Annotated in this window: 52 protein-coding genes and 1 tRNA gene (2 of these 53 only partly in view); 23 read left to right on the forward strand and 30 right to left on the reverse strand. The window is 74.8% G+C overall.

Translation table 11 applies throughout. The features are described 5' to 3' along the window. A protein-coding gene (locus AC0IVP_RS04860; protein ID WP_471754958.1) for a M20/M25/M40 family metallo-hydrolase crosses the window boundary here: on the reverse strand, positions 1-1,031 show its 5' portion. Its footprint begins 298 nt before the window's first position; the window shows 1,031 of its 1,329 coding nt (coding positions 1-1,031); the start codon lies at positions 1,029-1,031; the stop codon falls past the left edge of the window. 202 nt (positions 1,032-1,233) lie between these two features. Here AC0IVP_RS04860 and AC0IVP_RS04865 point away from each other — a divergent pair. Continuing rightward, positions 1,234-1,318 (forward strand) — tRNA-Leu (locus AC0IVP_RS04865). A gap of 813 nt (positions 1,319-2,131) precedes the next feature. Here AC0IVP_RS04865 and AC0IVP_RS04870 read toward each other — a convergent pair. Then, entirely contained in the window at positions 2,132-3,316 is a 1,185-nt protein-coding gene (locus tag AC0IVP_RS04870) for a site-specific DNA-methyltransferase (protein WP_471754960.1), read from the reverse strand. Between the two features lie 224 nt (positions 3,317-3,540). Between AC0IVP_RS04870 and AC0IVP_RS04875 the strand changes: the two genes are divergently transcribed. Continuing rightward, the gene (locus AC0IVP_RS04875) at positions 3,541-4,644 is read left to right on the forward strand and encodes a phospholipase D family protein (protein WP_471754962.1); all 1,104 of its coding nucleotides are present in this window, start codon (positions 3,541-3,543) and stop codon (positions 4,642-4,644) included. Between the two features lies 1 nt (position 4,645). On the opposite strand, the gene AC0IVP_RS04880 is transcribed toward AC0IVP_RS04875, so the two are convergent. From AC0IVP_RS04880 to AC0IVP_RS04895, 4 genes are all read right to left on the reverse strand, one after another. After that, positions 4,646-5,995, reverse strand: a complete 1,350-nt coding sequence (locus AC0IVP_RS04880) for a DNA adenine methylase (RefSeq protein ID WP_471754964.1) — start codon at positions 5,993-5,995, stop codon at positions 4,646-4,648. A gap of 824 nt (positions 5,996-6,819) precedes the next feature. Then, complete coding sequence (locus AC0IVP_RS04885) at positions 6,820-7,350, reverse strand: hypothetical protein (protein ID WP_471754966.1); 531 nt, start codon at positions 7,348-7,350, stop codon at positions 6,820-6,822. 209 nt (positions 7,351-7,559) lie between these two features. Beyond that, complete coding sequence (locus AC0IVP_RS04890) at positions 7,560-8,468, reverse strand: NAD-dependent epimerase/dehydratase family protein (RefSeq protein ID WP_471754968.1); 909 nt, start codon at positions 8,466-8,468, stop codon at positions 7,560-7,562. Between the two features lie 33 nt (positions 8,469-8,501). Beyond that, entirely contained in the window at positions 8,502-9,335 is an 834-nt protein-coding gene (locus AC0IVP_RS04895) for a helix-turn-helix transcriptional regulator (protein ID WP_056298773.1), read from the reverse strand. A gap of 196 nt (positions 9,336-9,531) precedes the next feature. Here AC0IVP_RS04895 and AC0IVP_RS04900 point away from each other — a divergent pair, with 196 nt between their 5' ends. Next, positions 9,532-10,485: an SDR family oxidoreductase gene (locus AC0IVP_RS04900; protein ID WP_471754970.1), complete on the forward strand. Its 954-nt coding sequence runs from the start codon at positions 9,532-9,534 to the stop codon at positions 10,483-10,485. A gap of 46 nt (positions 10,486-10,531) precedes the next feature. Next, positions 10,532-11,254: a DNA alkylation repair protein gene (locus tag AC0IVP_RS04905; protein ID WP_471754972.1), complete on the forward strand. Its 723-nt coding sequence runs from the start codon at positions 10,532-10,534 to the stop codon at positions 11,252-11,254. Between the two features lie 7 nt (positions 11,255-11,261). Here the strand turns inward: AC0IVP_RS04905 and AC0IVP_RS04910 are convergent, their stop codons facing one another. Both AC0IVP_RS04910 and AC0IVP_RS04915 read right to left on the reverse strand, forming a co-directional pair. Next, positions 11,262-13,130, reverse strand: a complete 1,869-nt coding sequence (locus tag AC0IVP_RS04910; protein WP_471754974.1) for a cation:proton antiporter domain-containing protein — start codon at positions 13,128-13,130, stop codon at positions 11,262-11,264. A 34-nt stretch (positions 13,131-13,164) separates the two neighbouring features. Beyond that, positions 13,165-13,827, reverse strand: a complete 663-nt coding sequence (locus AC0IVP_RS04915) for an enoyl-CoA hydratase-related protein (protein ID WP_471754976.1) — start codon at positions 13,825-13,827, stop codon at positions 13,165-13,167. Between the two features lie 144 nt (positions 13,828-13,971). Between AC0IVP_RS04915 and AC0IVP_RS04920 the strand changes: the two genes are divergently transcribed. Continuing rightward, on the forward strand, positions 13,972-14,340 hold the full coding sequence (locus AC0IVP_RS04920) for a hypothetical protein (protein ID WP_471754978.1): 369 nt from the start codon (positions 13,972-13,974) through the stop codon (positions 14,338-14,340). 18 nt (positions 14,341-14,358) lie between these two features. Here the strand turns inward: AC0IVP_RS04920 and AC0IVP_RS04925 are convergent, their stop codons facing one another. From AC0IVP_RS04925 to AC0IVP_RS04935, 3 genes are all read right to left on the reverse strand, one after another. After that, positions 14,359-15,357 (reverse strand): NADP-dependent oxidoreductase, encoded by a 999-nt coding sequence (locus AC0IVP_RS04925; protein ID WP_471754980.1) that lies wholly within the window; start codon positions 15,355-15,357, stop codon positions 14,359-14,361. 76 nt (positions 15,358-15,433) lie between these two features. After that, positions 15,434-16,228, reverse strand: a complete 795-nt coding sequence (locus AC0IVP_RS04930; protein ID WP_471754982.1) for a thioesterase family protein — start codon at positions 16,226-16,228, stop codon at positions 15,434-15,436. A 35-nt stretch (positions 16,229-16,263) separates the two neighbouring features. Beyond that, positions 16,264-16,746 carry a winged helix-turn-helix transcriptional regulator gene (locus AC0IVP_RS04935; RefSeq protein WP_056298794.1) on the reverse strand — a complete coding sequence of 161 codons (483 nt, stop codon included), beginning with the start codon at positions 16,744-16,746 and terminating at the stop codon, positions 16,264-16,266. A gap of 91 nt (positions 16,747-16,837) precedes the next feature. Between AC0IVP_RS04935 and AC0IVP_RS04940 the strand changes: the two genes are divergently transcribed. From AC0IVP_RS04940 to AC0IVP_RS04965, 6 genes are all read left to right on the forward strand, one after another. After that, positions 16,838-17,545: an SDR family oxidoreductase gene (locus AC0IVP_RS04940; protein ID WP_471754984.1), complete on the forward strand. Its 708-nt coding sequence runs from the start codon at positions 16,838-16,840 to the stop codon at positions 17,543-17,545. An 86-nt stretch (positions 17,546-17,631) separates the two neighbouring features. Further along, positions 17,632-19,290, forward strand: a complete 1,659-nt coding sequence (locus tag AC0IVP_RS04945) for a CocE/NonD family hydrolase (RefSeq protein WP_471754986.1) — start codon at positions 17,632-17,634, stop codon at positions 19,288-19,290. Then, on the forward strand, positions 19,287-20,081 hold the full coding sequence (locus tag AC0IVP_RS04950) for an alpha/beta hydrolase family protein (RefSeq protein WP_471754988.1): 795 nt from the start codon (positions 19,287-19,289) through the stop codon (positions 20,079-20,081). The genes AC0IVP_RS04945 and AC0IVP_RS04950 overlap by 4 nt, the downstream gene beginning before the upstream one ends. A 401-nt stretch (positions 20,082-20,482) precedes the next feature. Next, on the forward strand, positions 20,483-20,677 hold the full coding sequence (locus AC0IVP_RS04955; protein WP_471754990.1) for a hypothetical protein: 195 nt from the start codon (positions 20,483-20,485) through the stop codon (positions 20,675-20,677). Between the two features lie 31 nt (positions 20,678-20,708). Then, positions 20,709-21,086 (forward strand): hypothetical protein, encoded by a 378-nt coding sequence (locus AC0IVP_RS04960; protein WP_056298807.1) that lies wholly within the window; start codon positions 20,709-20,711, stop codon positions 21,084-21,086. 92 nt (positions 21,087-21,178) lie between these two features. Further along, on the forward strand, positions 21,179-21,478 hold the full coding sequence (locus AC0IVP_RS04965; protein WP_056298810.1) for a YiaA/YiaB family inner membrane protein: 300 nt from the start codon (positions 21,179-21,181) through the stop codon (positions 21,476-21,478). Positions 21,479-21,484: 6 nt separating this feature from the next. On the opposite strand, the gene AC0IVP_RS04970 is transcribed toward AC0IVP_RS04965, so the two are convergent. The 6 genes from AC0IVP_RS04970 to AC0IVP_RS04995 all read right to left on the reverse strand — a co-directional run bounded on the left by AC0IVP_RS04970 (position 21,485) and on the right by AC0IVP_RS04995 (position 26,959). Further along, entirely contained in the window at positions 21,485-21,754 is a 270-nt protein-coding gene (locus AC0IVP_RS04970; RefSeq protein WP_056298813.1) for a YggT family protein, read from the reverse strand. A 61-nt stretch (positions 21,755-21,815) separates the two neighbouring features. Then, positions 21,816-22,724 (reverse strand): NAD-dependent epimerase/dehydratase family protein, encoded by a 909-nt coding sequence (locus tag AC0IVP_RS04975; RefSeq protein WP_471754992.1) that lies wholly within the window; start codon positions 22,722-22,724, stop codon positions 21,816-21,818. Then, positions 22,721-23,761 carry a hypothetical protein gene (locus AC0IVP_RS04980; RefSeq protein WP_471754994.1) on the reverse strand — a complete coding sequence of 347 codons (1,041 nt, stop codon included), beginning with the start codon at positions 23,759-23,761 and terminating at the stop codon, positions 22,721-22,723. The genes AC0IVP_RS04975 and AC0IVP_RS04980 overlap by 4 nt, the downstream gene beginning before the upstream one ends. Then, on the reverse strand, positions 23,758-25,209 hold the full coding sequence (locus AC0IVP_RS04985; RefSeq protein WP_471754996.1) for an AMP-binding protein: 1,452 nt from the start codon (positions 25,207-25,209) through the stop codon (positions 23,758-23,760). Before AC0IVP_RS04985 ends, AC0IVP_RS04980 begins: the two co-directional genes overlap by 4 nt. After that, positions 25,206-25,940, reverse strand: a complete 735-nt coding sequence (locus tag AC0IVP_RS04990) for a glycosyltransferase family 2 protein (protein ID WP_471754998.1) — start codon at positions 25,938-25,940, stop codon at positions 25,206-25,208. Before AC0IVP_RS04990 ends, AC0IVP_RS04985 begins: the two co-directional genes overlap by 4 nt. Continuing rightward, positions 25,937-26,959 (reverse strand): 3-oxoacyl-ACP synthase III family protein, encoded by a 1,023-nt coding sequence (locus tag AC0IVP_RS04995; RefSeq protein WP_471755000.1) that lies wholly within the window; start codon positions 26,957-26,959, stop codon positions 25,937-25,939. The genes AC0IVP_RS04990 and AC0IVP_RS04995 overlap by 4 nt, the downstream gene beginning before the upstream one ends. Positions 26,960-27,071: 112 nt before the next feature. Between AC0IVP_RS04995 and AC0IVP_RS05000 the strand changes: the two genes are divergently transcribed. After that, positions 27,072-28,511, forward strand: coding sequence for a protein adenylyltransferase SelO (locus AC0IVP_RS05000; RefSeq protein WP_471755002.1), 1,440 nt, complete (start codon positions 27,072-27,074; stop codon positions 28,509-28,511). A 64-nt stretch (positions 28,512-28,575) separates the two neighbouring features. Here the strand turns inward: AC0IVP_RS05000 and AC0IVP_RS05005 are convergent, their stop codons facing one another. The 6 genes from AC0IVP_RS05005 to AC0IVP_RS05030 all read right to left on the reverse strand — a co-directional run bounded on the left by AC0IVP_RS05005 (position 28,576) and on the right by AC0IVP_RS05030 (position 40,776). Then, the gene (locus AC0IVP_RS05005) at positions 28,576-30,786 is read right to left on the reverse strand and encodes an MMPL family transporter (protein WP_056298829.1); all 2,211 of its coding nucleotides are present in this window, start codon (positions 30,784-30,786) and stop codon (positions 28,576-28,578) included. Between the two features lie 5 nt (positions 30,787-30,791). After that, on the reverse strand, positions 30,792-31,439 hold the full coding sequence (locus AC0IVP_RS05010; protein ID WP_056299138.1) for a TetR/AcrR family transcriptional regulator: 648 nt from the start codon (positions 31,437-31,439) through the stop codon (positions 30,792-30,794). Positions 31,440-31,522: 83 nt separating this feature from the next. Beyond that, positions 31,523-33,313, reverse strand: coding sequence for an exodeoxyribonuclease V subunit alpha (gene recD / locus AC0IVP_RS05015; protein WP_471755004.1), 1,791 nt, complete (start codon positions 33,311-33,313; stop codon positions 31,523-31,525). Beyond that, positions 33,310-36,591, reverse strand: a complete 3,282-nt coding sequence (locus tag AC0IVP_RS05020) for a UvrD-helicase domain-containing protein (RefSeq protein WP_471755006.1) — start codon at positions 36,589-36,591, stop codon at positions 33,310-33,312. Before AC0IVP_RS05020 ends, recD begins: the two co-directional genes overlap by 4 nt. Next, a complete protein-coding gene (gene recC, locus AC0IVP_RS05025; RefSeq protein ID WP_471755008.1) occupies positions 36,588-39,827 on the reverse strand; it encodes an exodeoxyribonuclease V subunit gamma in 3,240 nt (1,079 codons plus the stop codon). Before recC ends, AC0IVP_RS05020 begins: the two co-directional genes overlap by 4 nt. Before the next feature lie 58 nt (positions 39,828-39,885). After that, positions 39,886-40,776, reverse strand: coding sequence for a VldE C-terminal domain-containing protein (locus tag AC0IVP_RS05030; RefSeq protein ID WP_471755010.1), 891 nt, complete (start codon positions 40,774-40,776; stop codon positions 39,886-39,888). A gap of 227 nt (positions 40,777-41,003) precedes the next feature. Between AC0IVP_RS05030 and AC0IVP_RS05035 the strand changes: the two genes are divergently transcribed. Further along, complete coding sequence (locus AC0IVP_RS05035; protein WP_200939110.1) at positions 41,004-42,422, forward strand: carboxylesterase family protein; 1,419 nt, start codon at positions 41,004-41,006, stop codon at positions 42,420-42,422. Here AC0IVP_RS05035 and AC0IVP_RS05040 read toward each other — a convergent pair. Continuing rightward, a complete protein-coding gene (locus AC0IVP_RS05040) occupies positions 42,352-42,978 on the reverse strand; it encodes a TetR/AcrR family transcriptional regulator (RefSeq protein ID WP_056298840.1) in 627 nt (208 codons plus the stop codon). The genes AC0IVP_RS05035 and AC0IVP_RS05040 overlap by 71 nt on opposite strands. Before the next feature lie 117 nt (positions 42,979-43,095). Between AC0IVP_RS05040 and AC0IVP_RS05045 the strand changes: the two genes are divergently transcribed. Then, complete coding sequence (locus AC0IVP_RS05045; protein ID WP_056298843.1) at positions 43,096-43,596, forward strand: PaaI family thioesterase; 501 nt, start codon at positions 43,096-43,098, stop codon at positions 43,594-43,596. A 25-nt stretch (positions 43,597-43,621) separates the two neighbouring features. Here the strand turns inward: AC0IVP_RS05045 and AC0IVP_RS05050 are convergent, their stop codons facing one another. Then, on the reverse strand, positions 43,622-44,002 hold the full coding sequence (locus tag AC0IVP_RS05050; RefSeq protein ID WP_471755012.1) for a hypothetical protein: 381 nt from the start codon (positions 44,000-44,002) through the stop codon (positions 43,622-43,624). A gap of 119 nt (positions 44,003-44,121) precedes the next feature. On the opposite strand from AC0IVP_RS05050, the gene AC0IVP_RS05055 reads away from it, so the two are divergent. Continuing rightward, positions 44,122-44,970 (forward strand): alpha/beta hydrolase, encoded by an 849-nt coding sequence (locus AC0IVP_RS05055; RefSeq protein ID WP_471755014.1) that lies wholly within the window; start codon positions 44,122-44,124, stop codon positions 44,968-44,970. Between the two features lie 125 nt (positions 44,971-45,095). Next, positions 45,096-46,124, forward strand: coding sequence for a hypothetical protein (locus AC0IVP_RS05060; protein WP_471755016.1), 1,029 nt, complete (start codon positions 45,096-45,098; stop codon positions 46,122-46,124). Here the strand turns inward: AC0IVP_RS05060 and AC0IVP_RS05065 are convergent. Further along, entirely contained in the window at positions 46,105-46,788 is a 684-nt protein-coding gene (locus AC0IVP_RS05065) for a GAF and ANTAR domain-containing protein (RefSeq protein WP_471755018.1), read from the reverse strand. The genes AC0IVP_RS05060 and AC0IVP_RS05065 overlap by 20 nt on opposite strands. 120 nt (positions 46,789-46,908) lie before the next feature. Here AC0IVP_RS05065 and AC0IVP_RS05070 point away from each other — a divergent pair, with 120 nt between their 5' ends. After that, a complete protein-coding gene (locus AC0IVP_RS05070) occupies positions 46,909-47,652 on the forward strand; it encodes a hemerythrin domain-containing protein (RefSeq protein ID WP_471755020.1) in 744 nt (247 codons plus the stop codon). A gap of 41 nt (positions 47,653-47,693) precedes the next feature. On the opposite strand, the gene AC0IVP_RS05075 is transcribed toward AC0IVP_RS05070, so the two are convergent. Next, complete coding sequence (locus tag AC0IVP_RS05075) at positions 47,694-48,428, reverse strand: methyltransferase domain-containing protein (RefSeq protein WP_471755022.1); 735 nt, start codon at positions 48,426-48,428, stop codon at positions 47,694-47,696. Between the two features lie 152 nt (positions 48,429-48,580). Here AC0IVP_RS05075 and AC0IVP_RS05080 point away from each other — a divergent pair, with 152 nt between their 5' ends. Further along, complete coding sequence (locus AC0IVP_RS05080; RefSeq protein ID WP_471755024.1) at positions 48,581-49,537, forward strand: SDR family NAD(P)-dependent oxidoreductase; 957 nt, start codon at positions 48,581-48,583, stop codon at positions 49,535-49,537. Here the strand turns inward: AC0IVP_RS05080 and AC0IVP_RS05085 are convergent, their stop codons facing one another. Beyond that, complete coding sequence (locus AC0IVP_RS05085) at positions 49,538-50,353, reverse strand: IclR family transcriptional regulator domain-containing protein (protein WP_471755026.1); 816 nt, start codon at positions 50,351-50,353, stop codon at positions 49,538-49,540. It abuts the gene before it with no gap. Continuing rightward, complete coding sequence (locus tag AC0IVP_RS05090; protein WP_471755028.1) at positions 50,353-51,813, reverse strand: amidohydrolase family protein; 1,461 nt, start codon at positions 51,811-51,813, stop codon at positions 50,353-50,355. Before AC0IVP_RS05090 ends, AC0IVP_RS05085 begins: the two co-directional genes overlap by 1 nt. 204 nt (positions 51,814-52,017) lie before the next feature. Here AC0IVP_RS05090 and AC0IVP_RS05095 point away from each other — a divergent pair, with 204 nt between their 5' ends. From AC0IVP_RS05095 to AC0IVP_RS05110, 4 genes are read left to right on the forward strand one after another with little or no spacing between them, the layout of a single operon-like run. Beyond that, positions 52,018-53,175, forward strand: coding sequence for a CaiB/BaiF CoA transferase family protein (locus AC0IVP_RS05095; protein WP_056298870.1), 1,158 nt, complete (start codon positions 52,018-52,020; stop codon positions 53,173-53,175). Beyond that, the gene (locus AC0IVP_RS05100) at positions 53,172-53,981 is read left to right on the forward strand and encodes a citryl-CoA lyase (protein ID WP_471755030.1); all 810 of its coding nucleotides are present in this window, start codon (positions 53,172-53,174) and stop codon (positions 53,979-53,981) included. Before AC0IVP_RS05095 ends, AC0IVP_RS05100 begins: the two co-directional genes overlap by 4 nt. Then, positions 53,974-54,837 (forward strand): DODA-type extradiol aromatic ring-opening family dioxygenase, encoded by an 864-nt coding sequence (locus tag AC0IVP_RS05105; protein ID WP_471755032.1) that lies wholly within the window; start codon positions 53,974-53,976, stop codon positions 54,835-54,837. Before AC0IVP_RS05100 ends, AC0IVP_RS05105 begins: the two co-directional genes overlap by 8 nt. Continuing rightward, positions 54,834-55,193, forward strand: coding sequence for a hypothetical protein (locus AC0IVP_RS05110; RefSeq protein WP_056298881.1), 360 nt, complete (start codon positions 54,834-54,836; stop codon positions 55,191-55,193). Before AC0IVP_RS05105 ends, AC0IVP_RS05110 begins: the two co-directional genes overlap by 4 nt. A gap of 18 nt (positions 55,194-55,211) precedes the next feature. Here the strand turns inward: AC0IVP_RS05110 and AC0IVP_RS05115 are convergent, their stop codons facing one another. Next, a complete protein-coding gene (locus AC0IVP_RS05115; RefSeq protein ID WP_471755034.1) occupies positions 55,212-56,090 on the reverse strand; it encodes a dioxygenase family protein in 879 nt (292 codons plus the stop codon). 148 nt (positions 56,091-56,238) lie between these two features. Between AC0IVP_RS05115 and AC0IVP_RS05120 the strand changes: the two genes are divergently transcribed. Next, on the forward strand, positions 56,239-57,414 hold the 5' portion of the coding sequence (locus AC0IVP_RS05120) for a bifunctional 3'-5' exonuclease/DNA polymerase (protein ID WP_471755036.1). Its footprint extends 516 nt past the window's final position; the window shows 1,176 of its 1,692 coding nt (coding positions 1-1,176); the start codon lies at positions 56,239-56,241; the stop codon falls past the right edge of the window.

Raw genomic sequence — 57,414 nt, forward strand, 5'->3', positions numbered from 1 at the left:
TCGCGGGTGACGCCCTCGCCGAGGAGCTCGTCGATCTGGGCCTCGAACGCCTCCTCCTGCCCGTAGAGGAAGCGGCCGTCGATGGTGGCGCTGGCGGTGCCGGGGATGACGTTGGCCTTGTAGCCGGCGTCGACCATCGTGGGGTTGACGGTGTTGCGCAGGGCCGCGCCGATCATCCGGCTGATCGAGCCCAGCCGGGACAGCGCCTCCTCGGGCTCGTCGGGGTCGATCTCGATGCCGTAGGCGTCGCTGACCTCCTCGATGAACTGCTTCATCGGCGGGGTGAGCACGGTGGGCAGCCGGGTCGACCCGATCCGGGCGACGGCGGCCGACAGCCGGGTGACGGCGTTGTCGTCGTGCACGAACGAGCCGTGCCCGGGGCGGCCGGCGGCGGTCAGCCGCATCCAGGCCAGGCCCTTCTCCGCCGTCTGGACGAGGTAGAGGCGCAGGTCGTCGCGGACGGTGAGGCTGAACCCGCCGACCTCGCTGATCGCCTCGGAGACGTTCTCGAACAGGTCGGCGTGGTGGTCGACCATGTGGTGGGCGCCGTACTTGCCGCCGGCCTCCTCGTCGGCGACGAAGGCCAGCACGATGTCGCGCGGCGGGGTGACGCCGGTCCGGGCCCAGTCGCGCACCAGCGCGAGGGTCATGCAGTCCATGTCCTTCATGTCGACCGCGCCGCGGCCCCACACGTACCCGTCGCGCTGCTCACCGGCGAAGGGGTCCACGGACCACTCGCTGGCGTCCGCGGGGACGACGTCCAGGTGGCCGTGGACGAGCAGCCCGGGCCGCTCCCGGTCCTGGCCCGGGATGCGGGCGACGAGGGAGGCGCGGCCCTTCTCCGACTCGTGGATGACGGAGTCGATGCCGACCTCGTCGAGCTTGGCGGCCACCCACTCGGCGGCCTGCCGCTCGCCCTTGCTGGTGGTCGTGTCCCCGGTGTTCGTGGTGTCGATCCGAATGAGCTCGCTCAGCAGGTCCGCGACCTCGGCCTGGGCGCGCTCCAGCGGTGCGGGTGTCGTCTCGGCCATGCGCCCGATCGTGCCACCGCGCCGTCCGCTCCCCCACCCGGCGGCATCCGGTCACCGCACAGGGACCCGTTCGGCGCGTGCGGTGACCGGGTCCCTGCCGGGTGACCAGCTGCGCGGCTCGCCGGTGCCGAGGGGGCGTGCGGACGCCGCGAGGGGCTCCCGTATGCTTCTCCACGGCCGCGCCACAGTGCGCAGTCCACCTGTCCGGGTGGCGGAATGGCAGACGCGCTAGCTTGAGGTGCTAGTGCCCTTTATCGGGCGTGGGGGTTCAAGTCCCCCCTCGGACACAAGATCACCTTGTCGTGGGGTTTGAGCATCGGGAAAGACCCTCCGGTGGAGAACCTGTTCGATTCAATGCCCCCACCCCTGCCGTCGACGCTCCCGAAGAGCCCAGGGACGGCGCCCAGGACCACGCCACGCTGCCTCCCATGCGGGGTCTAGCCTTCGAGCCCGTCCCAGGCCCTGGGGCACCCTCACTCCGCCCCCATCGCTGCCAGTGGGCGTGCGGGTCCGGGTGCAGCGGAACTCGGCGCCCGGAAGGTGCAGCCGGTAGAGCGTGGCGCGTCCTTTGCGGCCCTTCTGGGCACGGGTGAGCCAACCGGCTTCCTCGAGGACGTCGAGGGCGTTGTTTACGCTCCGCCTCGACCAGCCGCTTCCCTGTTCGAGCGTCGCCTGGCTGGGCTAGCCCTCACCCCGCTTGTCGGCGTGGGTGGCGAGCGTCATGGCGATGTGCCTGGCTATGGCCGGCAGATCAGAGTCGCGGATGACTCGGTTGTAGGCGAAGGGGTCGTAGGTGCCGAGAGTCGTCATACACAGGGACGGTCCATCCGCTGCTCGAACGTCAGTCAGGAGCGGCAGAAGACCCTGCCGACGGTGCCGCACCTAGTCCCAGTCTCCACGCAGCCACCGGTCGGGTCGTCTAGCGCCACCTCTGTCGCGTTCACTTCTCCGGGTTGGGCGTACGCCCAACCCGGAGAAGTGGTGAAGGGCATCGGCACACGAGGGGTGCCCGAGCTGGGTCGCCAGATCGCATGACAATCGGCACGACGACGCTGAATGACCAGCGGTTACATCGTCGTCGTGGTGGCCGTTGCGCACAGCTACGCCTGGGTTGCTCTAGTCTCCATCAGCCGGTAGCCCGCGCCGCCGGCCCAGGTGCTTGTCGCGGTCGCGCCCGCTGGATCGGCCCCCTCGATGACGGCTCGCAGGCGCGGTCCTGCGATGTTCTCGACGGTCGCTGGTACGGCCTCCACGGCGATCCAGCTCCGCTGCATCTTGTGCGCAACGGCGGCCGTCGTGCCGGACCCCAGGTAGCAGTCCAGGACAAGGTCGCCGGGGTCCGTGGCGACATGGAGGATGCGCTCCATCAGCCGCTCAGGCTTAGGGGTGTCGAACGGCACTGGGTGCTTGATCAGTCGGAGCAGCTCCTTTTTCGACTCGGCGTTGTCCCCGACCTCGTCGGCGAGCCAGAGCGTGAAGGGCGCCAAGTCCCCGAGCTCAGACTCGTAGCGCTTCAGGCGAGGGCGACCGGCGCCGTTGCGCGGCCAGTAGACCCTGCCGGCCTCTACCAGCTGCTGAAACCTGGCCGCCGTGTAAGTCCAGCACCGTCCCGGCGGCGGGTCATGAGCGACGCCTGTTGGGCTGATCACTGTGTAGAACTGGCTAGCGGTGCCGTGACCGGCCTGCGCGCTCATGGGCACTGATCGCCAGGGTCCCTTCGGGTCGCCGTCAGGGTTGACGCATGCCCCCTCGTCCGGCAAGCCGTTGCGGACGGTCTTCCAGACCTTGGGTCCGGCAGGGCTATACACGTGGATGTAGTCGTGGGAGGCGCTGAACGCCTTTCTGTTGTCGCGGGAGGTGCGCCGCTGCCAGACGATCGTGGCCACGAAGGCATCCGCGCCGAATACCTCGTCAAGCACGCAGCGCCCGTGGTGCTGCTCGGAGTCGTCCAGGTGCAGCCAGACGCTGCCCTGGGGGTGCAGCAGCGCTTGTACGTCGAGCAGTCGCTGGCGGAGCGCTTCTAGCCAGGCTGCGCTGTCGAGCGAGTCGGCATAGTGCTCGAAGCGCGAGCCAGTGTTGTAGGGCGGATCGAGGTAGGCGAGCTTCACGGCGCCCCGGCGACTCGGCAGCTCGCCCGAGCCGGTGACCAGCATCGGGAGTGCTACAGCCGCGTCTCCAACAATCATCAGGTTGTCGCCCGCGGCTCCCACGTCCTCGACAGGCACCAGTTCCCAGGTCTCTAGCGGAACCTCCGTCTCCGGCGCGCCCCGGCGCAGCGGAACCACGGGGGTGGCGTTCTTACCCGGCCAAATCAGTTCAGGTCTGCCGGGAGTGGCACGGCGGGAGCCACGCCCGGTTCGTGGGCGATCCTCAACTACGGGCGCCAGCGGGCGGGTTGCGGAAGTTAGGACTGACTCGACTGACACGTCGCCGAACGTAGTGCGGGCGTGCGACAGTTTCGTGTCTCTGTTGACTGACCGGGTCGGGTGTCGCGTGCGCAAGGACGATCATGACAGTTGAGCTATACTTTCAGGGGCCTGGCGGCCTAGAGGACACGCTCCTGTCGCAGTTGATCCTTGCGTCACAAGGCGCCAAGGCAGGCGGCGGCGTCTTCGCCTGGTCCAACGCGCACGGCGCGCACGCGCTGTTGAGCAACCCGACGTTCCTCAAGTTTGCGAAGGCAGCACCATTCTCGCTCACCGTCGGCACTGACACGATCACCGACCCGCGTGCCATCGAGGCCCTGCAGGAGCGGGCGAAGGCCCTGCCCATGCTGACCGTGCACGCTTTCGTGCACTCGGAGGCGCCCCTTTTCCATCCCAAGATGGCGTGGTTTCAGACCGAGGACTGCCTACGCCTGCTGGTCGGCTCGGGCAACTTCACGCGCGGTGGGCTCCAGGCGAACTGGGAGATCTTCACGTCTTCGGTGCTCAGTGGAGCCGTCGCCGCGAAGGTGTTGAAACAGATCACTGACTGGCGGGCCAGCCACGCCGCCTTCCTGTTGCCCCTGGATGACCCGCGCGTAGCCGCGCAGGTCGAGGGCAATGTCGGCAACGAGCGCAGCCTGAGGAAGAAGCAGCCTAAGCCTGCCGCGGACGTGGACCCGGAAGTCACCGGGCCCGCGGCAGGCATGGTCTGTCTGGTCACGGAACTCTCGAAGAACCGCAAGATCAAGGCGACGGGCGAGTCGGCCTTCAGCCAGGCCAGCTTTCCCAAGACGATCTTCGAGGACTTCTTCGGAGTTCACGGTGCCGCCCGGGATGTTCTGCTCTATCACGTGGGCAACACGGGCGCGCTCGACGGTGTGGAGAGCACACTGGGCAGGAGTAAGCCCAACAGCAGCAACTACTACTTCGAGCTCGCTGCCGCCGCTGGCATGGCGCACCCGGGCGACCAGGCTCCGATTGCGGTCTTCTTGAAGTTGGATAGCGGCGCGTTCCTCTATCTATTCCGCCTGCCAGGACAGACCGGCTACGCCGAGTTGAGCGACCTCCTGACAGCGACCTCGTCGCCCACGGGCAACCAACTACGGCGCGTCGTCACTGGTCGGCAGCAGGTCGCCGACTTCTGGCCAGGCTGCCCCATCCTCACAGCGCGAGAGCCAGGCTCCTAGGTCAGGGCCGGCACACCAGCAGCACCTCCGCGTCGTACGTCCTTGCCGCGTTCAGGCGCTCCACGTTCAACTTCGCGTGACCGACGCCGGCGATCTCAACCACGTCGACGCTGCCGAAGTGCGAGGCAAGCCGGGCCCGCAAGTCGTCCAAGAGCACGACCCGGGCGCGCGGCTTGTCCGTCTTCGGGACCGGGGAGTAGGACACAATCAGCGGAATCTGACGGGCGCGCAAAGGTATGCACAGCTCGTCGAACGCCCGGGGCGCCTCGCTCACGATGCAGAACGGTGACTGATGTCTGTCCCGCCTATACAGGCCGCGGCTGGGCTGCTCACGACCTCCCGTGCGGACGGTGCTCAGTCCTGGGTCACCGCCCAGTGCCAGGGTCTCGAGCACATGGTAGAAGCGGCTGTAGTGATCACGGGTGTAGGGCGGATCGGCATACACGACGCCTACGTCGTCGGGTAACGAGGCCAACGTGGAGCGGTAGTCGCCGCATGAGGTCCGGACGGGGTAGGGCGTCGCGCTTCGATCTTGGTAGCGGTGCAGCCAGGTCTCAAAGGCGGGGAAGGTCGACTTCTGACGACTGCGAATCAGCGACGCCACGAGCGCCGGTTTCACGGCACCACTGCTTGACCGCATGCGCATGGGCTGAGCGAAGTGTCCGCCGACGCTGGCGACGAGCTCACTCGTGGTGCTCAACAGCGCAGCAAGCGCCGTATCGCGCTCGACCTCCGGAAGCGCTCGGATGACGCTCGCCAGAGCGTCCAGTTCGGCAGCCTGCTGGTAGGAGAAGTACACGCCGCCGTAGTACCGGACCATGGCCGAGCGGCTCCCGTCGACGACCTCAGCTGAGGCCGCCGAAACAAGGTCAGTAAGGGGTGAGTGCTGGGCTGGGGCGGCGACCGTCCAGGCGCTGGCAGCGATGGACCCGCGTTCGACCAGGTCGCTGACCTGCGCTGCGTCGCGCGACGTATGCACCGCCGCCTCGTACGCGATGAGCCGCTGCAGAGCCGGCCCCAGGTGGGTCGCGAGCTCCCCGCGCGCTCTGTGCACCAGCACCGCGGGCTCATGGCCAGGCAAGGCGACCGGTGCCACCAAGGCGGAGGTCAGCACGCGGCTGTACTCCTGCACGTCGCTGGCGTGCACGGGGCCGAGGCCCGCAAGGTGGCGACTGACGACGCCAGTACCGGCGAACAGGTCGCAGACGACGGGCCGGCCTGGATCGCGGAGGCCGTCTACCTGACTCTGGATCTGATCAAGCAGGCGCCACTTGCTGCCCAGGTATTGGATGGGCCGGAAGTTGTCCGTCGACCGCGGGCGCGACAGGGGAAGCACGTCGGTCGCTGTCATCGCTGCGAGCCTACGGCCAGCGGGGCACCTCAGACTGGCTGACGCGCAGGCTCGGTTACAACCACGTCGCAATGACCCGGGACGCTCCCGGCTTGTCTGGGTTCCCCCGCCTCAAGTGGCGGCTGAGAGAAGTCCAGCTATCGGCCCCGCCGCTGCGACCTTCTAGTGACCCGGAACGGCCTACCCAGGGCAGCGCTACCTCGTCAAGGAACGCCTGGTAGGCCTCGCGAGCACGCTCAGCCAACTGCGGTGGGCTCGGATTTTAGCGGAGCCCCCCGGACCCGCTCGAGTCGTAAGGTTCGGAAGCCGAATCCCGCTGTAACGTGCCCTCATCAGTGCTTGAACCCCCGTCTTGCCATTGCTGTGTTCAAGTCCCCCTCGGACACTTTTCACGGGGAAGCTTCCCCAGCACTACGTGCCTCAGCAGGTCGTGGGCCGAGCTGGCGGCTGAGGGGACGAGCAAGCAGCGCGCCGAGGCCCACGACCTGCTGCGTCGCTACGTCTCGCTCGGGTGCGCGGTCGGCTGCTCCGCCGTCCTGGCGACCCAGCGGCCGACCAGCGACACCGTGGACACCGGCACCCGAGCGCTGCTGGCGCACCGCCTGGCCCTCCGCTGCGGCGACCGCTGGCAGTCCGAGGCCATCCTCGGCCAGGGCAACGACCAGGCAGCGCGCATCCCGCTGTCCTCGCCCGGCTGGGGGCTGCTCGCCAGTGGCCCGGACCTGCGCGGGTCCAGGTCTACGACCTCGACCCCGCCCGCATCGCTCGGATGCGCTGCTCCGCTCTGCGCGTGGACCTGCGGTGGGGACGGTGACCTGCGGCCGCTACGCCCCCGGAGGCCGGAGCCGGGTCACGACAGTGGGCGAGCCCCGGCGGGCCAGCCTGCTCCCCCGCCGACCGATTTCGCGGCCCGTGTCCACGAGAAGCCACCTCTGCCCGACGACCCGGCCGTCCTTCTTCCACACCTCGTGGTCCAGTGGCCGGCTGAGTTGCCTTACGAGCCAGGCGACGGCCGCCTCCGCAGCCTCGTCGTCGGTCAGCGTCGGTCCGCGGACGACCAGCGCCTCCTCGTCCCGCTCGTCGAAGCCGTCCCAGAGGTGAACGTCTCCCCAGTAGCCGCCGAGGACACCGTCCTCACAGGCGACCTGGATGTGGTTGTTGGTGCCGCGCAGGCCGCCGTCAGGGATGCCGGGCACGTCCACCATGAGCAGGCACCCGGCGTAGTCGGTCTCCCAGGTGTCGCCGGGCTCGATGAGGTGCCCCAGCCGCTCGGGAGCGAGGGCGCGCACGCCCTCGAGGAACGGCGTCGTCCTGTCACTGGGAAACCACGTCGTCTGGTCCTGCAGGTCGGCCACGGCAGGCAGTCTCACTCATCCGGGCTGACGAGGCGGTTACCTGTACGGTCACATCGGGAGGTGTCCACCCTGGATATCACGACCACGGGAAACCTTCCCCATGTGGAGGACACAAGTCCCCCCTCGGACACCACACACACCCCGTGGTCCTGCAGGTCAGGTACACGGGGTGTGGTCGTTTCCGGTGGAACTGAGAGCCCGCCGCGCGCCTATCCGCCCGTGCTGAGCCCCCGCCGGAGCTCGCCCAGCGCCTCGGCCAGCCCCACCCGCGGCGCCCAGCCCCAGCGCCGCGCCCGGTCGGTGCGCACGGTGCCCGTCCAGACGGGCTCGTCGGTCCACTCCGGTGCGACGCCGACCGCGTCGGCCACCGTCCCCAGGTAGTCCCGCCAGGTGGCCGGCTCCCCGGCGACGAGGACCGGGGTCGCGGCCCCGGGCACCGGGCCGTCCTCGGCGTCCGCGGCGCTGGCGACGGACCCCACGGCCAGGTCGGCCAGGAAGGCGGCCAGGTCCTCGACGTGCACCCAGGGCCAGCTCTTGGCCGGGTTGGCGCTGCGCTCACCCTCGCGGACAGCGTGCGGGCGCAGCGAGTTCCAGACCGACGTCTCCCCGGCACCCAGGATCGCCGGCGGGCGCACCAGCACGGTGGTCAGCCCGGCGATCCCGGCCAGCGCAGTGTCCGCCTCGTTCTTGGTGTCCGGGTAGTCCCCGCTCCCCTGCGGCAGCAGGCTGCTGTCCTCGACGAGGTCCCCGGCACCGGCAGAGCGGTCGTACACCCCGGCCGTCGAGACGTGCACCAGCCGGGCCACCCCGGCGTCCCGGGCCGCCCGGGCGAGGACGGCGGTGCCCTCCACCCCCACCTGGTGCTGCGCCTCCCGGGAGGAACCCATCGGGTGCACCGTGGTGACCACCGCGTCGGCGCCCTCGGTCAGCCGACCGGCGTCCTCGGGGTCGGTGGCGTCGGCGACGTGCTCGTGGACGCCCTCGGCCACCGGCGCGGTGCCCGGCCGCCGGACGACGGCGCGCACCTGCGCCGACCGTGCGGCCAGTGCCCGGCACACCGCCGCTCCCACGAGTCCGTTGGCACCGGTGACGACGACGACAGGGGTCCGATCGCTCATGGCGACCACCCTGCCAGCCGGACCGTCGGGGCGTCAGGGGCTGGCGACGACGGCGAGCAGCTGCAGCTTCTCGTGGGTCTCGCTGCCGGGTTCCGCCGTGTAGACGAGCAGGGACTGGGCCTGCTGCGGGTCCGACAGGGTCTGGCACTGCAACTCCAGCAGCCCGACCTGTGGGTGGACGAAACGCTTCACCGGCCCCGGTCGGAGGCCCACCTCGTGGGTGGCCCACACCCGGCGGAACTCCTCGCTGCGGGTCAGCAGGTCCTCGGCCAGCGCGGCGGCGCGGGACCGCGGGCCGCGCCGCGCGATCACCTCCCGCAGTCCGGACGCCCACGTGCGGGACAGCAGCGGGTGGTCGTCGGGGTGGTAGAGGTCGCGGGCCGTGGGCTCGGTGAACCAGCGGTAGCCCAGGCTCCTCCCGGGCCCGGTGCGCAGCGAGGCGTCCCCCAGCAGGGCGGTGCCCATCCGGGTCTGCCGCAACGTCTCCCCCAGCTCGGTGACGACCTCGGCGGGGGTGTCGGCGAGCCGGTCCAGGATGCGCAGCACGCCCGGGCCGACGTGCTGGCTGTCCGCGCCCCGCGCCGGCGGGTGGTGGCCGGCCAGCAGGAACAGGTGGTCGCGCTGGTCCAGGGACAGGTGGAGGCCCTGCGCGATCGCTGCGACCATGCCCTCGGAGGGCTGCGGGCCGCGCTGGCGCTCCAGGCGGGCGTAGTAGTCCGCGGACATGAAGGCCAGGGCGGCGACCTCCTCCCGGCGCAGGCCGCTGGTCCGCCGGCGCTGCCCGCGCGGCAGGCCGACGTCCTCGGGCTGCAGGGACTCCCGGCAGGTGCGCAGGAACTCCGCCAGCCCGGTGCGGTCGATGTCCACGCGCTCCCCCTCGTCCTGCCCACGGTCGTCGCGACCTTCGTACCGCCTCCCGACCCGGGCAGGCAGGACCTGTCGATCCCCCTCTGCTCGCGTCAGGCCCGGCCCGGCCAGCCACGGATCGACAGGCCGTGGCTTCGCCGCCGGAGTGCGCGCAGTGTCGTCGGCGACCCGCTCGACACCGACCCCGGAGGTCCCCGTGGCCCGCACCCCGATCGACATCACCGTCCCCGACCTGACCGGCACCCGCGCCGTGGTCACCGGCGCCAGCGACGGCATGGGCCGGCACATCGCCACCCGTCTGGCCGCCGCCGGCGCCGAGGTGGTGCTCCCCGTCCGCAACCCGGACAAGGGCCGCGCCGCCCTCACCGCGATCACCGCTGCCGTGCCCGCGGCGCAGGTGTCACTGCGGACGATGGACCTGTCCTCGCTGGAGTCCGTCGCCGCCCTGGGTGCCACGCTGCGCCAGGAGGGCGTCCCCGTCGGGATCCTGGTCAACAACGCCGGCGTCATGACCCCGCCGCAGCGGCAGACCACCGTCGACGGTCACGAGCTCCAGTTCGGCACCAACCACCTCGGCCACGTCGCGCTGGTCGGTCAGCTGCACCCGCTGCTCACCGCCGGGCGCGCCCGTGTGGTGTCCCAGCTGAGCATCGCCGCCGACCACCACGCCGTGCACCACGAGGACCTGGACTGGGTGCGGTCCTACGACGGCATGAGGGCCTACAGCTCCTCCAAGATCGCGCTGGGGCTGTTCGGGCTCGAGCTCGACCGGCGCAGCAGGGCCGCCGGGTGGGGCATCACCAGCAACCTGTCCCACCCGGGCATCGCACCCACCGCCCTGCTGGCCGCCCGGCCCGAGGTCGGCCGCTCGCGGGACACCCTGGGCCGCCGGCTCATCCGGGTGCTGTCGGACCGCGGGATCCTGCTGGGCACGGTCGAGTCGGCGAGCCTGCCGGCGCTCCTGGCCGCCACCGACCCGGCCGCCGACGGCGGCCGGTTCTTCGGCCCCAGCGGCTTCCGCAACCTCGGGGGCGCCCCGGCCGAGCAGCCCCTGTACAGCCGACTGGTCGACCCCGCAGAGGCCGCCCGGGTCTGGGACCTGTCCCTGCGGCTGACCGGCACGACCGCCCTGGACGCCTCCCCGAGGTGATGACCACCGCGCGGGTGGCCCCCGGCTGTCGGTGGTCTGTGCCACGGTGTCCGCACCCGACGAGGAGGCACAGATGGCCCGGACGACGACGACCGCACCCGACGTGACGGTGGCGGAGGTGCGCACCGAGCTGGCGGCCCTGGTCGACCCCCGGATGCGGGAGGTCAACCTGCGGCACGGCGACGACCACGGGGTGAACCTGACCGCCCTGCGCGGCTTGGCGAAGCGGCTGCGGACCCAGCACGAGCTGGCCCGGGAGCTGTGGGCCACCGGGGACTCCGACCCCCGCCTGCTGGCGCTGCTGGTCTGCCGTCCCAAGGCGTTCTCCCTCGAGGAGCTGGACACGATGCTGCGCGAGGCCCGGCGGCCCAAGGTGCACGGCTGGCTCGTCGACTACGTGGTGAAGAAGACCGCGCACGTCGAGGAGCTGCGGGTGCGCTGGCTGGCCGACCCGGACCCGGTGGTCGCGAGCGCCGGCTGGGCGCTGACCACCGACCGGGTGGCGAAGGCCCCCGACGGGCTGGACCTGTCCGGGCTGCTGGACGTGGTCGAGGCGGAGATGGCCACCGCGCCCGAGCGGCTGCAGTGGGCGATGAACCACTGCCTGGCCCAGATCGGCATCGAGCACCCCGCCCTCCGTGCGCGGGCGATCGCGATCGGCGAGCGGCTGCAGGTGCTCGCCGACTACCCGACCCCGCCGAACTGCACCTCGCCCTTCGCCCCGGTGTGGATCGCGGAGATGGTGCGCCGCCAGGAGGCGGCACGCTGAGGCCCGTTCAGCCCAGCTCGCTGTCCACCCAGCACCAGCGCCACGCCTCGTCCGGTTCGGCGCTGACGACGACCGGGTGGCTGCTGGCGTCGTAGTGCGCCCGGGAGTGCCGGCGTGGCGAAGAGTCGCAGCAGGCCACGTGCCCGCAGCTGAGGCAGGTCCGCAGGTGCACCCAGGTGGTGCCCTCGGCCAGGCAGTCGACGCAGGCCGCCTCCGGGTGCGCCGCACCGGCGGGGGCCGCGGCCAGGTGCGCGCACGCGGCGGCGCGCGGGCGCGGTGCCAGCGCACGGTCCCGATCGCCGGACACCACCTCCTCGTTGCGGTCCAGCAGCGACTCCTCGACGTCGATCGCGGCCAGCGCCGCCTCCAGCACCTCCCCCGGCGCCGTGCCCTCGTCCCGCGCCCGGACGACGACCTCCCGCTCGGCGTCCAGCATCTGCATCCGGAGCCGCGCGTAGACGCTGGAGGGCGTGTCCTGGTCGGCCAGCGGGCGGCCCAGCCGCTCCCAGGCCGCGTGCGAGCGGGCCACCGAACGGTCCCGCAGCCGGTGCACCACGCCCTCGGGCTCGTCCCCGGTGGTCAGCTCGGCCAGTCGACGCAGTCCGGCGGCGTTCGCCGCGTCGCCCAGCTCGGCGGCCTGCAGCGCGTCCTCGGCGGGGTCCGGGGCGGGCAGCCCCACCCGGCGCACCAGCCAGGGCAGCGTCGACCCCTGCAGCAGCAGGCTGCCCACCACCACGGTGAACGCGGCCAGCAGCAGCACCTCGCGGTCGGGGACGTCGGCGGGCAGCACCTGCGCCGCGGCCAGCGTGACCACCCCGCGCATGCCCGCCCACGACACCAGCCCGGCGACCGCTGGCCGCCAGGCCAGCCGCCGCATGCCCGCCGTCCCCACGGTGAGCACCCCGGCCAGCCCGAAGACGAACACGAACCGGGCCACCACGGTCGCCACCAGCACCCCGCCGCAGACCAGCGCGATCCGGCCCCAGCCCAGCCCGCTGTCCCCGGCGCCGGCGAGCAGGCCGGGCAGCTGCAGCCCGATGAGCAGGAAGACGCCGTTCTCCAGCACGAAGGCCACGGTCCGCCAGGTGACCGCCTCGGTGACCCGGGCGGTCGCCGTCTGCACCCGGGGGGAGAGCTGGGCCAGCGTCAGACCGGTGACGACGGTGGCCAGCACCCCGGAGGCGTGCACCTCCTCCGCGGCCAGGAACGCCAGGTAGGGGGCGACGAAGGAGACCAGCGTGTCCAGCACCGGGTCCCGCAGCCGCGCCCGCACCACCGCCAGCACCGCGGCGACCACCCCGCCGACCAGCACGGCCCCGACGACGGCCCAGACGAACTCCAGCGCCACCTCGGGCGCCGACGGCGAGGACGTCAGCGCCGAGACGGCGACGCTCAGTGCGATGAGTGCGGCGGCGTCGTTGACCAGGCTCTCGTGCTCGAGCAGGGTGCCGACCCGCCGGGGAAGGCCCAGCCGCCGGCCCACGGCCGACGCGGCGATCGCGTCCGGCGGCGCCACGACCGCGCCCAGTGCGAGCGCTGCGGCCACCGCCACCCCGGGCAGCAGCAGCCAGGTCACCGCACCCACGACCACGGTGGTGAACACGACGAGCACCACCGACATCGCGACGATGCTGGTCTTGTTGTGCCGGAAGTCGAACAGCGACGTCCGGGCCGTCGTGGCGTACAGCAGCGGGGGCAGCACCGCGAAGAGCACCACGTCGGGGTCCAGCTGCACCTCGGGCACGTGCGGCAGGTAGGACGCCGCTGCACCCACGACCACCAGCACCAGCGGGGTCGGCAGGCCGAACCGGTCGCAGAGGCCGGCGACCACGCCCACCGCGATCACCAGGGCCACCAGCTCGGCGGTCAGTTCCACGCTCGTCCGTCCCGGTCCACAGCGGAGGATCCTGTCAGCCCAGCGGACCCCGCAGTGCGTCGAGGACGGGTGCGTACATCCGGGCCTTGATGGTGCCCAGGGTCGGTCCGGCCTTGCCGGTGAGGGCCGCGGCCAGCTCGACCGCGGTGTCGCGGACGGCGTCCTCGGCGACGGCGTGCTCGACGATCCCCGCGGCGCGGGCGTCCTCGCCGCCGTAGCGGCGGGCCGTCGTCATCGACTCGTGGGCGGTCTGCGGCGCGAGCCGGGCCTGGATGAGCGCGGACATGCCGAGGGTGAAGGGCAGCCCGATGTCGGCCTCGGGCAAGCACCAGAACCCGCGGTCGGCGCGCATGACCCGGGTGTCGTGGGCCAGGGACAGCATGGCGCCGGCGGCGAAGACGTGGCCCTGCAGGGCGGCCACGGTGATCAGCGGCAGCGACAGGCAGCGGGCCAGCAGCACCTGGACGTCGGCCAGGTACGTCTCGTACTGGTCGCGGTGCGCACCCAGCCAGTCCAGGTCCAGGCCGTTGGAGAAGAACTTGCCCGTCGCCGCGGTGACCAGCGCGCGCGGGCCCTCGGCGGCCTCGACCTCGTCCAGGGCGGCGTGCACGGCGGTCAGCCAGTCGGGGTGGAAGCGGTTCTCGGTGTCGCCGAGGTCGAGCACGAACACGTCGTCGTGGCGGTCCAGGGTGGGCACGGGTCTCCTCCGGGGGACGGCGGCCCACGCGGGCCGGCGCGGCTGGTGACGATCCTCCACGTCTGCGACGCCGGTGGAGGCGGTCGTCGTGTCCTGAGTACCAGCACCCAGCCCGTCACCCGTCCGTCCGGGGAAGCTCGGGGGATGACCACCCCTCGCGAGCCCGTCGTCCCGCGCACCACCCGGCCCCGCTGGCCGCTCGTCGGCGCCGCTGTCCTGCTCCTGGTCGCGTTGGGGACGGCGGTGCTGCTGGCGCGACCGGTCGTCGGCGCCGACATCGGCGGTGGGCTCGCGCTGCTGTGCACCGCCCTGCTCACCGTTGCGCTCGGGGTCGCGCTCGCGGTCCGGTCCACCGCCGTCGTCCCGCGCCGCGTGGCGTCGGGCGCCCTGGCGGTGAGCGGCGTGGCGGGGACCGTGTCGGCGTTCGTGGCCGTGGACGGCTCAGCCCAGCGCATCGCGGTCATCGGTGCGGCCGCGGTCGCCACGTCGCTGGCCGCTCTCCTCGCCCGGTGAGGGCGTGCCGGGTGGGCCTCAGCGCATGCTGACGACGATCTTGCCCTTCGCCCGCCCGGTGGCCAGGTGCTCGTAGGCCCGGTCGGCCTCGGCGAACGGGTACACCCGGTCGATCACCGGACGCAGCGTGCCGTCGTCGACGAGGGCGGCGATCCGCTCGAGCTGGGCACCCGAGGCGTGCACGAAGAGGAACGAGTAGCGCACACCGTGCTTCGCGGCCTGCCGGTTGGTGCGGAACGCCAGGGCTCCCATGACCACCTGCAGGACCGGGTTGAGCCCCATCCGCACGGCGAACCCCCGGTCCGGTGGCCCGCTGACCCCGACGACCTGCCCGCCGCGGCGCAGCACGCCGAAGGACCGGGTGAGCGTCTCCCCGCCCAGCCCGTCCAGGACGACGTCCTGGTCGTGCACCAGCTCGGTGAAGTCCTGCGTGCGGTGGTCCACGACCAGGTCGGCGCCGAGGGCGCGCACCCACCCGACGTTGCTGGTGCCGGTGGTGGTGGCCACGGTGGCACCCAGGTGCTCGGCCAGCTGGACGGCGATGCTGCCCAGGCCCCCGGAACCGGCGTGCACGAGGACCCGCTGCCCCGGCTGGACGGCGGCCCGCTCGACCAGCACCTGCCACGCGGTCAGCGAGACCAGCGGCAGCGACGCCGCCTCGGTCATGGACAGCGACGTGGGCTTGCGTGCCAGGTCCCCCTCTGCGACGGCGACCCGCTCGGTCATCGTCCCGCCGGGCCGGGCCAGGTCCGGGCAGCCGTAGACCTCGTCGCCGACGGCGAACCGGGTGACGGCGCTGCCCACCGCGGTGACGACGCCGGCCAGGTCGAGGCCGTGGGTCATCGGCATCTCGGCCGGGAGGAAGGCCTTGAAGGCGCCCTTGCCGGCCAGCAGGTCCGCGACGTTGAGCGAGGCGGCGTGCACCTCGACCAGGACGTCGTGGGCACCGAGGACGGGCTCGGCGACCTCCGCCAGGTGCAGCGGTGCGCCGTACGCGTCGATCTGCCAGGCCTGCATCGGTGGGTCCTCTCGGTGGTGCTGCGGCGGGACCCCGAGTCCACCACCTGGCTTGCCTAGATGCAAGCCAGGTGGGTCACCCGCGGGGCAGGCGCCGGGTCTGCCGCGCCGACGCCACCAGGCGGCCCGCCTCGTCGTGCAGCGACGCCTCGTCGACACAGGCCCACCCGTCGCTCCAGGCCACGACCTGGTCCACCCGCACCCACGCCCCCACCGGCGGCGGCTCCCCCACCAGGTGCAGCGTCAGCTCGACGGTGGGCAGCCCGACCGGCGCCGTGGTGACGGCGAACAGGCTCGGCGGCAGGACGTCCACCAGCACCCCGAGTGCGACCAGCGGGTCGGTGATCCCGGCCGAGGGCCGCAGGCGCGTCCACATCGTCAGCCGCGGCTCGGCACCCCCGGTCAGCGGCCGGCCCGAGCCCACGGCAAGGAACTCGGCGTGCTGGCTCATCGGCACGAAGTCCACCGGCAGGACCAGCTCCTCGGCGTCCCCGGGGACCACCCAGCCGACCGGCAGGGTCGGGACGGGCACCGGTCCGACGGTCGCCGCACCTGCCGCCGAGGACACCAGCACCTGGCTGACGGCGCACAGCAGGTCGCCCTGCCGGGCCTCGACCCGGATGCTCGAGGTGGCCGCGACCCGGTCCGCCACCGCCTGCACCACGAGGGCCACGTCGGGCACGACCGGGACCAGCAGGTGGGTCGCCGCCGTCCGGACCAGAACCTCGAGGCCGGGCGAGCCCTGCCGCGCGACGAGGTCGCGGGCGGCCTGGAGCACCGTACCGACGACCAGACCACCCTGGACGGCGGTGAAGGACCGCCACGTCGGGTCCCAGCGGTGGGTGGTCAGGGCGTCGACGGTCGGCGGCATGCCGGCACGCTACAGCTGACTCAACCCGCCGTGAGTCAGCTCGCGGTGCGGACCAGGCCGGGCCCCGGTGAGACCTCGACCTCGCCCGGACCGACCCGGTGCCCCTCGGTGCACCGCAGCTCGACCTGCACCGGCGCACCACAGTCCGCGTGGTCGACGGCCAGCGTCGGACCCGCCTCGGGGCTCGCGTAGCGGTCCCCCCACTGCCGCAGGGCCATCAGGGCCGGGACGAGGTCGCGGCCCTTCGCAGTCAACCGGTACTCGTCGCGCCCACGGCTGCCCGGCTCCCGGTAGGTGTGCCGCTCCAGCAGCCCGCTGGCCACCAGGTCCTTGAGCCGGCGGGCGGTCATCGGCTCGCTGAGCTGGGCCCGGACGGCGAAGTCGCTGAAGCGCGTCGTCCCCAGGCTGGCCTCGCGCATCAGGAGCATCGTCGAACGGGCGCCCACCAGGTCCAGGGTCGCGGCGATGGAGCAGCCGTCGGTGGACCAGTCGGCACGCTCTGCGGCGAGGTCGGACACGGGACCACCCTACGCCTGACTTGCTGGCCGTTCAGTCAGATGGTGTACACCTGACTCAACCGCAGTTCCGCCAGCTGTCCGAGGAGCGCCCGTGCCCACCACCCGTGACCTGTCCACCGCCACCGCCCTGGTGACCGGCGCCAACCGCGGCCTCGGCCGGCACCTCGCCGCCGAGCTCGTCCGCCGGGGTGCCACCGTCTACGCCGGCGCCCGCGACCCGCGCTCGGTCGACCTGCCCGGCGTCGTCCCGGTCCAGCTCGACGTCACCGACGCCGCGTCCATCGCCGCCGCCGTGGAGGCCGCACCCGGGGTCGACCTGCTGGTCAACAACGCCGGGTCCGCCACCGGCGCCGACCTGCTCACCGGGTCCCTGGACGACGTCCGCACCGAGCTGGAGACGCACTACGTCGGGTCCCTCGCCGTCACCCGCGCCTTCCTGCCCTCCCTGGTCGCGCACGGCGGCTCGGTGGCCAACGTGCTGTCCGCGCTGAGCTGGGTGACCTTCCCGCCGATCGGCGCCTACGCGGCGGCGAAGTCCGCCGCCTGGTCGATGACGTCGGCGATCCGCCAGCAGCTGGCACCCCAGGGCGTCACGGTCACCGCACTGCACGTGGGCTACATGGACACCGACATGGCCGCCGGCGCCGAGGGCCCCAAGGCCGACCCGGCCGAGGTCGCCGTCGCCCTGCTGGACGCCGTCGCCGCCGGCGAGTACGAGGTGCTCGTCGACGACACGAGCAGGCAGGTGCGCGCCGGCCTGTCCGCCGACCTCACCGCGCTGTACCCGCACCTGGCCTGAGGCCCGGGGCTCGCGTCCGGTCGTCGGCACGACGACGATGTGCCTCGGACGGTCGGCACCCGCCGGCCCACGGGGAGGACGACGACGTGACGGTGCTGGCCAGGCTGGGTGGACTGCTCGTGGACGCGGCCCTGGGGCTGCCGCTGCGCGCCCGCGCGTACAGCGTCGACCGCGACGTCGCCGTGCCCATGCCCGACGGGGTGACCCTGCTCGGGGACCACTACCGGCCGGCCGGCCGCGGGCCGTGGCCGGTGGTGCTCATCCGGCTGCCCTACGGCCGGGCCGGGCTCTTCGCGCACGCCTTCGCCGCGCCCTACGCCCGCCGCGGCCTCCAGGTCTTCGTGCAGTCCACCCGGGGCACGTACGGCTCCGGCGGGCAGTTCCGGCCCTTCACCACCGAGCACGAGGACGGGCTGGCGACGCTGGCCTGGGTCCGTGCGCAGCCCTGGTGCGACGGGCGGGTGGCGATGACCGGGGGCAGCTACTTCGGCCACACCCAGTGGGCGGTCGCGCCCTACGCCGACCCGCCGCTGGTCGCGGTCTCCCCGCACATCACCGCCGCCCGGATCACCAGCGCCTTCTACGACCACGGCGCCCCGGGGGCCGAGAACGCGCTGCGGTGGGCGGTGCAGATCGGGGCGCAGGAGTCCGGCGGCCTGCCGCTGCCCACGCCCTGGGGGAAGGCCCGGGTCGAGCGCGCCCTGCGACGGTGGCCGTTGCAGGCCGCCGACACCGTGGCCGGCGGCGCCCCGGTGCCGTTCTGGCGGGACTTCACCGGCCACGCCGGCCCGGACGACGACTTCTGGCAGACCGCCGACCACCACACCGCCGACCTGTCCTCCTTCCCGCCGGCCAACGCCGTCACCGGCTGGTGGGACCTCTTCGTCGCCCAGCAGCTGCGCGACGTCACCCGGCTGCAGGAGGCCGGCGTCCCGGTCCGGCTCACCGTCGGCCCGTGGATCCACGGCGAGCCCGGCGAGATCCGCGAGCTCGTCCGCACCGACGTCGCCTGGCTGGGCCACCACCTGCAGGGCCGCCGGGCCCCCCGGGGAGCCCCGGTCCGGCTGTACCTGCAGCAGGCCGACACCTGGCTGGAGGCCGCGAGCTGGCCGCCGCCGGGCACCCGGACCGAGCACCACCACCTCCACGCCGACGGCTCGCTCACCCCCGCGCCGCCCGCCGGAGGGGCCACCAGCACGTTCGTCTTCGACCCGGCCGACCCCACGCCGACCGTCGGCGGGCCGCTGCTGCAGGGCCCGGGCAAGCAGGCCGACAACGCCGCCGTCGAAGCGCGCCCCGACGTGCTGGTCTTCACCGGCCCCGCCCTGACCGAGGACCTCGACGTGGTCGGCCACGTCGGCGCGCGGTTGTACCTGCGTCCCGAGCTCGAGCACACCGACGTCTTCGTCCGGCTCTGCGACGTCGACCCCGACGGCGTCTCCCGCAACGTGGTCGACGGCATCCGCCGGCTGCACCCGGCCACCGTCCCCGCCGACGACGTCACCCGCGGGGATGACGGCGTCCTCGCCGTCGACGTCGAGCTGTTCCCCACCGCCTACCGGTTCCGCCGGGGCCACCGGCTCCGCGTGCAGGTCTCCGGCGGCGCCTTCCCCCGGTTCGCCCGCAACAGCGGCACCGAGGAGCCGTTCGCCGTCTCTAACCGGGGTCTCCGGAACCGGGTCGTGGTGCTGCACGACGCCGAGCACCCCTCCCGGCTCGAGCTCCCCGTGCTGCCCACCCGGTGACGCCGTCCCTGCGTCGGCGCTCGGTGCTGGGACTCGGCTTCTGGGGCGGGTTGGCCGCGCTGGTGGGCTGCGGCTCGCGGCCCGCGCGCCCGGCCGACGGCCGCACCCGGTACGGCGATGACCCCAGCCAGTACGCCGACCTCTACCGGCCCACCGGGGCCCCGCGCGGCGTGGTGGTCGTGGTGCACGGCGGTTTCTGGCGCGCCCAGTACGACGCCACCCTGGGCGCCCCGCTCGCCGAGGCGCTGGCCGGGCAGGGCTGGGCCGCCTGGAACCTGGAGTACCGCCGCGTCGGGGACGGCGGCGGCGTCCCGGCCACCCTGGACGACGTCGCCGCGGGCATCGACGCCCTGGCCGACACCGACCTGGACCTGACCACCGTGCTGGCCCTGGGCCACTCGGCCGGTGGCCACCTCGCCGTCTGGGCCGCGGGCCGCCCGGACGCCGTCGTGCCGCTCACCGGCGTCGTCTCCCAGGCCGGCGTCCTGGACCTGCGGACGGCGTTCGACACCGGGCTGGGCGGCGGAACCGTGCGGGCCTTCGTCGGCGGCGAGCCCGACGCAACGGTCGACCCGTTGCAGCAGGTGCCCCTCGCCGTCCCGGTCCGGTGCGTGCACGGCCGCTCCGACGGCAACGTCCCGCTGAGCCAGTCGCAGGCCTACGTGGCCGCCGCCACCGGCGCCGGTGCCGACGCCACCCTCACCGAGGTCGAGGGCGACCACTTCACGCTGATCGAGCCCTCGGGGCCGGTCTGGGACACCCAGCTGCAACTGCTCGCCGACCTCGCGTGAGGGCCCGGGCCAGCGGGTAGGGCGACCGGCATGAGCGGCAAGTCGGCGAAGGACTACGAGGACGACTACACCGAGCCCGAACTGCGCGCCCGGCTCAAGGACGAGATCAAGACCGGTGAGAAGGGCGGCCGGAGCGGGCAGTGGAGCGCGCGCAAGAGCCAGCTGCTGACCCACGAGTACGAGGCGCAGGGCGGCGGCTACCGGCACGAGGGCGAACGCACCCCGGCACAGCAGCACCTGCAGCAGTGGACCGACCAGGACTGGCACACCGCGGACGGCGACGCGGAGGCCCGGGACGAGGACGGCACCGCCCGCTACCTCCCCGACGCCGCCTGGGAACTGCTCAGCGACGCGGAGCAGGCGGCCACCGACCGCCCAAGCACCGTGGATCCACCCAGCACGTGTCGAACACCGAGGCCGCACAGCAGGCCCGCGCGGCCGCCGAACTGCTCGACGTCGACGCCGACGAGGCCCGCCGCAGGGTGCGCCGGATGCTCGGTGCCGACCAGCTCGACCGCGCCGAGCGGGCCGAGTCCGAGCTGGGCCGCGACCGGAAGACGGTGCTGGAGCAGATCGAGCGACAGCGGGAGCACTGAGACCGTCGGACCCCTGGGCCACACTGCGCCGGTGACCGCCTTCTTCCTCCCCCGCGCCGAGGACGCCGACCAGGCCGAGCGGCTCTACGAGGCCCTCGCCGAGTTCGCCGGCTGCGAGCCCGCGCCGCCCGGCGCCCGGGTGCAGTCCGTCGTCTTCACCGTCGACGGCGCCCGGTGGGTGGCCGCGGTCGGCGAGGAACTGGCCGGGAGGCACACCACCTCCCGGTTGCGCCGCGGCGAGCTGATCGAGCTCACCCGGGAGCTGACGACGTCCACCCGGGTGCTCGCGGTCTACCCCGGCGCGCCGTTCACCGTGGTCACCGACGCCGCCCCGATCACCGGCGCGACGTCGGAGTGGGCCAACCCGTTCACGGTCACGCCGGAGGAGGTCGTGCTGTTCACCGGGTGAGCTGAGTAGTCACCCGCTGCACCGGCCGCGCGGTCCCGGGCACCGTCGTCCCCGACGGGCGCACCCGGCGCCCCCGGTGGACGGAGACCCCCATGAGCGCGAACACCAACCCGATGAAGAACAAGAACACCGCCGCGTTCTTCGCCCAGGCCGCCCTGGCCTTCGGCGTCAGCGCCGTGGGCCTGCTGGTCGGCATCCTGTACCTGCCGCTGGACGCCTGGCAGCGCTCGTTCCTGGCGATGACCGGGCTGTTCGTCATCACCTCCTCGTTCACGCTGGCCAAGGTCATCCGGGACGCCCAGGAGGGTTCCAGTGTGCTGAGCCGGCTGGACGAGGCCCGGCTGGAGCGGCTGCTGGCCGAGCACGACCCGTACCGCGCCAACCAGCTCTGAGGCCGCTCAGACCGAGAGCAGCACGGCACGGAGCACGACGACGGCCAGGAAGACGACGGTGAACGCCAGGTCGAGCCCCACCCCGCCGATGCGCAGCGGCGGGAGCGCCCGGCGGACCGGGGCGATCACCGGCTCGGTGAGGCCGTGGGTGAACCGGCGGACGCCACCGATCCGGGCGGCCCCGGCCGGGGCGAGCACCCCCACCCAGTCGACGACGACGCGGGCGACGAGCACCAGCTGGAACAACAGCAGGACGGTGGCGAGCAGGGTGGTCACGGTGGGTCCTCCGATCGGTGGGAGCCCACTGTCACGCGCTCGTCTGGACGTGGCCCGGGGGTCAGCTGTGCGGTGGCCGTGAGCTGGCGGCGAGCCAGTCGGACACCGTGCGGGTGGGGGTCCAGCCGGTCGCCCGGGTCCGGGTGAGGTCCAGGGTGATCTCCGCCGCGAGCTGGTCGACCGCGTACCGCGTCAGCACCGGCTCCCCCGGGGCCAGCCGCAGCAGGTCGGCGGCGGCCCGGGCCAGCCGCACCGGCACGTGCCGCACCCGGACCGGGCGGCCGAGCACGGCGCCCAGCACGGCGGCGACCGTGGCGTCCCGCGGGTAGGGCTGAGGGTCGGCGACGTTGTAGGCACCGGGCGCCCACCCGGGGGCGGCGAGGCAGGCGTCGGCGAGGGTCTCGACGGCGGTCAGGCTGGTGGGGACGTCGTCCCCGGGGAGCGTGAGGACCCCGCCCCGGACCGCCCGCAGCAGCCGGGGCTGCAGGTGCCGGTCCCCCGGGCCGTAGACGGCGTGCGGCCGCAGGACGACGGCTCCGGCGTCCAGCGCGAGCCGGTCACCGGCGGACTTGGTGCGGCCGTAGGCGTTGAGGTGCCCGCTCGTGGTGGGTGCGTCCTCGCCGACGTCGGCCCGCGAGCACCGCGGGTCGTAGACGCTGGCCGAGCTGACCCACACGACCGGCCGGCCCGCCGCCGCCGTCAGCACCCCGGCGGTCGCGGTGACGTTCACGGCCTCGAACTCGGCTGCGCCCCGGCCCCGGTGCGGATCGCCGACCGCCGCGGCCAGGTGCACCAGGACGTCGACGCCGGCCAGGTCGGGCGGGCCGGTGCGGGCGTCCCAGCGGCGGTGCGCCCCCACCGGGCCCGGACGGCGCCCCAGGCAGACCACCCGGTGACCGGCGGCCTCGGCGGCCCGGGCCACCACTGCTCCACAGAACCCGCTCGCGCCGGTGACGCCGATGGTGGTCACCGGGTGGCCTCGACGACCAGGGACGCCCAGGACGGCAGGGCGGACCGACGGTCGGCGCGGGCGGACACCACCCGGGGGCGGGACGGCGCGAGCGCGGCCAGCAGGTCGCCCAGCTGGGCCCGGGCGACTCCGGCGCCGGGGCAGGCGTGCCCGCCGGCACCGAAGACCAGCTGCTGCTGGGCCGGTGCCGCGGGGTCGGCAACCGAAGGGTTGCGGACGTGGGCGGCCGCAGCGTGCCGGGTCACCAGCAGCATGCGGTCACCGCGACGCACGGGGCAGCCGGCGACCTCGCCGTCGGCCGCGGCGACGCGGGGCAGCAGTGGGCTGGCCGCGGTGACCCGCAGCAGCTCGGCGACCAGGACGGTGCGCCGGACGGGATCGGCGGCGGCGTCCCAGAGGCCTGCGTCGGCGGTCCAGGCCACCGCCCGCGGGAAGGCGGCGACGGCCGTGCTCACGGTGGCGACGGCGGTGGTCGCGGCCGCCGCGGTGCCCACCAGGTCGGTCAGCGTGGTCGGCACCGGCCGGGCGCGGCGGCCGGGCAGGTGGGCCGCCGCGGTGGCGTCGGCGGTCGCCCGGGCGGCCGCGGCCAGGACCAGCGGGTCGACGTCGAGGTCCAGGACGGCGGCCGCGGTGCTGCCACCCACCTCGGCGGCCAGCGCGACGAGGTCCACCCGCCCGCCGCCGGCCAGGGTCGCGGCGGCCCGGTCGATCGGCGCCTGCCAGACCGCGCGCAGCTCCCGGGACGCGAGCCGGACACCGAGGTCCCGGCGGGCGGTGCGGTGCTGCTCGCCGGTCTGGTCGAACAGGCCACCACCGCCGGCCGCGGCCACCGCCGCGCCGGTCGTGCCCGCGCCCAGCCGGTCCAGCGGCAACCCGGTCAGCACCTGCCGGCAGGCCTGCTCGTCGTGCACCAGGACGACGGGGCCCAGTCGCAGCACCGGCCGCCTCCGGGTGGCGGCGAGCAGGGCCAGCAGCACCGGGTGCCCGGCCAGGTAGACCCGCCGGTCCCGGCGCCGGGCCCGGGCGTGCCCGGTCACCGGCGCGCCAACCGCTCGGCGGCCCAGCGGGCGGTCGCCGCGCGGTCGGGTTTGCGGGAGCGGCCGGCCACCGGGACCGGACCGACGAGCACGGCGTCGGGGCGGGCGGTGCCCATCCGGGACAGCGGGGTGGCCAGCGCGCGACGCACCTGCACCTCGGTGCTGCCCGGCGTCGGCTGCACGACGGCGACCACCCGCTCGTCGCCGTCCTCCCCGGGCACCCCGACCAGGACCGCGAGGTCCACACCGGGCACGTGCAGGGCTGGCTCGTACAGGCCGGGGTACACGTTCTCGGCCCCCCGCAGCAGCATGTCCTTGGCCCGGCCGGCCAGCACCACGGTGCGGCCCTCGAGCCGGGCACGGTCGCCGGTGGCGACCTCCTCGAGCGGCTCGCCGCCCAGGTAGCGGTCGGCGGTGGTGGCGCCGGCGACCAGCAGCTGCCCGGTCCCGTCGACCCGGGCGCGGACGCCGGGGAGCAGCTCGCCGACCAGGTCGCCGTCCTCGGTGTGGGCGTGCTTCGCCGTCCACTCGACGGCGGCGACGGGGAACGCCTCGGTGAGCGCGTAGACCCCCCACGCCTGGTCCGCCCCGGCGTCCCGGACCCGACCGAGCAGACCCTCGGACACCGGGGCGGAGCCGGCGAACACCCGGCCGGTGAAGCCCGCACCCGCAGCGAGCGCGCCGCGCAGCTGGGGCGGGGTCAGGTAGGTGGCCGCCGGGGTCAGCCGGGCGAGCTGGCGGGCCAGCGCGGGCGGTCGCCGGGCCGGGGCCAGCACTGGCGCACCGGCGTGCAGGGCGGGCACGAGGACGAAGAAGGTGCCGCCCAGCACCGGCTCCCCGGGGCGGGGTCCGACCAGGTCGGCGACCGCGGCCATCCCGGCGGACAGGCTCGCGACGGTGTGCACGACGGCCCGGGGTGCCGCCGTCGTCCCCGAGGTGAAGACGACGACCGCGTCGGCGTCGTCGCCCCGGCGGTCCGGTGCGGGTCCGGTCCGGGGCTCGAGCGCCGGCGCGGTGCCGGGCAGCCGTCCTCCCACCGTGGCCACCGGGGCGAGCAGCTCCAGCCGGGGCAGCGACAGCCCGAGCCGACGGGCCACCGGCGCCGCCCACCCGGCTGCGGCCTGCACCACCGGGTCGGCGACGACCAGTGCGGGACGGGCCAGGGCCAGTCGCGCGGTGACGACGTCCGGGCCTGCGCCGGGGTCGACGACCGCCACCCGGACCCGCAGCCGCAGGGCCGCGAGCACCAGGGCCAGCGCCCGGCCGCCGGGCCGGACGGCGAGGGCCAGGGTGTCGCCCTCGCCCAGCCCGCGGTGGTGCAGTGCGGCCGCGTACCCATCGGCGAGGTCGGCCAGCTCGCCCCGGGTGGTCGGTCGCCGGCCCAGCAGCGCCGAGGCGCCGGGCCGGTCGCGCAGGGCGTCGAGCAGACCGTCGACGAGCAGCGTCACCGGGGGTCCACCGGCCTGCCTGCCGAGCCGCGGTCCAGGTACCAGGCCGCCGTGCCGAGCACGCCGTAGGCCCGCAGCCGCCGGGTCGAGTTCTCCACCACGGCGTCCCGCCGGTGCACGACGGCCGCGCTGTGCTCCCGGACGGCGTTGAGGAACGCCCGGTCGGTCGGCGAGGGCCGCCGCGGCATGCCCCCGCAGCGCAGGTACAGGTCGGCGGTGATCGCCATGTCGTTGCCGGCGTGCATCCGGTAGGGCACCCGGTAGCGGGGGTGCCGGTGCGCCGGCCGCCAGCGGCCGAACACCGCGGCGACGGCGACGAGCCCGGAGAACACGGCCCGACCCAGCGGACCGTGCTCGTCCCGGCGGGCCACCACCCGGCCGCACACCATCTCGGCGCCCTCGTCCAGCGCGGCCATCGCGGCGGCGAACCAGCCGGGCCGGGGCAGGCAGTCGGCGTCGGTGCGGGCGATGCGGTCGGCGCCCGCGGCGATCGCGTGCCGGAAGCCGGTGTCCACCGCGCTGCCCACGCCCTTCTCCGGCTCGGTGAGCACCACCACCGGGAAGGGGGCGGTGGCCGCGAACCCGCGGGCGACGTCGCCGGTGCCGTCGGTGGAGGCGTTGTCCACGACCAGCAGGGTGAAGTCCCGGCGGGTCTGGGCGGCCAGGGCCGCGAGGGTGCCCGGCAGCCGGAGCGCCTCGTCGTGCGCGGGGACGACGACCCAGGCGGTCACGACTTCTCCCACACCATCGTGGTCAGGCTGATCCCGCCGCCCAGGCCCACCAGCAGCACCTTCTCCCCCGGCGCCAGCTGCGGGAAGACCCGGGCCAGCTGGACACCGAGGCCGGCGCTGGCCAGGTTGCCCAGCTCACCGACGATCGGCTCCAGCTTGTCCGCCGGCACCCCGCTCACCTCCAGGAAGCGCTGCAGGTAGGGCCCGGTGACCTGGTGCACCAGCACCCGGGCGACGTCGTCCCAACCCAGGCCGGTGGCTGCCAGCGTGCGCTGCAGGATCGCCGGGCCGACGGCCTCGAAGACCTGCCGCAGCTGGGTGCCGGATCCGGTGAACCAGGTGTGCTCGTCGCCGCGCGGGTGCCGGGAGCCACCGCCGGGGATGCCGCCGACCTCCCAGTGCTCGCTGTGCGCCTCGGCGTCCACGTGCAGGATCCCGCCGCGCGCGACCGGCTCCAGCACGACGGCCGCACCGCCGTCACCGAAGGTGAAGCCGGCGACCGACTCACGCAGCTGGGCCGGCCCGGACACCTGCCGGCGCATCGACCGGGTCGGGGTCTCCCCGGTGACCACCAGGGCGCGGCGGGCCCGGCCGGCGGAGATCATCGCGGCGGCCAGGTCGATGCCGTTGACGAAGCTGGTGCAGGCGTTGGTGACGTCCAGGCAGTGCGCGCGGGTGCCCAATGCGGCCTGCACGATGTGCGCCGTCGCCGGCTCCACGACGTCCCGGGTGGCGGAGGCGAACAGCAGCAGGTCGACGTCACCGGGGCCCGCCTGGGCCAGCGCGGCGCGACCGGCCCGGACGGCGAGGGTGGAGGCGTACTCGTCGTCCCGGGCGATGCGGCGGGAGCGGATGCCCGTCGCCGTCTGCAGGGTGCCCGGGCGGAGCGCGAGACCGGAGGCGTCGGCGATCTGCTGCTGCAGCTCCGCGGTGCTGACCACGGCCTCGGGCAGGGCCTCCGCCGCGGCCACGATGCCGACGGCCGGGCGGTCGGAGGGGTCGGGTCGGGTGGCTGCCACGGGAGGAAGTTACGGGTGGCCGTCGTCCGGGACGTCCGTAGCGGTACTCAGCGCGCCCGGACGGTCGCGGTCAGCAGGTGTCGGCAGCGCGAGCCGGTCGTACCGTCGAGGGGTGACCACCGCACCGCCCTCCGCCGTCGTCCTCGGGAACCGGTTCGCCCGCGAGCTGCCGGAGCTGGCACTGCCCTGGCAGGCCGAGGAGGCGCCCGACCCACGGCTGCTGGTCCTCAACGACTCCCTGGCCACCGAGCTGGGCCTGGACCCCGAACAGCTGCGGGGGGACCTGGGCCTGCTCACCGGGACCCGGGTCCCCGAGGGCGCCACACCGGTGGCGCAGGCCTACGCCGGGCACCAGTTCGGCGGGTTCAACCCGCGGCTGGGCGACGGCCGGGCGCTGCTGCTGGGTGAGCTGACCACCCCCGACGGGCGGCTCGTCGACCTGCACCTCAAGGGCTCCGGGCGCACCCCGTTCGCCCGCGGCGGCGACGGCCTGGCCGCCGTCGGGCCGATGCTGCGCGAGTTCGTGGTCAGCGAGGCGATGCACTCCCTGGGCATCCCGACCACCCGCGCCCTGGCCGTCACCGCCACCGGTCGCGACGTCGTCCGCGAGTCCCACCTGCCGGGGGCCGTGCTGACCCGGGTCGCCGCCAGCCACCTGCGGGTGGGCAGCTTCCAGTTCGCCCGGGCCACCGACGACGTCGACCTGCTGCGGCGGCTGGCCGACCACGCCGTCTCCCGGCACGCACCGGAGGCCCGCGACGCGGAGAACCCGTACCTGGCGCTGTACGAGCACGTCGTCGCGGCGCAGGCCCGGCTCGTCGCGCAGTGGATGCTCGTCGGCTTCGTGCACGGGGTCATGAACACCGACAACGTGACGATCTCCGGGGAGACCATCGACTACGGGCCGTGCGCCTTCATGGAGGCCCACGACCTGGCCACCTCGTTCAGCTCCATCGACACCGGCCGGCGCTACGCCTACGGCAACCAGCCGGGCATCGCCCAGTGGGACCTGGCCCGGCTCGCCGAGGCGCTGCTGCCGCTGCTGCACGACGACGTCGAGCAGGCGGTGCCGGTCGCCGTGACCGCGCTGGAGGGGTTCGTGCCCGCCTACGAGGCGGCGTTCAGCACCGGTCTGTGGGCCAAGGTCGGCCTCACCGGAGACCCGGACGACGAGCTGCTGCGCGACCTGCAGGCACTGCTGCAGGCCACCCGGCCCGACCACACGTCCTTCTTCCGGGCCCTGAGCCGGGCCGCCCGCGGGGACGCCGAGCCGGTCCGCGAATTGGTGCTGGACCTGGCCGGGCTGGACGCCTGGCTGGACCGCTGGCGTGCCCTGGGCCCCGACGGCGAGGCGATGGACCGGGTCAACCCGGTCTACGTGCCCCGCAACCACCTGGTAGAGGAGGCTCTCACCGCCGGCACGGCCGGTGACCTGGGACCGCTGACCCGTTTGCTGGACGCCGTCACCGCGCCCTTCGACGAGCGCCCCGGGCTGGAGCGGTACGCCACCCCCGGCCCGGCCGGCACGTACGTCACCTACTGCGGCACCTGACCCGCTGACGGCGACGGCCGCCCCGCTCGGGTGAGCGGGACGGCCGTCGTCGGTGCGGGACGGGTCAGCGCGCGCCGGCCGCCTCGGTCTGGCGAGCAGCGGGTGCCGCCGGGGCCTCCCGCTCCAGGGCGGTGCCCTCGACGTCCAGGGCCGGCAGCCACTGCAGCCAGCGCGGCAGCCACCAGGCCCGCTCCCCCATCAGGGCCAGTGCCGCGGGCACCAGCACCATCCGGACGACGAACGCGTCGAAGGCGATGCCGATGGCCAGCGCGAAGGCGATCGACTTGATGGTCGCGTCACCGGCGGGCACGAACCCGGCGAAGACCGAGAACATGATCGCCGCGGCCGCCACGACGACCGGGGCCGCCTGCCGGAAGCCGGTGCGGATCGCGGTCAGCGGGGCAGCACCGTGGCTGTGCGCCTCGTGCATGCGGGACACCAGGAACACCTGGTAGTCCATCGCGAGCCCGAAGAGGATCCCGATGACCAGGATCGGGGTCAGGCTGATCAACGGGCCGGTCGACTCCAGGTTGACCAGGTCGGACAGCCAGCCCCACTGGAACACCGCGACCGTGGCGCCCAGCGAGGCACCGACGGTGAGCAGGAAGCCCAGCACACCGACCAGCGGCACCAGCAGCGAGCGGAACACCAGGACCAGCAGCACCAGGGCGAGGCCGACGACCAGGGCCAGGTAGACCGGCAACGCGTCGTCGAGGGTGGCGGCGACGTCGACGCTGACCGCGGTGGTCCCGGTGACGCTGGCATCCACGCCGTCGGTGCTCGCCAGCAGCGCCCGCAGGTCCTCGACGAGGGTCTCGGTGGCCGGGTCGGTCGGCCCGGACTCCGGGATCACCGTCAGCAGCGCGGCGGTGCCGTCGGCGTTCGGGATCGGCGGGGTGACGGTGACGACGTCGTCCAGGCCGGTGATGGCCTCGGTGACCCCGGCGGCGCTCTGCGCGGCGCCGTCGCCCTCGAAGAGGACCGTCAGCGGGCCGGCGAAGCCCTCGCCGAAGGCACCGGCCAGCATCACGTCGGCCTTCTCCTGGGTCGAGCCCTCGGGCGGGGTCTGCACGAGGGTCGTCTGCATGGAGAAGAACGGGATGGAGATGACGCCGAGCGCCACGACCGCGGCCAGCAGCGACAGCGCGCGGCGCCTGGTGACCAGGCCGATCCAGCCGCGCAGGAAGCCGCGGCCCTCGGAGGGCAGGGCGGCGTCGGCGTCGGTGGGCACCAGGACGGACTCACCGGCAGCGGGCCGCTGCTTCTTCGGCAGCGCCCGGAAGCCCAGGTAGGACAGCACCGCGGGCACCAGCGTGAGGGCGACCAGCACCGCGATGACGACGGTCGCGGCGGCCGCGAGACCCATCTGGGTCAGGAAGGGGATCCCGGCGACGAAGAGCCCGGCCAGCGCGATGACCACGGTGATGCCGGCGACCACGACGGCCGACCCCGCGGTCCCGACGGCCAGCCCGATCGCGTCGTGCACCGAACGGCCGGCCCGCAGCTCCTGCCGGTACCGGGTGATGATGAACAGCGCGTAGTCGATGCCCACCGCCAGGCCCAGCATCGCGGCCAGCGTCGGGGTGGTGGAGGACAGGTCGGTGAAGCCGCTGACGATGGTCACGCCCAGCACGCCGATGCCGACGCCCACGACCGCGGTCAGCAGGTTCATCCCGGCCACGGCCAGCGCGCCGTAGGTCAGCGCCAGCACGCCGAGGGCGATGACGACGCCGAGCACCTCGGCGATGCCGCCGATGTGCACCGGGGGCTGGATGGCCTGGCCGGTGACCTCGACGGTCAGCCCGGACTCCCGGGCGGTGTCCAGTGCGGCGAGCAGCGCGTCCTGCTGCTCGACGGTGACCTCACCGGCGGGGGCGTCGTAGCTGACCGTGCTGTAGCCGGTGGTCAGGGTGGGGTCGATGGTCGGGTTCGCCGGGTCCAGCGGGTCCGTCGCGCCGGCGACGCCGGGCAGGCCGTTGAGCTCGGTCACCAGCGTGGTCACCTCGGCCGCCGTCGCCGGGTCGGCCAGCGAGCCGCCGTCGGGAGCCTGGACGACGACCTGGGCCGTCGCCCCGCCGCCGGCGCCGAACTCGGCCTCGATCCGCTCCAGGGCGGTGGTCGACTCCTGCCCGGGGATGGAGAAGGTGCTGGAGGTCTCGCCGGCCAACGTGACGGCGCCGATGCCGCCGCCGATGAGGGCGACCAGCCAGACGAGGACGACGACGAGCCGGCGTCTGGCCGCGGCCACACCGAGTCGGGACAACAGTCGTGCCATGGGGATCAGGCCTCCACCTGGTCGGGGCGTGCAGGAGCAACGGGTGCGGGCGGTGTGGGGCGGCGGTGCCCCAGGGCGTCGTAGCTGGTCTCGATGACGTGCGCGCGGAAGGCGCCGGGACGGTCCGAGGCGGCCAGGCTCAGGGAGAGGACGCCGAGGGACACCAGGGCACCGGCGACGCGCACCCGGCGCTCGAAGGCGGCGTCGTCCTCGGTCGGGTCGGGTGCCGCGGAGAGGCCGAAGGCGGCCATCGCGTGCGAGATGACCCCCGGCCGGTCCTCGGGGCCGGCGCAGTCGACGCCCTGCAGGTCCTCGTCGCCGTCGCTGATGGGGGCCAGCAGGAACGACACCAGGCCGGGGTGCGCGGCGGCGACGTCGACGAGGGTCTCGATGGCGCGGTGGTCGCGCTCGGGGCCCGCCGCGAGGTGGCCGACACGGGCGACCGCCTCGGCGCCGAGGGTGTCGGCGCGGTCCCGCACCGCGGTGCGCAGGGCGTCCTTGGACGGGAAGTGGTGCAGCAGACCCGCCTTGGACAGCCCCACGGCGTCCGCGACGGCTTGCACCGAGGTGTGCTCGAAGCCGTGCCGGGCGAAGAGCCCGGCGGCCCGGTCGACGATGTCCTCGTCGACGCGAGTGCGCGAGGTGCTGGTCACGCCGACCACCGTACGACGTCACCGACCGATCTGGTCGGTCGACCGACCAGATCGGTCGGGTGATGGTGCGCACAGGCGTCGGGCTACCCCGTGGGATCCGACCGGCCCCCCGGCTGGGGTCGCCGCAGGCCGCTGGCCCGGACGACCTGCCGGCCCACCGCGGTGCGCACCGACTCCTCGCTGCCCACGACCCGCACGCGGCTGCTCGCCCGGGTCACCGCGGTGTACAGCAGCTCCCGGGTCAGCAGCGGGGAGGACGCCGGGGGCAGCAGGACGGTCACCGCGGCGTACTGGCTGCCCTGGCTGCGGTGCACGGTCAGCGCGTGCGCGGTGGCCACCGACGACAGCCGGGACAGCGGCACCAGCTCGGGGCCGCGGATGCCGCCCGGGCGGGCGAAGGCCGCCCGCAGCTCGCCGTCGGACACCACCACGACACCGGTGTCGCCGTTGAAGAGGTGGTTGTCGTAGTCGTTGGCGGTGACCAGCAGCGGCTGACCCGGGTACCACTCCCCCGCGGTGGCCGGCCGGGTCCAGCGGCTGACCTGCTCGTTCCAGGCAGCCACCCCGAACGGGCCCTCCCGGTGGGCGCACAGCAACCGGTGCCGGCCCAGCAGGTCCAGGCTCCCGGTGGCGTCCCCGGCGGTCGCGGTGGCCAGCAGCTCGGCACCGGTGCGCTGCACCTCGGCTGCCAGACCGGTGGTGTCGGCCTCCAGGGAGAGCACGCCGTCCCCGGCGGCGAGCAGCTCCAGCACCCGGTCGGCGTCCCCGGCGCGGACGGCCTCGGCCAGCGAGCCGATGCCGGCGCCGAAGCGGTGCGAGTCGCGCAGCCGCACCACGCCGTTGGCCAGCTGGTCGAGCTCCTGGGCGTCCAGGCCGGCCAGGTCGCCCTCGGGCAACGAGGACGGGCGGCCGGACGCCGGGGCCGGGCGGTGCACCAGGTCGCTGAGCACGGCGCCGGCCTCGACGGGGGTGAGCTGGTCGGGGTCGCCGACCAGCACCAGCCGCGCGCTGGGCCGCACCGCCTCCAGCAGCCGGGCCATCAGGGTCAGCGGGACCATCGAGGACTCGTCGACGACCACCACGTCGAAGGGCAACCGGTTCCCGGCGTCGTGCCGGAACCGGCTGCGGCTGTCGGGCCGCCAGCCCAGCAGGCGGTGCAGCGTGGAGGCGGTGAGGTCCAGCGGCAGGCCGACCTCCAGCGCCTGGGCCTGCACCGACTCCTGCAGCCGGGCCGCGGCCTTGCCGGTGGGGGCGGCCAACGCGATCCGTGGACGGGGGCCGGGCTGGTCCTGCAGCAGCTTGAGCAACCGGGCCACGGTGTGCGTCTTGCCGGTGCCCGGACCGCCGGTGATGACGCTGACCCAGCGACCGGCGGCCACCGCGGCAGCCAGCCGCTGGCGGTCGGAGCCGGGTTCGGTGAACAACGCCGCGAGCGGCGTCAGGTCCACCGGGGGCGGGTCCTGGGCCGCGCGGGCGTCCAGCTCCCGGCGGACCAGCTGCTCCTGCTGCCAGTACCGGTCCAGGTACAGCAGGCCGTCCACCAGGCGCAGCGGCGCCCACGGTGCCCCGGCGCCGACCGCGACGACCGGGCTGGCCTGCAGGGCCGACCAGTCGGTGGGCCAGTCCAGGACGACCGGCACGTCGGGGTCGGCGGCGTCCTCGTCGGGCACGACGGTCTCGGCGACCGTGGTGAGGTCGACGCAGACCGACCCGGTGCGCACGCCGCGCACGGCCAGCGCGGCAGCCAGCAGCACCGTCTCGTCGGACTCCCCGCCCAGCCGGGCCAGCCGGAGGGCCACGTGCACGTCGGCGGCGACCAGGACCCCCGCCTCGGCGAACGCCCGGAGCCGGCCCTCCGCCCGGACCGGGATCACGCCCGGCCTGCCAGCAGGTCCGAGAGCCCGGTGACCAGCTCGGTGGGCGGCTGCCAGGTGAACACGCCGGCACCCGGTTCGGCGTCGGGGCCGGCCATGCCGCGGACGAAGAGGTACAACACCGGCCCGAGGTGTCGCGCCGGGTCGTAGCCGGGCTGCCGCCACCGCAGGAAGCGGTGCAGGGCAGCCGAGTACAGCAGCGACTGCAGCACGTAGTGCGCGTGCTGCATCTCCGTTGCCATCGCCGACTCCCGGTAGTGCCCGGTGGTCAGCGGTTCGGGGCCCAGCCGGTTGGTCTTGTAGTCCACGACCGCGTAGCGCGGGCCGTCGGGACCGGGCAGCCGGAGCACCGCGTCGATGCTGCCGGTGAGGAAGCCACGCAACGACTGCGGCTCCAACGCGGCGAGCAGGTCGGCGTAGCCCTGCACCGGGCCCAGGTCGAAACGGCGCAGCAGGGTGACGACGTCGGCCAAGGTGGCGTGCACGACGGCGTCGTCCCCACCGGCCAGCGGGAGCTCGAAGTCCAGCTCGGCCAGTCGGTCCCGGTCGGGCAGCCCGGCCAGCGTGGTCCCGTCGGCGTCGAGCGGGGTGTCCAGCACCGGGCGCAGCGCCTGGGCCAGCGGCCCGGCCGCCACCCCCGGCACCAGGAAGCGGGCCACCGCCTCGGCGCAGCGCTCCTCCAGGTCGGCGTGCTCGGGTTCCTCCAGCACCGCGTGCACCAGGGTGCCGAAGGCGGCGCCACCAGGCAGGTCGGACAGCGGCGAGGGCAGGCCGTCGGGGGCCGGCGCCGGCGGGAGCTCCACGGTGTCGTCGGGTTCGTCGTCGGTTCCGGGGACCTCCGGCTCGCTGGCCGCGACCAGGTCGTGGGCGGCGCGGGTGAGGGAGCTGTAGGACGTCCGGCGCCAGTCCTCGTCCAGCGTCCGGGTGAAGCTGCTGACCGACAGCTCCGGCGTCGGCCGTCCCGCCGGTGTCCACCGGGTGGGTGCGGCGCGCCCCACCGCGGTCACGTCGATGCGCCCGCCCGAGCCGGCCGCCACCGCGGCGAGCCGGCTCTCCACCACGTCGTCGGCGGGCACCGGGACGCTCGCGGGTGGCACGGTGCCGGGGGCGGTGTCGCCGAGCAGGAGCCGGTGCAGCGGCGCGGCCGCGGTGCCCGAGCCCGGCGCCCAGTGCGCCACGACCTGGGTCGCCGCACGGGTGAGCGCCACGTACAGCAGGCGGAGGTCCTCCCCGGACTCCTCGGCCTCGTGCCGGGTGCGGGCGGCCGGGTAGTCGGCGGCGGCGGGACCGCCGACGTGCAGCACCCGGGCGCCGGCGTCGTCGTGCAGCCGCAGCACGTCGGGGTCGCGGGGCACCCAGCGGTCCCAGCCGAAGGGCACGTAGACGACCGGGAACTCCAGGCCCTTGCTGACGTGCACGGTCATCACCTGCACCGCGGCCGCGTCGGACTCCAGCCGGCGGCTGCGTTCCTCGGTGCCCTCGACGTCGGCCCGGGCGATCCGCCGGCGCAACCACTCCACGAGGGCGGTGAGCCCCAGCGACTCGCGCAGCGCGGCGGCGTGCAGCACCTGGGCGACGTGCCGCAGGTCGGTGAGGACGCGCTCGCCGTCGGGACGCCGCAGCACCCGGGCGGGCAGCTCCTGGTCGGCGGTGACCACCTCGGCGAGGGCCGCGACCCCCCGCTCGGTCAGCAGGTCGGCCCAGCGGCGCAGCCGCGGGCCCAGCTCGTCGGTGAGCGCGTCGCCGCCCTCGTCGAGGGAGGCCTCGTCGTGGCCCAGGAAGACCGACAGCGCTGCCGCCCGCACCCGACCGGACCGGTGCGGCTGCTCCAGCGCCTCCAGCAGCACCAGCCAGGAGCGCGCCCCGGCGGTGCCGAACACGCTGCCGCCTCCGGCCATCACCGCCGGCACGCCGACGGCGCCCAGCGCCTCGCGGACCAGGTGGCCCTGCTTGTTGGTCCGGACCAGCACCGCGAGGTCGCCGGGGGCGACCGGCCGGCCGTCGTACCGGGCCGAGCCCGACAGCAGCTCCACCGCGTCGGCCGCGACGTCGGCGGCCACGGCGCTCCGCAGCCGGTCGAGCCGGGGCAGCCCCCTGAAGGTCGGCCCGTGGCCCCGGCGCTCCAGCCGGCGCAGCCGCAGCGGGGCGCCCGCGCCGCTGAGCCGGTCCGCCGGGTGTGCCGAGTCCACCGGGCGCACCACGATCCGCTCGTCGCCGAGCGCGACCCCGCCGAGCACGTGGTCCAGCGCGCCGACCAGCCGCTGGTCGCTGCGCCAGTTCGTGCCCAGCGTCGCGTGCCCGTCGGCGACCCGGGAGGCCGCCAGGTAGGTGGTGACATCGCCGCCGCGGAAGCCGTAGACCGCCTGCTTGGGGTCACCGATCAGCACCAGGGTGGTGTGCCCGTGGAAGGCACGGCGGAGGACCTCCCACTGCACCGGGTCGGTGTCCTGGAACTCGTCGACCATGACGACCCGGTAGCGGTCCCGCACCCGCCGGCAGGCCATCGGGCCGTGCTGCGGGTCGGCCAGCGCGTCGCGCAGCAGGGTCAGCCAGTCGTCGTGGTCGACGAGGCCGAGCCGGCGCTTGCGGCGCTCCACCTCGTCCCGGACCGCCTGGGCCGCCCGGCGACGACGGCCCGGGGTGCCGGTGTCGGCGACCGGCTCCAGCCGGGCCTGCCGGTCGCTGCCCACCGCCCGGCGGCCGAGCTCCAGGAGCTCGGCGTGGGTGAGGAAGGGCGGTCCGGTCTGACCGGTGACCGCGAAGCTGCGCAGGTACAGGTCGTCGACGACCTCCTGCACCAGGTCGTCGACCTCCTCGGTGAAGGTCGCGGTCGGATCGGCGTCGGCGGCCGTGCCCAGCCCGGCCAGCATCTGCGAGCAGAAGGAGTGCGTGGTGGCGATGGTGGCCGCGTCGAAACCGGCCAGCGCGCGGACCAGCCGGTCCCGGCGGGCGGTCACCTCCGCGGCGGTCCCCCGGGCCAGCAGGGCCAGCACCTCGTCGTCGGAGGCGGTGGCGCCGGCGGGGTCGCGCAGCCCCGCCTCGGCGCTGACCATCCGCTCACGCACCCGGTCGCGCAGCTCCCGGGAGGCCGCGTTGCCGAAGGTCACCAGCATGACCTCGGACAGCTCGGCCAGGCCATCGGCGACGAACCGGGTCGCGAGTGCCGCGATGGTGAAGGTCTTGCCGGTCCCGGCGCTGGCCTCCAGCACCGTGGTGCCGGTGGGCAGCGGGCCGCACACGTCGAAGGCGGCCACCTCCGGCAGCAGGTCGGCGCTCACGCGATCACCTCAGCGTCCAGCAGGGGGGTCCAGAACCGGCGGGCCAGGACGCCGAACCGGGTGTCCTCGTCGGGCCACCGCTCGTCGTCGAGCGGGGCGGGGTCGGTCCACGCCGTGAACGGTGCGGCGTCGCCCCAGACGTGCACGTGGTGCCGGTCGGCCGCCTCGCCGGGGAACCTGCTCCCGGTCCACTCGCGCTCGGCCGACTCCCGCGCACCGTCGCGGTCCTCGCCACCGGCCCGGCGTGCCGCGTAGGCCTCGGACACCTTGGGGCTCACCGGCAGCGGCTCGCAGGTGCCCCGGTCGTACAGGTCGAGCAGGTCGGCCAGCACCGCGGTGGGGTCGGCCGGGGCGGTGAGCGTCGAGGTCCGCGCCCGTGCACCCCAGCGACCCACGGTCACCGCGCGCCCGGTGCCCTCGGTGGCCGCGAGCGCCAGGGCCTGCACCCAGGCCCGCGCCCGGTGCTTGGGGGCCAGGCTGGAGTACGTCACCGACACGACGGCGTCGCCGCGGACCCCGTTGACGGTCCCACTGAGCTCCCGGCCGCCCACGTCCAGCCGGACGTCGACGGTCCGGGCCGGTGTGGTGAGCAGCGGCGCAGACACCCCCACCAGCGGCGCGACCCGGCTGCCCACCCGGCTGAGCACCGCGGTGCCCAGCGCACCCGGCGGCAGGCTCCCGCGCAGCCACTCGCTGCGCTCGGCGGACTCGGCCGGCACCCCGGCCAGGCCCGAGCGGAGCAGCCGGTCGCCCACCGCCCACTCCTGCAGGGCGTCCAGCGAGACGGCCAGTGCGTCGTCGACCTCGTCGTCCTCACCGGGCAGGGTGATCTCCAGCCGCTGCCGCAGGTAGGCCCGCACCGGGTGCTCGACGAAGGAGACCAGGTCCTCCAGGGCGACGGGGCCCTGTCGGGGACCCAGCGGGCGCCGCGCGGGCGCGGGCTCGCGCTCCCGCACCGAGCGGCGGGCGCCTGCCAGCCCGACCGGGTCGAAGCTCGCCGGCACCGGTCCCGCGAACTGTCGCGGGTCGAAGGGCTGCAGCGGGTGCCGGACGACGAGGTCGGCCCGAGCGGCGCCGGTCATCGTGGACAGCACGTCCAGCAGCTCGCCGACCGGCACCGCGGGCGGCCGGGGCGCGCCGCTGACCGGGTCCGCGCCGGTGTGGAAGACCAGCACCCTCTCCTGCGCTGAGCACACGGCGTCGAGCAGGAGCTGGCGGTCCTCGCTGCGGACGTCCCGCTCCCCCACCCGCGGGGCCCGGGCGAGCACGTCGTCGCCGTCGATGCCGCCGGCCCGGGGGAAGACCCCGTCGTCCAGGCCCAGCAGGACCACGACCCGGTGCGGCACCGAGCGCATCGGGACCAGCGTGCAGACGGTGAGGTTCCCGGTGCGGAAGTTGGCCCGGGTGGGACGCCCGGCCAGCCGGCCGGCCAGCATCGCCCGCACGTCCGCGGCGCGCAGCAGGCCACTGCCCCCGGCGCCGGCCTCGGCCAGCTCGCGGCGGGCCTGCGCCAGCTGCCACGCCTCGGCCGGGTCGGTGGCGGTGAGCAGGTCCAGGGCGTCCACCAGGGTGTCGACCCAGTGCGCCACGGGGTGCTCGCCGGTGAGCGCCTCCAGCACCTGCCCCACCCGGTCCACGAGCTCGGCCAGCCGTCCGGCCAGGTCGACGTCGCTGGAGTCGACGTCGTCCAGCGGGAGCGCCCGGTCCAGCCAGACCGGCTGGTCCTCCGAGGTGGTCACGCCCAGCAGCAGCCGGTCCAGGCCGGCCTGCCAGGTGTTCTGCGGCACCCGCTCCAGGCCGTAGCCGGCCCGGGTGGTGGTGTCCAGGCCCCAGCGGACGCCGGAGCGCGACACCCAGTCCCGGACCCGTTCCAGGTCCTCGTCGGTGAACCCGAACAGCCGCCGGACGCCGGCCGTGGCGGCCAGGTCGAGCACCTGGCTGGCGGTCACCCGGCTGTGCGCGAGCTCCAGCAGGAGGGCCACGGTGTCCAGCAGCGGGTTGGTGGCCCGCAGGCTCCGGTCGGCCAGCCGGACCCGCAGCGCGTTGCCCGGGTGCGGCAGGCCGGGACCCAGCCCGAAGGTGGCCGAGACCAGCGGGGCGAACGCCTCGACGTCCGGGCAGAGCACGAGGACGTCCCGGGGTTCCAGCGTCGGGTCGTCCTGGAAGAGCCGCAGCAGGACCTCGCGCAGCACCTCGACCTGCCGGGCCGGGCCGTGGCAGGCGTGCACCAGGAACGAGTCGTCGACCGGCGTGGCCCCGGCGGCCGGCAGCCGGTCGGCACGCAGGTCCTCCTGCAGGCGGGCCAGCAGCGTCGTGCCGGGGCCGGGCTCGGCGGGGTGGTGGGTGTCGGTGTGCGGGGGCAGCCGCAGCTGCAGCTCGCGGACGTCGCGGGCCAGGCTGCGCAGCAGCGGGTGCACCGGCACCGTCGCGGTGTCGTCGCTACGACGGTGGGTGGCGGTCCGGCCGGTCAGCGCCGCCCAGAGCGCCGGGCTGGGGTGCGGCAGCCACAGGTGCACGTCGCGGTGCTCGGCGAGCGCGTCCAGCACGGCCAGCGACCGGGTCGACAGCCGGGTGGGGCCGAACAGGCTGACCCGGTCGGGCAGGTCGACCAGCTCGGGGGCCCGGCGCAGCACGGCGCACGCGTCGGCGAGCTGCTCGGCTGGGCCCGGGCCCAGCTCGCCGCGCAGGCGGCGGAACAGCTCGGCCTGCCAGCGCAGGTCCTCGGGAAGTGGCGCCTCGCCGTCGGTGTCCCGGCCGGCCGCCCAGTCCCGGAGCATGCCGGGGCGGTGGGCGGCGTAGCTCCCGAACAGGTCGGCCAGGTGGGCGGCGGTGGCCCACCGGCGCCCGCGGCGGTGGTCGCCCTCGGGGGTGTCGTGGCCGAGGTGGCGGGCCAGCACGGCCAGCCACGGCTCGTCCAGGGCCGCGTCGACCACCTGGAGCAGCGGCCACACCGGGGTGGCCCACGGGTCCTGCCGGGGGTCGGTGCCGGTGGCCGCGGCCAGCGTCTGGTCGACCAGCCGCGCCGCGGAGGGGAAACGGACGCCGGAGCAGATGCCGTCGCGGGCACCGTCGGCCCCCAGCACGGTGGACAGCCGCTGGGCCAGCCAGCGCTCGACGCCCTTGGCGGGGACCGCCACGACCTCCTCGGCGAACGGGTCCGCCAGGGGCACGGCGAGCACCTGCGCGAGGGAGTCGGCGAGCCGGGAGGTCCGCTCGGCGCGGTGGAGGTGCAGCACGCCGTCTGTCTACCGGACGGGTCCGACAGGACCGGTCCGGTGCCTCAGGTCGCGCAGGTCAGCGGTAGTTGACGTGCACGTGGTCGAAGTGGTTCGCGGTGACGCCGCCGCGGTTCTCCATGGAGACCCAGGAGCCGTTGGCGGAGCTGAGCATCCGCTGCTCCCAGATGAGGTACTCCACACCGAGCTCGGCCCAGTGGTCGCGGTGGTACTGCACGATCGCGTCGCCCAGCGAGGCGTTGGTGAGCACCATGTAGTCCAGCGCGTTGCCCGAGGGGTGGCCATCGGGGTCGGTGGCGCTGGGGCGGGTGCCACCGAGGGTGATGCTCCCGGCGCCGGGCACGTTGCTCACGACGGCGTCGGCGGCCGCCTGGACCCGGGAGGAGACCGGTCCGGAGCTGTTGCTGATCCGCGCGACCGAGCTCACCGCGGTGGACGACGACGACGAGGACGCGGACGAGGACGAGGACGCGGACGACGACGCCGCGGCGGCCTCGGACGCGGCGGCCTCGGCGGCTGCCGCTGCCTCCGCGGCTGCGGCGGCAGCGGCCGCCTCGGCCTCGGCAGCTGCGGCGGCCTCGGCGGCCTGCGCGTCCAGCACCGCCTGGTCGGCGGCGGCCTGCACCTGGGCAGCGGCGGCCTGGGCGTCCTGGCGGGACGCGCGGCTGGCGGCCATGTCCTGCAGCGGCGCGAGGTCCAGCGAGTCCAGCTCCGGGGCGTCGGCGGTCAGGCCGAGCTGCTGGGCCACGCTCGAGGTGGCCGAGGAGTCAGCGGAGGCGACCTCGGGGACCGGGCCACCGCCGAAGAGACCGTGCACCACGACGCTGCCGACCGCGGCGACCCCGAGGTAGAGCGCCGGGCGGCGGGACCGCGACGGCGGGCGCCGGCGGGCGGACCGGGGTGCGGGCGACTCGGCGGGCACGTCGGACGACGGGGCGCTGCGGGGCATGAGGGAGGGGACTCCGGGAGGGGGTGCTGGCGCGGTGGCGGCAGCCGCCCCGTCGAGGGGCGACGCGCGGGTCCCGGCCACGCTAACGTCGGCCCCGGCGGGTGGCAATGCTCCGGTGACGATTCCCACGGGCGGCGGGGACCCCGCGACGGCGTCGTCCCCCGGGGTCGGCTGGGCGTCCTCGGGGTCCACGCGCTGATCAGACACCCGTGGGTAGCGTGCGGGCGGTGACCACGCCGGACGACGGTGCACTGATCTCCTTCGCGACCCCGGCGGGGGTGTTCCTGGGCCGCCCCGACGGCGACGTCGTGCGCGCGACGGGCATCCGGTACGCCCGGGCCGAGCGCTTCCGGCCCCCGGTGGCCGAGCCGCCGGCCACCCGCCCGGTACGCGCGACCCGGCTCTCCCCGGCCTGCCCGCAGAACCCGACCCCGCTGCTGGACGACGTGCTGGTGGACCCGATGGGCGAGCTGACCGTCGACGAGGACTGCCTGCGGCTCTCGGTGACCGTGCCCGCCGGGGTCGCCGCCGGTGCGGACCTGCCGGTGCTGGTGTTCCTGCACGGCGGGTCCTACCGGGCCGGCGCCGGGGACTCCCCCGTCTTCGACCCCCGCGCGCTGGTCAGCGAGCAGCGGGTCGTCGTGGTGGCGGTGACCTACCGGCTGGGACTCCTGGGCTACCTGGGCGACGGCGCGGCACGGGAGGCCAACCTGGGTCTGCTGGACCAGGTCGAGGCGCTGCGCTGGGTGCAGCGGGCCATCGCCGGCTTCGGCGGCGACCCGGGCGCGGTGACGGTGTTCGGCCAGTCCGCCGGTGGGGACGCCGTCGCCCACCTGATGGTCGCCGAGGGCGCCCGTGGGCTCTTCCACCGGGCGGTGGTGCAGAGCGCCCCGCTGGGCATCTCCCGCGGCCGGGCCCGGATGTCGGCGGCGATGAACGAGGCGGCGGGGCAGCTGACCGCGCGGACCCCGCTGGCGACGGTGCTGGCCACCGAACGCCGGGTGGAGGCCGCGGCCGGCCGGTTCGGGCTGCTCGCGGCCATGCCGTTCGGCACGCAGTACGGCGCGGCACCGCTGCCCGCCGAGGACGAGCTGGACGACGCCTGGCGGGCGGCGGCCCCCGACGTCGACCTGCTGATCGGTGCGACGTCGCGGGAGGTGGCCCTCTTCCTGCCCGGTCTGGAGCGGACACCGGCCGCGCGGCTGGTGGCGGTGCTGCGGGCGCCGGTGGTCGGTGGGCTGCTGACCCGCGCGGTGGTGGGACTGGCGGGCTGGTGGGTCTACGGCCGGGCGGTGCGCTCGTTCTCCCGCCGGCACGTGGCCGGCGGCGGCCGGGCCGCCACCTACCGGCTGTCCTGGGGGGCGCCGGACAGCGTGTACCGCGGGGCCCACACGATCGACCTGCCGCTGCTGTTCACCGACGAGGCCTCGTGGCGGGGGGCGCCGCTGATCGAGGGCGCGGACTGGTCGGAGGTGGAGCGCCGCGGGCGGCAGCTGCGCCGGGTGTGGGCCGACTTCGCCCGCACCGGCACGGTCACCCCGCAGGACGTGCCGGGCTTCCTGCGCACCCGCCGGGTCAGGCCGAGAGCTGCAGGAGCCGGTCGCGCAGCGGCCGCCGCCCGGGCGCACCGGCCGGCGTCGGGGTGAGCAGCGCGCGCCGGCCGTCGGTGACCTCGACCCAGGTGTCGGCGGTCCAGAGCGCGGCCAGCCGGCGGGCGTCGTCCCGGGCGGCCGGGGAGCAGCCGGCCGACAGGGTCTGGACCAGTGCGGTCTCGGCGCGGTCGCGCATCTCCAGCTCGGTGGAGCGCAGCGTGCGGTCCTCGGCGAGCTCCCGCAGCACGATGTCCTTGCCCGGGGAGGCCATCACACGCAGGTGCGCGCCGACCATCGCGTCCACGGCGGCAGCGACGTCGTCCAGGCACACCCCGTGGCCGGGGTCGGCGGCCGCCCGCAGCTCGGGCAGCACCACCTGGGCCAGACGCAGCCAGGAGCAGCGACCCTCGAAGAAGAGGTCCTGCTTGGCCGGGAAGTGGTTGAAGACCGTCTGGACCGCGACGTCGGCCTCGACGGCGATCTGGGTGACCGGGGTGGCCGCGAAGCCGTGCAGCTCGAAGAGCTGGTGGGCGGTGGCCAGGATGGTGGTGCGGGTGTTCCCGCGCTTGCGTTCCCGGCGTCCCGGTCCCGAGGTGGCTGTGCTGGTCACCGGTGGTCTCCCGGACTGTCGGCAGCGGGTGGGCCCCCACGCTAACGACCGGACTGGTGCCGGTGTCGGGGCCGCACTGTCGTGTCGGGCACGTCGCGCCCGCACTAGCGTGTCGGTATGACGACCGGACCGACACGTGCACGGACCTACTCGTGGGGCGACCCGAGCGAGTCCGCCGGGGCCGTGCAGACCAGCGCGGGCATCGACGTGCTGCGGGCCATCGCCGACGGGTCGCTGCCCGGTGCGCCGATCGGCGCCACGATCGGGATGGGCATCGAGTCCGTCGAGGAGGGGCGGGTGGTCTTCACCCTGGACCCCGCCGAGCACCACTACAACCCGATCGGCTCGGTGCACGGGGGTGTCTTCGCGACCCTGTTGGACTCCGCCTGCGGCTGCGCGGTCCACTCCCTGCTGCCCGCCGGGGTCGGCTACACCAGCCTGGACCTGACGGTGAAGTTCCTGCGTGCCATGACCGCGGACACCGGACCGGTGCGCTGCACGGGCACGGTCACCCACCTGGGCGGGCGGACGGCGCTGGCCGAGGCCCGCCTGGTCGACGGCCGGGACCGACTGCTGGCGACGGCGACCAGCTCGATCCTGGTCCTGCGCCCCGCCTGACCGGACCGGTCGACGGGACGCGCGCTCACCAGAGCGGGTGCTCGGAGGCGACCGCGGGCCAGCGGCGCTCGAGGGCGGCGAAGTCGGGGTGGTCGCGGTGCGGGGCGGCCAGCAGGCACAGCACCCGGCCCAGCTCGTCGAGCCGGGCCCGCGCCGTCGAGGTCCCGCCGTCCAGGCGCAGCCAGGTCTCGGCAACCTCCTGACGGGCCCGGGCGTGGGCGATCTCCCGGACGACCGGGCCACCGTCGGCGAGTTCGGCGCGGACGACGTCCTCACGGCTGCGGTCGAGCACGAAGCGGGCGAGGACGGCGAGCGCGGAGCTGCCGGCAGCTGGCTCGGCGTCGTCCTGCTCGACGGGGTGGCGGTGTGCGACCGGCTGGGGCCGGGTCGTCGTCAGGTCCGTCACGGCGTACCTCCACGGTTCAACGGGGACGTTGAGTTGTGCACAACGGTATCAGATGCGGAACCATTCCGCCCGCCCCGATCGGGCCCTGCGGCACCCGCCGGTCGCCGTACGCTCCGGCCGTGGACACCGACGGACAGCCCGACCACGCCCGGGGCACGCTGCCCTCCGGCCAGGCCTGGCAGAGCTGGACCCCGCCGCAGACGACCGGGGTCGACGGGGTGGTCGCGCTGGTGCACGGGGTGCACGAGCACGGCGGCCGGTACGCCCACGTGGCCCGCCGGCTGGCCGCCGACGGCTGGGCGACGTTCGCCGTCGACCACCCCGGACACGGCCGCTCCCCCGGCTCCCGCGGCACGATCGGCTCGATGGCCGCCACCGTCGAGGGCGTCCGGCAGCTGGTCGCGCTGGCCGGTGCTGCACACCCCGACGTCCCGGTCTTCGTCTACGGGCACAGCCTGGGCGGGCTCGTCGCCCTGCAGTACCTGACCGGTTCGCCGGACCCCCGGGTGCGGGGCGCGGTGGTGTCGGCCGCGGCGCTGGACACCAGCACCGCCACCGGACTGCAACGCCTGGTGGCCCCCGTGCTGTCCCGGTTCCTGCCCGACCTCCCGGTGCTCGCCCTGGACCCCACCACGATCAGCCGCGACCCCGCCGTCGTCGCCGACTACGAGGCCGACCCGCTCAACCACCACGGCAGGATGACCGCCCGCACCGGCGCCGAGACGATGGCGACGGCCGCCGCGATGCCCGCGCGGCTGCGCACCCTGACCCTGCCGCTGCTGGTGCTGCACGGCGGTGCGGACGCGCTGATGCCGGTGTCGGTGACCGAGCTGCTGCGCCGCGAGGTCGCCTCCCCCGACCTCACGGTCACGGTCTACGAGGGGCTCGCCCACGAGCCGCACAACGAACCCGAGAAGGACCGCGTGCTCGACGACGTCGCCGGTTGGTTGGCCGCCCACCGCGGGTGACCCCCGGGGCGGTGGGTATCCGGCCGGCACCCGACCCCAGGAGCCGCTCGTGCCCGACCCCCACTCCCCACCGCCCACGGTCGGGGTCCTGGCCAAGGACCCGTGGCGGGTCGACGGTCCGCTTCGTGCAGGCCCCGGCCGACGTCGGCCGGGTGCGCACCGACCCCGCCGGCTGGGCCCGGCACCTGCTCGGCGGCCGGTTCACCGACGTCGAGACCGGGGTGGCTGTCAGCGAGCGGTCCACCGTGCTGCCCGGCTCCCGGGGGACGACGGCCGAGCGGCTGGACGCCGCAGCGCTCCGGGTGTTCCTGCACCGGTCGGGCTGGGCGCCGGACCTGACCGTCGTCCAGCTGCCCTGGGAGTGGCGCGGCACCCAGGGGTCGCCCGGCCGGGTGGTCTTCGACTGCACCGACGACTGGTCGCGGCTGCTGCCGCACGCCCGTGGCCTGCCCGACCAGCTGCGGCGGATCGCCGACGAGGCCGACGAGGTGGTGGTGGTCGACCCGGTGCTGGCCCCGCTGTTCCCCGGACGCCGTCCGGCGGTGGTGCCCAACGGCACCGACGAGGCCCTGCTGACGGCTCCGCGGCGGAGGCAGCGCCGACCGTCGACGATGGTCTACGTCGGCACGATCGCCGAGCGGTTCGACGTCGAGGTGGTGCGCGGGGTGCTGCACCGGTTGCCGGGCTGGACACTGGAGCTGTACGGGCAGCTGGCCTTCCCCGACCGCGCCCGGGCCGCTGCCGAGCGGTTCGCCGCCCTGCTGCGCGAGTTCCCCGGCCGGTGCACCCACCACGGCCTGCTGCCCCGGTCGGGGCTGGCCGACGTGCTGGACGCAGCCACCGTGGCCCTGGTGCCCGACGTCCCCGAGCGGACGCTGGGGCAGTCCTCGATGAAGGCCCACGACCACGCCGCCCGCGGCCTGTCCACGGTCGCCACCACCGGGCACCACGAGGAGGCCGGCGAGGTGGCACCGCACACCCGCGTGGTCACCGGCGCCGGAGAGGCGGCCGACGCCGTGCTGGCCGCGGCGACGGAGCCGGGGGCCTGGGCCGACGCACGCCGGGACTGGGCGGCCCACCGCACCTGGTCACACCGGACCGACGCCTGGCTGGCGGCCGCCTGGCCGGCCGGGGTCAGGGCAGCTGACCGGTGAAGACCAGGGTCTCGGCGATGGTCCGCAGCTTGGTGTTCGTGCGCTGGGAGGCGTGCGTGAGCATCGTGAACGCGTCCTCGGGCGTGACCTTGTGCCGCTCCATCAGCACGCCCTTGGCCTGCTCGATGACCGCGCGGGAGGCCATCGCCGTGCGCATCTGCTCGGCGGTGTCGACCGCCCGGGCCATCGCGTCGGCGTTGGCGACGGCGATCGCGACGAAGGCGGCGACCTCCTCGGCGACCGCGACGTCCTCGTCGCTGAAGGCCTTGCGGGTGGTCGCGTAGTTGTTCAGCCCGCCGATGGTCGCGCCCTGGAAGGGCAGCGGGACCGACAGCGAGGACAGCGCGCCGCGCTCGGCGGCCTGCCGGGCGTAGTCGGGCCAGCGGTCGTCGGTGGACATGTCGTGGACGACGAGGGTGAGGCCGGCGCGGGCGGCGTCCATGCAGGGGCCGTACCCGCGCTGGTACTGCAGCTCGTCGGCGTCGGAGGCCAGTTGGCCGCTGTAGTTGACGGTGAACGGGTCACCCCCGCGCATCAGGGTGATCGAGGTGGCCTCGGTGTGCGGGATGGCCGACCGGGCGATCTCGGTGACGCGGCTCAGCGACTGCGCCAGCGGGACGTCGCCGAGGGAGACGGAGGCCAGGGACTCGGACAGCGCGGACACCGGTCCATGGTGACCTGCCCGGGCGGGGGTCCGCCACCGGCGTTTGTCGTGGACCGGGGACGGGCAGCCTCGGGGTGGTCGAGCCCGGGCCGCACGCACGACCCCCGGACGAGGTGCCCCGTGACCACCACCACCCGACCCGCACTGCCCTCCATCGCCGACCGTCCCGAGTCCGATCTCGGCGGACCGGCCAGCGTGCTGGTCCGCCAGCGCACCGACCACGTGGAGCTGGACCGGCTGCTGCACGAGCTCGACGGCAGCACCGGCACCGGGCAACGGCGCGTGCTCCGGGCGATCGACCGGCTGGTCTTCAGCCACGCCTTCGCCGAGGAGGTCGTGCTGTGGCCGGTGCTGCGCCGGACGCTGCCCGACGGCGAGGAGCTGACCACCCAGGTCGAGCAGGAGCACCAGGAGGTCAACGACCTGGTCGCCCGCCTGGAGACCCTCGGCGACGACGACCCGGAGCGCGCCCGGGTGCTGGACCGGCTGACCACCGTGCTCCGCGAGGACGTCCGGGACGAGGAGGACGAGCTCTTCCCGCGGCTGCGCGAGCGGTTGGACGACGCGGCCCTGGTGCGGCTGGGCCGGGCGTGGGAACTGGCCCGTCGGGTGTCCCCCACCCGCGCGCACCCGACGGTGTCCCGCCGTCCCCCGGGCAACGCGCTGTCCGGCCTGCCGCTGTCGGTGCTGGACCGCGGCCGGGACCGACTGGACGCCTTCGTGGAGGACTGCACCGACGGCCGCGGTGAGGACTGGGCGGCCCGGGGTGGGCGCGCCCTGTCCGGGGTGCTGGCCCGGGTGGCCGGCCTGGTCGAGCGCACCCCGCCGGCCCGGCACGGCGACACGGCGGCCACCCACCGCTGACCCCCGCGGGCCCCGGTGTCGGTGACACCGGGGCCCGCGGCTCAGACGGCGCGGAGAGCGGCGAGGAGGTCCTCGCGGCGGTCGGGGGCGCCCCCGTGCTGGCGGCTGAGCAGGGTCACGGCGACCGCGTAGGAGTCCTCCCCGATCCAGCCGCGGCCGGCCGCGCACAGCTCCTGGATCCGGGCCAGCACCTTCGGTTCGCGGCTGTAGACGCCGAGCTCGTGCACCTCGGGGACGACGTCGAGGACCCGGTAGCCCAGCGCCTCCGCGGTGGCCAGCGTGGTCACGGGGTCGGCGTAGCCGGCCATCGCGATGACCAGGTGCGGCGCGAGCGCGCCGAGCAGCCGCAGGACGAGGTCGTTGCCGTGCGGGCCGCCCCACAGCTCGGGCATCAGCAGGTCGCCGTCGGGGGCGGGCAGGTAGGGCGGGTTGGACACGACGGTGCGCGGCGCCCCGGGCTCGCCGAGGCCGGCGAGGTCGAAGAAGTCGCCGTGCTCGACGGTGTAGCGGTCCGAGACGCCGGCGGCGGCGGTGTTCTCCCGGGCGCGGGCGACCGAGGTGGCGCTGATGTCGATGCCGCGGACCCGCAGGTCGGGCAGCCCGGCGACGACCTCGGCGATCGCGGCGGCGTCCCCGGTGCCCAGCTCCAGCACGCCCGCGGCGTCCCAGCGGAGCAGGTCGCGGTGGCGGCGCAGCAGGGTGTCGACGCCGGCGGCGAAGTGCTGGGACTCGGGAGGGCAGAGGAAGAAGTCGGTGGCGGGTGGCGACAACGGCATCCCGGGGTCTCCTGGGTGTCGAGCGGGAGGACCGACCGGGGCTGGATCGGTGGTGTCCCGGTACCACCGGCGAGAGGGTCTCAACCCCGGGTGTGCGGCCGCCGACGGCCGGTAGGGGGGGTCCGCCTGGGCGTGCTGGCAGGCTGGCCGGCATGCCAGCCCCGTTGCCAGCCCGCCTGCTCGACGCCGTCCTGGACCGGCTGGTGGTGCCCGGCTACAGCCGGCTGGGACCCGCCGTGCGCCGGCGGTGGTGGCCGGCCGACCCCGCGCCCGGGTCGATGACCGGCACGCGGGTGCTGGTCACCGGTGCCACCTCGGGCATCGGCGAGGCCATGGCCGGGGCGTTCCTGGCCCTCGGGGCCACCGTGCACGTGCTGGGCCGCAACCGGTCCAAGACCGAGGACCTGGTGGCCCAGCTGCACCGCGACCACCCCGGCGCCGAGGTGGTCGCCGAGGTCTGCGACGTCGGGGACCTGGACGCCGTCCGGGCCTGGGCGGCGGGGTTCACCGAGCGGGTCGACGCGCTGCACGGGCTGGTACACAACGCCGGCGCGCTGCCGCCGGAGCGCTCGGAGACCGCACAGGGCCACGAGTTGACCTACGCCGTCCACGTGCTGGGCCCGCACCTGATGACCAGGCTGCTGGCGGACACCCTGGTCGACCACGCGGCGAGCGTCGTGTGGATGTCCTCGGGCGGGATGTACGGCGCCACGCTGCGGGACGACGACCTGGAGTTCCGCACCGGGGAGTACAGCGGCGTGCGGGCCTACGCCCGGACCAAGCGGATGCAGGTGGTGCTGGCAGCCGAGTGGGCCCGCCGGCTGGCCCCGCGCGGCATCCGGGTGACCTCCACCCACCCCGGGTGGGTGGCCACGGCCGGGGTGACGGCGTCCATCCCCGGGTTCGGGAAGGCGATGCGCCCGCTGCTGCGCACGGCCGCCGACGGCGCTGACACCACCGTCTGGCTGGTGGCGACCCGGCCGGTCTCGACCGGTGAGCACTTCTGGCACGACCGGGCACAGCGCCCCTCCACCCTGGGCTGGGAGCGCGGTCAGGACCCGGCGGCGGTGCAGCGGTTCCTGGCTGCGGTCGCCGGGGCGACCGGCTGATCAGGCCGTCTCGGCCCGGGCCACCTCCACGTGCGGACGGCGCTGCCAGGTGGCCCACTCGCCGCTGATCTCCCCCGCGGTGCGCAGCAGCGCGGGCAGGTGCTCGCCCAGCAGCGTCTGGGTGGTGGTCTCCGCGGCGTGCACGGTGACGTTGGCCGCCGCGCGCACGGCGCCGGTCCCGTCCCGCACGGGGACGGCGACCGACCGGACGCCGGGGGCGAGCTCCTCGTCGGCCAGCGCCCACCCGCGGGCCCGGACCTCGGCCAGCTCGTCGTGCAGCTGCTCGGTGGTCCGGCCGATGTAGGGCGGCAGGCCCGACCGGCTGGGCTCGGCCAGCGTGCTGGCCAGCTCGTCGGGGGCGAGGCCCGCCAGCAGCACCTTGCCCTGGGAGGTCTGCGCCGCCGGGAAGCGGGTGCCGATCTCCACGCGCAGGGTGATCAGCTTGGGCACCGCGACCCGGGCGACGTAGACGATGTCGGCCCCGTCGAGCTGGGCCATCGAGGAGGACTCCCCGGTGCGGGCGACCAGGGACTCCAGGTGCGGGCGGGCGATGTCCCACAGGCCGAGGGCGCCCACGTAGGCCATGCCCAGGGTGAGCACCTTGGGCGTGAGCCGGAACAGCCCGTCGTCCGAGCGCACGAAGCCGAGCTCCTCCAGGGTCAGCAGCAGCCGACGGGCGGTGGGCCGGGCCAGCTCCGCCGCGGCGGCCACCTCGCTCAGCGACATCGCCGGCCGCTCGCTGCCGAAGCAGGTCAGCACGTCCAGCCCGCGCGCCAGCGCCTCGACGAAGTCCGGCCCGGTCCCCCGCCCGGCCATCAGCCGTCGCCGAACAGGCTGCCCCGCGCCTCGTGCGTGGCGTCGGACTTGTAGTCGGTGTACGTGTACGGGTTGTCCAGCACGTCGCCGCCCTCGGGCAGGGCGGGGTTCATCCCGGCCTGCCAGGTCTCCTCGCCCATGGTCGAGCGCAGGTGCTCGACGGTCTGGTCCACCGAGTGCCGGACGGCGGCCAGGTCGGCGTCGACCAGGCGGTGTCCGCTCTTCACGACCCGGCCGTCGACGACGACGGTGTGCACGTCGCCGCGCTGGGCCTGGAAGGCCACGTGGCCGTAGGGGTTGAGCAGCGGGAAGGACACCGGCGAGTGCTCGTTCCTGATCAGCACGACATCGGCCTTCTTGCCCGGCTCCAGCGAGCCCAGGTCGTCGCGGCCCAGCGCCTTCGCCCCGCCACGGGTGGCCCAGTCGACGACCTGCTCGGCGCGCAGCGAGACGTTGGTGACCGTGTTCCCCTCGGCGTGCGCCTCCAGGTGCTCGCGCGACCGGTCGGCGCCCAGCGTCGTGCGCATGGCGGAGAAGAGGTCGGCCGACCACCAGACACTGGTGTCCATCGACAGCGACACCGGGATGTCGTGGTGGCGGACCTGCCAGGTGGGCGGGTAGCCCTGCCCGGCGCTCTGCTCGGACTCGGTGGACACCGACACCGACCCGCCGGTGGCGGCGATCCGGTGGTAGCTGTCGGTGGACAGCGAGGCGGCGTGCACGTAGACCGTCTCCGGCGTCATGAAGCCGCCGTCGTGCATGAGGGCGATGCTGGCGTCGCTGGTCGCGCCCCACACCCCGGCGTGCGTGGTGACCGGCAGGCCGAGCTCGCGGGCGACCTCGAAGGCCGCCTTCTCCGGGAACGCCGGGTCACCGGTGACGTCGAAGGCCAGCTGGAGCCCGAGCCGGCCCTCGTCGCGGCGGCGGGTGAGGAAGGCCTGCACAGCCGGGTCGGCGGTCCACTCCCAGGGGCCGGCCTGGATGTTGCCGTAGGCCAGCACGAACCGGCCGGGGACGGCGAGCAGCGCGTCGGCGGCGGCCTCGGCGTGGTCGACGGTCTGCAGCCCGTGGCTCCAGTCGACGGTTGTGGTGACGCCGGCCTCCAGGCCCTCCCACGCGGACAGCGTGTTGCCGGCGTGCACGTCCTGCGGGCGGAAGTGCTTGCCGTGTTCGAGGTAGTACCAGACGAAGTACTGGGTCAGGGTCCAGTCGGCGCCGTAGCCGCGCATCGCGGTCTGCCACATGTGCCGGTGGGTGTCGATCATCCCGGGCATCACGATGCCGCCGGTCGCGTCGATCTCATGGGTGCCCTCGGGCACGTCCAGCGCGGTGCCGACGGCGGCGATCCGGTCACCGACGACGAGCACGTCGCCGTCGGTGAGCACGGTGTGCGCGTCGTCCATGGTCAGCACGGTGCCGCCGCGGAAGACCATCGGGCGGCCGGGTTCTGGGGTGGACATCGTCGTCGCCTCCTGGGCAGCCGGCGCGGTGCGCGGACGACTGTCCGCTGGACGGTCACGCGTCCGGCAGGTGCACTGTGGGCGTGACGCGGACCACCTGTCAAGAGCTCGTGCTCGCGGTTGACACCGCGACCTCGGGGTGGTGAGACTGCGGTGCCGGTCACACCGGACAGGTGTCCGCAACAGCCGAGGAGTGCCCGACCGATGACCGACCCCTCCCCCACCGGCCCGCTGGCCGGCCTGCTGGTCGCGGACTTCTCCCGCATCCTCGCCGGCCCCTACGCGACCATGCTGCTGGCCGACCTGGGCGCCGAGGTGGTCAAGGTCGAGGGCCCCTCCGGCGACGACACCCGCACCTGGGCCCCGCCGGTCCGCGACGTCGACGGCCAGGACGTCGCCACGTACTACCTGGGCGTCAACCGCAACAAGCGGTCGGTCGCCCTGGACCTGAAGGACGCCGACGACGTCGCCGCCGCCCAGGAGCTGGCCCGCCGCGCCGACGTCGTCGTGGAGAACTTCAAGCCCGGCGGGCTGGCCCGCTTCGGCCTGGACTACGCCACCGTGTCGGCCACCAACCCGCGGGTCGTCTACGCCTCGATCTCCGGCTTCGGCAGCGGCCCGGGCGGTGCCGCGCTCCCCGGCTACGACCTGATCGTGCAGGCCATCTCCGGGCTGATGTCGCTCACCGGGCCCACCGACGGCGAGCCCTACCGCGCCGGCGTGGCCGTGTTCGACGTGATGGCCGGACTGCACGCCACCATCGGCGTGCTGTCCGCGCTGAACCTGCGGCACGAGACCGGCGTCGGCCAGCACGTCGAGGTCAACCTGCTGGCCTCCGCGCTGTCCGGGATGGTCAACCAGACCTCGGCCGCCGTCGCCGGGGAGACCGTGCCCTTCCGGATGGGCAACAGCCACCCCAGCCTGTTCCCCTACGAGCCGCTGCAGTGCGCCGACGGCGAGCTGATCATCACCGCCGGCAACAACGGCCAGTTCCGCAAGCTCGTCGAGGTGCTCGGCGTCCCCGAGCTCGCCGACGACCCGCGCTTCGCCCGCAACGAGGACCGCACCGCCCACCGCGACGAGCTGCGCCCGCTGCTGGTGGAGCAGCTGTCCCGCAAGGGCAAGCAGGAGTGGTTCCGCGAGATCATCGCCGCCGGGGTGCCGTGCGGGCCGATCAACACCGTGGACGCCGGCGTCGCGTTCGCCGAGGAGGTCGGGCTGGACCCCGTCGTCCACGTCGGCGGGGTGCCCTCGATCCGCAACCCGATCACCTTCTCGGCCACCGCGGCGTCCTACCGGCTGCCCCCGCCCGGCCTGGACGAGCACGGCGACGAGATCCGCGCCTGGCTGGCCACCCGATGACCGAGCCCCGCCGCTACGAGACCGCGCTGGGTGCCTCCACCCGGGAGACCATCACCCTGCTGGGCACCGACCTGGCCCGCGACGTCATGGGCACCGTCGGGTTCGGCGAGCTGGCCTTCTGGCTGGCCACCCAGCGCCGTCCCAGCCCCGGTGAGACCCGGGTGTTCGAGTCGGTGCTGGCCGCGCTGGCCGACCACGGGTTCACCCCGACGGCGATCGTCACCCGGCTGACCTACCTGTCCGCGCCGGACTCCGTGCAGGGCGCGCTGGCCGCCGGGCTGCTGGGCGGCGGCTCGCGGTTCCTCGGCGTCACCGAGGACTGCGGCCGCTTCCTGGACGACGTCCTGCGGGCCCAGGACGAGCTCCCCACCGACGACGCCGGCTGGGACGCCCTGGCCCTGGCCACCGTGCAGCGCGAGCGGGAGGCCAGGCGCTTCGTGCCGGGCCTGGGTCACCACGTCCACAAGGACGGCGACCCGCGCACCCCCCGGCTGATGCAGATCGCCGCCGAGGAGGACCTGCTCGGCCCCCACCTGTCGCTGTTCGCCGCCATCGGCCGGGTGCACCCGCAGGTGCTCGGGAAGACGCTGCCGCTCAACGGGGCCGGCGTCTGCGGCGCCGCGCTGGCCGACCTCGGGCTGCCGCTGGAGCTGCTGCGCGGGTTCGCGCTGCTGGCCCGCACCGCCGGGCTGATCGGTCAGCTGGCCGAGGAGCTGCGGCACCCGGTCGCCAACGACGTCTTCCTCTCGGTGGACCTCAACAACCGCTCCGTCCCCCCAGACCCCTACGGAGGCCCCCGTGGCTGAGCTCGTGGCGGTGGTCGCGTCCACGCACCACCCCTTCTACTACCGCACCTCGACGATGCCCGAGGCCGAGCGGCCGCCGTTCGCCGCGGAGTGGATCGCCAAGATCGAGGCCTTCCGGGAGACGCTCACCGCGGCCCGGCCCGACGTGCTGGTGATGGTCGGCAGCGACCACTTCCACCAGCTGTGGCTGGACAACATGCCGCAGTTCCTGGTGGGCAAGGCCCCGTTCTTCGACGCCAACTTCCACAACGAGGAGCGCGAGTTCGGGCTGCCCAAGATGCGGCTGCGCGGCCAGGAGGACCTCGCCGCGCACCTGCTGCGCGACGGGCTGGACCGCGACTTCGACCTGGCGTTCTCCAACGAGCTGCGGATCGACCACAGCATCACCTGCCCGATCATCACGCTGCGGCCCGAGGCCGACCTGCCGATCGTGCCGGTCTACACCAACATCTTCGCCCCGCCGCTCCCGCAGCCGCGCCGGTTCGTCGCCCTGGGCGGGGCGATCCGGGAGATGGTGGAGTCCTGGGCGTCCGACCTGCGGGTCGCCGTCATCGGCACCGGGCACCTGTCCCTGGAGCTCGGCGGCCCCCGCCAGTTCGGGCCCACCGGCCCGGACCCGGTGTTCGACCGGCGGGCGGTGGACTGGATCGCCAACGGGGACGTCGCCGGCTGCCTGGCCGAGGTGTCGCTGGAGTCGCTGCACGCCCCGGGCAACGCCACCCACGGGTTCATGGACTTCATGCTGATGATGGGCGTGGCCGGCGAGGGCGCGAAGGCCGACTTCGTGGAGACGGTCGACCTGTTCCACACCATGGAGGCCTACTTCACCTGGTACCCGGGAGGGGACCCCCGATGAGCAAGTACCTGATCGACAAGTTCCTCTTCTCCGTCGACCGCGACCCGGAGCTGACCGAGCGGTACCGCACCGACCCGGTCGAGCTGGTCGAGTGGTGGGAGCGGGAGCTGGCCGGCTCGCTGCTCAACTGCATCCCGCACGAGAAGACCACCTGGCTGGCCTTCGACGACGACGAGCGGCGGGCGCTGCGCGAGCACGACCACGTGGCGCTGTTCGAGATGGGCGCGCACCCCTTCCTCACCCTCACGCTCTTCATCGCGCTCTTCGAGCGCGACCACGGCCCGATGGAGTACCAGCTGGCCTACGCCCGGGCGATGGACCACGTCACCCAGCCCTACCCGGACATCTCCACGTAGGCCCCACCGAGTGGGTGGTCAGCGGCCTGGTGGGGTGCCGCCGGGGCCGCCGCCGGCCTCCGTGGTGGTGTCGACGCCGACGTCCATGGTGACCGCGTAGCCCTCGGCCACCGAGCCGGTGACGGTCGGGGTCTGCAGGTCGGCGCCGTCGGAGAACACGCCGTCGGTGGCCAGGCTGACCCGGGCCAGGTTGGCCACCGACGCCTCGTAGCCCTCGGTGGCGTAGACGGTCTCGCAGACGTCCTGCGGCAGGGCGATCTGGGAGGTGGCGACGACGGTGGCGGCGTCGCTGATCGAGGCCCCGTCGGGGTAGACCTCGAAGTGCACGTGCGGCCACCGCCCGTCGTAGCAGGCCGGCCAGACGGTGGTGAAGGTGACGACGCCGTCGGCGTCGGCGACCTGGACGCCGCGCAGGTAGTTCTGGTCGGTGATGCCGTCGGAGTAGAGGGAGTAGCCGCCCTCCCGGGTGCAGTGCCAGACGTAGACCGCGGCGCCCTCGTAGGCCCCGCCAGCGGCGAGGTCCTGCACGGTGAGCGTGAGGGTCACCGGGACGCCCTCGGCGGTGCCGGTGAGGTCGCCGAAGCTGGTGGTGAGGTCGCTGCGGACGATGCCGCTCTGGCTGAGGACGTCGGGTCCGTTCGACCCGTCGCCCGGGTAGGGCCCGGCGGTCTCCTCGGGGATCTCCCCCGCCGCGGTCTCCGCCGACGCCGACGCCGTCGAGCTGCTGGTCGAGGCACCGCACGCCGCCAGACCCACGGTGGCGGCGCCGATGCCCAGGAAGCCGAGCACCCGGCGCCGGCTGAGCAGCGTGTCCAGGTCGAAGCGGAGTCCCTGGTCGACGACCTCGTCGTCGGGGCGGGCCAGCGGGCGGCCCTCGTAGGCCGTGTCGGTGCTCATGTCGTCTCCCCGGGTGGTGGGCGCGGACCCGGCCGGGTCCCGCGGTGTCGTGGACGACGGTGCGGGGAGACGCTCGGTGGGTGGCGTGCGTCCGCTGTGCGTCCCCCGTGAGCGGCAGACCGTCGGACCCCTCGGCGACACTGGCCGGGTGCTGCGCTCCGTCGTCCTCGTCCGCCGAGGGGACGACGTGGAGGCCCACGAGGACGGCACGGTCACCCGGCTGGGGCGGGAGGACCTGCCGGCCTGGGTTGCCGCCCGCGAGCCCGGGCACCCCCGCTGGGTCTGGGACGACGCCACCCGCTGGTACCCCGGTCTGCTGGCCGCCGGGGTGCGGGTGGAGCGGTGCACCGACCTGCGGTTGTGCCACGGCGTGCTGCGCCGCTCCGCGCACGTGGACCAGACGCTGCTGGCCGGGGCGGACACCGACGGCTGGGACGCCCTGTCCCCGGTGACCGCCGACGAGCCGGCGCTGTTCGCGTTGGCCGACCCGGCCGACCGGCTGGACCCGATCGCCGAGCTGGCCCGGCAGCAGGCCGCACTGGCGGCGAGCCCGGAGCGGCGCCGGCTGGGTCTGCTGCTGGCCGCGGAGTCTGCGGGTGCCCTGGTGGCGGCGGAGATGCAGCACGCCGGGATGCCGTGGCGGGCCGACGTGCACGACCGGCTGCTGCGGGACCTGCTGGGTCCGCGCCCGGTCGCCGGGCAGCGCCCGGCGGTGCTGGAGCGGCTGCTGCCGGAGATCCGGGCGGCGTTCGGGCAACCGGCGATGAACCCGGACTCCCCCACCGACCTGCTGGCCTCGTTGCGCGCCGCGGGTCTGGAGGTGACCGACACCCGGTCCTGGACGTTGCGGGAGATCGAGCACCCCGGTGTCGAGCCGCTGCTGCGCTACAAGAAGCTGCTGCGGCTGATGCACGCCAACGGCTGGTCGTGGCTGGACGCCTGGGTGCGGGACGGCCGGTTCCGGCCGGTGTTCCTGCCCGCCGGCGTGGTCACCGGCCGGTGGGCCTCGCAGGGCGGGGGTGCGCTCAGTGCGCCGGTGCAGCTGCGCCCGGCGGCGGTCGCCGACGAGGGCTGGCGGTTCGTGGTCGCCGACGTCGCGCAGCTGGAGCCGCGGGTGCTGGCCGGGATGAGCCGGGACGCCGCGATGGCCGAGGCCGCCCGGGCCCGAGACCTCTACCAGGGCATGGTCGACAGCGGCGCTGTGGAGACCCGTACCCAGGCCAAGCTCGGCATCCTGGGTGCCATGTACGGCGGCACCCGCGGGGAGAGCGGGGCCATGCTGCCGCGGCTGACCCGCCGCTACCCGGCCGCAGTGGGGTTGGTG

Source organism: Klenkia sp. AC732, assembly GCF_979256525.1.

Coding starts and splice junctions, on each gene's coding strand:
- AC0IVP_RS05110 (WP_056298881.1), top strand. CDS start 54,834: ATGAGCAAGTACCTGATCGACAAGTTCCTCTTCTCCGTCGACCGCGAC.
- AC0IVP_RS04890 (WP_471754968.1), bottom strand. CDS start 8,468: ATGAGCGATCGGACCCCTGTCGTCGTCGTCACCGGTGCCAACGGACTC.
- AC0IVP_RS04880 (WP_471754964.1), bottom strand. CDS start 5,995: ATGACAGCGACCGACGTGCTTCCCCTGTCGCGCCCGCGGTCGACGGAC.
- AC0IVP_RS04875 (WP_471754962.1), top strand. CDS start 3,541: ATGACAGTTGAGCTATACTTTCAGGGGCCTGGCGGCCTAGAGGACACG.
- AC0IVP_RS05100 (WP_471755030.1), top strand. CDS start 53,172: ATGACCGAGCCCCGCCGCTACGAGACCGCGCTGGGTGCCTCCACCCGG.
- AC0IVP_RS04920 (WP_471754978.1), top strand. CDS start 13,972: ATGACCACCCCTCGCGAGCCCGTCGTCCCGCGCACCACCCGGCCCCGC.
- AC0IVP_RS05045 (WP_056298843.1), top strand. CDS start 43,096: ATGACGACCGGACCGACACGTGCACGGACCTACTCGTGGGGCGACCCG.
- AC0IVP_RS05080 (WP_471755024.1), top strand. CDS start 48,581: ATGCCAGCCCCGTTGCCAGCCCGCCTGCTCGACGCCGTCCTGGACCGG.
- AC0IVP_RS05115 (WP_471755034.1), bottom strand. CDS start 56,090: ATGAGCACCGACACGGCCTACGAGGGCCGCCCGCTGGCCCGCCCCGAC.
- AC0IVP_RS04965 (WP_056298810.1), top strand. CDS start 21,179: ATGAGCGCGAACACCAACCCGATGAAGAACAAGAACACCGCCGCGTTC.
- AC0IVP_RS05075 (WP_471755022.1), bottom strand. CDS start 48,428: ATGCCGTTGTCGCCACCCGCCACCGACTTCTTCCTCTGCCCTCCCGAG.
- AC0IVP_RS05095 (WP_056298870.1), top strand. CDS start 52,018: ATGACCGACCCCTCCCCCACCGGCCCGCTGGCCGGCCTGCTGGTCGCG.
- AC0IVP_RS04930 (WP_471754982.1), bottom strand. CDS start 16,228: ATGCCGCCGACCGTCGACGCCCTGACCACCCACCGCTGGGACCCGACG.
- AC0IVP_RS05090 (WP_471755028.1), bottom strand. CDS start 51,813: ATGTCCACCCCAGAACCCGGCCGCCCGATGGTCTTCCGCGGCGGCACC.
- AC0IVP_RS04925 (WP_471754980.1), bottom strand. CDS start 15,357: ATGCAGGCCTGGCAGATCGACGCGTACGGCGCACCGCTGCACCTGGCG.
- AC0IVP_RS05085 (WP_471755026.1), bottom strand. CDS start 50,353: ATGGCCGGGCGGGGGACCGGGCCGGACTTCGTCGAGGCGCTGGCGCGC.
- AC0IVP_RS05030 (WP_471755010.1), bottom strand. CDS start 40,776: ATGCCCCGCAGCGCCCCGTCGTCCGACGTGCCCGCCGAGTCGCCCGCA.
- AC0IVP_RS05005 (WP_056298829.1), bottom strand. CDS start 30,786: ATGGCACGACTGTTGTCCCGACTCGGTGTGGCCGCGGCCAGACGCCGG.